The organism is Pseudomonas sp. AC136 (genome assembly GCF_979258585.1).
The window spans coordinates 3,597,776-3,654,463 of sequence record NZ_OZ409865.1 but is presented as its reverse complement, the minus strand read 5'-3'; the positions used below and the strand labels follow the sequence as shown (position 1 = coordinate 3,654,463).

At 60.7% G+C, this 56,688-nt stretch carries 53 protein-coding genes and 1 pseudogene (1 of these 54 running past the window's edge); 27 read left to right on the top strand and 27 right to left on the bottom strand.

All coding sequences use genetic code 11. The features are described 5' to 3' along the window. The 5 genes from ACZZZU_RS16210 to ACZZZU_RS16190 form a co-directional block, all read right to left on the bottom strand. Positions 1–279, bottom strand: partial view of a lipase family protein gene (locus tag ACZZZU_RS16210; RefSeq protein WP_122497508.1) — the start only. The gene continues 522 nt to the left of window position 1, outside the view; only the first 279 of its 801 coding nucleotides appear in the window; its start codon is at positions 277–279; its stop codon lies off the left edge, out of view. A gap of 50 nt (positions 280–329) precedes the next feature. Further along, positions 330–734 carry a nucleoside diphosphate kinase regulator gene (rnk, locus tag ACZZZU_RS16205; RefSeq protein ID WP_122497510.1) on the bottom strand — a complete coding sequence of 135 codons (405 nt, stop codon included), beginning with the start codon at positions 732–734 and terminating at the stop codon, positions 330–332. Between the two features lie 182 nt (positions 735–916). After that, positions 917–1,138 carry a DUF1289 domain-containing protein gene (locus ACZZZU_RS16200; protein ID WP_206000663.1) on the bottom strand — a complete coding sequence of 74 codons (222 nt, stop codon included), beginning with the start codon at positions 1,136–1,138 and terminating at the stop codon, positions 917–919. 1 nt (position 1,139) lies between these two features. After that, entirely contained in the window at positions 1,140–1,472 is a 333-nt protein-coding gene (gene cyaY, locus ACZZZU_RS16195; RefSeq protein ID WP_122497512.1) for an iron donor protein CyaY, read from the bottom strand. 62 nt (positions 1,473–1,534) lie between these two features. After that, positions 1,535–2,572: an AraC family transcriptional regulator gene (locus ACZZZU_RS16190; RefSeq protein ID WP_463551186.1), complete on the bottom strand. Its 1,038-nt coding sequence runs from the start codon at positions 2,570–2,572 to the stop codon at positions 1,535–1,537. Positions 2,573–2,731: 159 nt separating this feature from the next. Here ACZZZU_RS16190 and lptM point away from each other — a divergent pair, with 159 nt between their 5' ends. The 6 genes from lptM to ACZZZU_RS16160 are packed head-to-tail and all read left to right on the top strand — an operon-like array spanning position 2,732 to position 7,276. Beyond that, positions 2,732–2,857, top strand: coding sequence for an LPS translocon maturation chaperone LptM (gene lptM, locus ACZZZU_RS16185; protein ID WP_122449649.1), 126 nt, complete (start codon positions 2,732–2,734; stop codon positions 2,855–2,857). 9 nt (positions 2,858–2,866) lie between these two features. After that, on the top strand, positions 2,867–4,114 hold the full coding sequence (gene lysA / locus ACZZZU_RS16180) for a diaminopimelate decarboxylase (RefSeq protein ID WP_122497516.1): 1,248 nt from the start codon (positions 2,867–2,869) through the stop codon (positions 4,112–4,114). Between the two features lie 5 nt (positions 4,115–4,119). Beyond that, the gene (dapF, locus tag ACZZZU_RS16175) at positions 4,120–4,950 is read left to right on the top strand and encodes a diaminopimelate epimerase (protein WP_463551185.1); all 831 of its coding nucleotides are present in this window, start codon (positions 4,120–4,122) and stop codon (positions 4,948–4,950) included. Beyond that, complete coding sequence (locus ACZZZU_RS16170; protein WP_122497520.1) at positions 4,947–5,648, top strand: DUF484 family protein; 702 nt, start codon at positions 4,947–4,949, stop codon at positions 5,646–5,648. The genes dapF and ACZZZU_RS16170 overlap by 4 nt, the downstream gene beginning before the upstream one ends. A gap of 39 nt (positions 5,649–5,687) precedes the next feature. Next, positions 5,688–6,584 (top strand): tyrosine recombinase XerC, encoded by an 897-nt coding sequence (gene xerC / locus ACZZZU_RS16165; RefSeq protein WP_463551184.1) that lies wholly within the window; start codon positions 5,688–5,690, stop codon positions 6,582–6,584. Continuing rightward, positions 6,581–7,276 (top strand): HAD family hydrolase, encoded by a 696-nt coding sequence (locus tag ACZZZU_RS16160; protein WP_463551183.1) that lies wholly within the window; start codon positions 6,581–6,583, stop codon positions 7,274–7,276. The genes xerC and ACZZZU_RS16160 overlap by 4 nt, the downstream gene beginning before the upstream one ends. A gap of 253 nt (positions 7,277–7,529) precedes the next feature. Here the strand turns inward: ACZZZU_RS16160 and sutA are convergent, their stop codons facing one another. From sutA to glnK, 4 genes are all read right to left on the bottom strand, one after another. Next, a complete protein-coding gene (gene sutA, locus ACZZZU_RS16155) occupies positions 7,530–7,862 on the bottom strand; it encodes a transcriptional regulator SutA (protein ID WP_122497526.1) in 333 nt (110 codons plus the stop codon). A 77-nt stretch (positions 7,863–7,939) separates the two neighbouring features. After that, complete coding sequence (locus tag ACZZZU_RS16150) at positions 7,940–8,392, bottom strand: secondary thiamine-phosphate synthase enzyme YjbQ (RefSeq protein WP_463551182.1); 453 nt, start codon at positions 8,390–8,392, stop codon at positions 7,940–7,942. Positions 8,393–8,595: 203 nt separating this feature from the next. After that, positions 8,596–9,912, bottom strand: a complete 1,317-nt coding sequence (locus ACZZZU_RS16145) for an ammonium transporter (protein WP_122497528.1) — start codon at positions 9,910–9,912, stop codon at positions 8,596–8,598. 36 nt (positions 9,913–9,948) lie between these two features. Further along, positions 9,949–10,287 (bottom strand): P-II family nitrogen regulator, encoded by a 339-nt coding sequence (gene glnK / locus ACZZZU_RS16140; protein WP_003457590.1) that lies wholly within the window; start codon positions 10,285–10,287, stop codon positions 9,949–9,951. Between the two features lie 405 nt (positions 10,288–10,692). Here glnK and ACZZZU_RS16135 point away from each other — a divergent pair, with 405 nt between their 5' ends. The 3 genes from ACZZZU_RS16135 (at position 10,693) to ACZZZU_RS16125 (ending at position 12,877) form a co-directional block, all read left to right on the top strand. Then, positions 10,693–10,953, top strand: a complete 261-nt coding sequence (locus ACZZZU_RS16135) for an accessory factor UbiK family protein (RefSeq protein ID WP_463551181.1) — start codon at positions 10,693–10,695, stop codon at positions 10,951–10,953. A 39-nt stretch (positions 10,954–10,992) separates the two neighbouring features. Then, positions 10,993–12,489, top strand: a complete 1,497-nt coding sequence (locus ACZZZU_RS16130) for a YifB family Mg chelatase-like AAA ATPase (protein WP_463551180.1) — start codon at positions 10,993–10,995, stop codon at positions 12,487–12,489. Positions 12,490–12,655: 166 nt separating this feature from the next. Beyond that, positions 12,656–12,877 carry a SymE family type I addiction module toxin gene (locus ACZZZU_RS16125; RefSeq protein ID WP_122497534.1) on the top strand — a complete coding sequence of 74 codons (222 nt, stop codon included), beginning with the start codon at positions 12,656–12,658 and terminating at the stop codon, positions 12,875–12,877. Between the two features lie 41 nt (positions 12,878–12,918). Here ACZZZU_RS16125 and ACZZZU_RS16120 read toward each other — a convergent pair whose 3' ends face one another. The 3 genes and pseudogenes from ACZZZU_RS16120 to ACZZZU_RS16110 all read right to left on the bottom strand — a co-directional run bounded on the left by ACZZZU_RS16120 (position 12,919) and on the right by ACZZZU_RS16110 (position 16,007). After that, a complete protein-coding gene (locus ACZZZU_RS16120) occupies positions 12,919–13,641 on the bottom strand; it encodes a methyl-accepting chemotaxis protein (RefSeq protein ID WP_463384782.1) in 723 nt (240 codons plus the stop codon). A 132-nt stretch (positions 13,642–13,773) separates the two neighbouring features. Next, positions 13,774–14,895, bottom strand: a pseudogene (locus ACZZZU_RS16115) (Cache 3/Cache 2 fusion domain-containing protein); the annotation flags it as partial. Positions 14,896–15,086: 191 nt separating this feature from the next. Next, positions 15,087–16,007, bottom strand: coding sequence for a LysR substrate-binding domain-containing protein (locus tag ACZZZU_RS16110; protein WP_463551179.1), 921 nt, complete (start codon positions 16,005–16,007; stop codon positions 15,087–15,089). Positions 16,008–16,158: 151 nt separating this feature from the next. Here ACZZZU_RS16110 and ACZZZU_RS16105 point away from each other — a divergent pair, with 151 nt between their 5' ends. Next, entirely contained in the window at positions 16,159–17,598 is a 1,440-nt protein-coding gene (locus ACZZZU_RS16105) for a NorM family multidrug efflux MATE transporter (protein ID WP_463551178.1), read from the top strand. On the opposite strand, the gene ACZZZU_RS16100 is transcribed toward ACZZZU_RS16105, so the two are convergent. Continuing rightward, positions 17,510–19,186: a putative bifunctional diguanylate cyclase/phosphodiesterase gene (locus ACZZZU_RS16100; protein ID WP_463551177.1), complete on the bottom strand. Its 1,677-nt coding sequence runs from the start codon at positions 19,184–19,186 to the stop codon at positions 17,510–17,512. The genes ACZZZU_RS16105 and ACZZZU_RS16100 overlap by 89 nt on opposite strands. A 251-nt stretch (positions 19,187–19,437) precedes the next feature. Between ACZZZU_RS16100 and rep the strand changes: the two genes are divergently transcribed. Both rep and ACZZZU_RS16090 read left to right on the top strand, forming a co-directional pair. Beyond that, positions 19,438–21,447, top strand: a complete 2,010-nt coding sequence (rep, locus tag ACZZZU_RS16095) for a DNA helicase Rep (RefSeq protein ID WP_122449627.1) — start codon at positions 19,438–19,440, stop codon at positions 21,445–21,447. Positions 21,448–21,508: 61 nt separating this feature from the next. Further along, positions 21,509–22,081 (top strand): xanthine phosphoribosyltransferase, encoded by a 573-nt coding sequence (locus tag ACZZZU_RS16090; protein WP_463540820.1) that lies wholly within the window; start codon positions 21,509–21,511, stop codon positions 22,079–22,081. A gap of 27 nt (positions 22,082–22,108) precedes the next feature. Here the strand turns inward: ACZZZU_RS16090 and ACZZZU_RS16085 are convergent, their stop codons facing one another. From ACZZZU_RS16085 to dadA, 6 genes are all read right to left on the bottom strand, one after another. Beyond that, a complete protein-coding gene (locus ACZZZU_RS16085; RefSeq protein WP_463551176.1) occupies positions 22,109–24,235 on the bottom strand; it encodes an acetyl-CoA hydrolase/transferase C-terminal domain-containing protein in 2,127 nt (708 codons plus the stop codon). Between the two features lie 198 nt (positions 24,236–24,433). Further along, entirely contained in the window at positions 24,434–24,862 is a 429-nt protein-coding gene (locus ACZZZU_RS16080) for a c-type cytochrome (protein ID WP_122497548.1), read from the bottom strand. 110 nt (positions 24,863–24,972) lie between these two features. Further along, entirely contained in the window at positions 24,973–25,521 is a 549-nt protein-coding gene (locus tag ACZZZU_RS16075) for a cupin domain-containing protein (protein WP_122497550.1), read from the bottom strand. 100 nt (positions 25,522–25,621) lie between these two features. Further along, positions 25,622–26,710, bottom strand: coding sequence for an alanine racemase (gene alr, locus ACZZZU_RS16070; protein WP_463551175.1), 1,089 nt, complete (start codon positions 26,708–26,710; stop codon positions 25,622–25,624). A gap of 39 nt (positions 26,711–26,749) precedes the next feature. Next, positions 26,750–27,103: a RidA family protein gene (locus ACZZZU_RS16065; RefSeq protein ID WP_122497554.1), complete on the bottom strand. Its 354-nt coding sequence runs from the start codon at positions 27,101–27,103 to the stop codon at positions 26,750–26,752. Continuing rightward, positions 27,078–28,376, bottom strand: a complete 1,299-nt coding sequence (gene dadA, locus ACZZZU_RS16060; protein WP_463551174.1) for a D-amino acid dehydrogenase — start codon at positions 28,374–28,376, stop codon at positions 27,078–27,080. Before dadA ends, ACZZZU_RS16065 begins: the two co-directional genes overlap by 26 nt. Positions 28,377–28,532: 156 nt before the next feature. Here dadA and dadR point away from each other — a divergent pair, with 156 nt between their 5' ends. Further along, positions 28,533–29,021 (top strand): transcriptional regulator DadR, encoded by a 489-nt coding sequence (gene dadR / locus ACZZZU_RS16055; RefSeq protein WP_108098017.1) that lies wholly within the window; start codon positions 28,533–28,535, stop codon positions 29,019–29,021. 3 nt (positions 29,022–29,024) lie between these two features. On the opposite strand, the gene ACZZZU_RS16050 is transcribed toward dadR, so the two are convergent. Next, positions 29,025–29,378: a YkgJ family cysteine cluster protein gene (locus ACZZZU_RS16050; RefSeq protein ID WP_463551173.1), complete on the bottom strand. Its 354-nt coding sequence runs from the start codon at positions 29,376–29,378 to the stop codon at positions 29,025–29,027. 131 nt (positions 29,379–29,509) lie between these two features. On the opposite strand from ACZZZU_RS16050, the gene ACZZZU_RS16045 reads away from it, so the two are divergent. Beyond that, positions 29,510–30,808 carry an NAD(P)/FAD-dependent oxidoreductase gene (locus tag ACZZZU_RS16045; protein ID WP_463551172.1) on the top strand — a complete coding sequence of 433 codons (1,299 nt, stop codon included), beginning with the start codon at positions 29,510–29,512 and terminating at the stop codon, positions 30,806–30,808. Positions 30,809–30,849: 41 nt separating this feature from the next. On the opposite strand, the gene gbdR is transcribed toward ACZZZU_RS16045, so the two are convergent. Beyond that, the gene (gene gbdR / locus ACZZZU_RS16040; RefSeq protein ID WP_122497562.1) at positions 30,850–31,953 is read right to left on the bottom strand and encodes a choline metabolism transcriptional regulator GbdR; all 1,104 of its coding nucleotides are present in this window, start codon (positions 31,951–31,953) and stop codon (positions 30,850–30,852) included. Positions 31,954–32,435: 482 nt separating this feature from the next. Then, on the bottom strand, positions 32,436–33,812 hold the full coding sequence (locus ACZZZU_RS16035) for an L-serine ammonia-lyase (protein ID WP_463551171.1): 1,377 nt from the start codon (positions 33,810–33,812) through the stop codon (positions 32,436–32,438). Between the two features lie 353 nt (positions 33,813–34,165). Between ACZZZU_RS16035 and ACZZZU_RS16030 the strand changes: the two genes are divergently transcribed. The 7 genes from ACZZZU_RS16030 to betA all read left to right on the top strand — a co-directional run bounded on the left by ACZZZU_RS16030 (position 34,166) and on the right by betA (position 42,702). Next, the gene (locus ACZZZU_RS16030) at positions 34,166–35,110 is read left to right on the top strand and encodes a choline ABC transporter substrate-binding protein (RefSeq protein WP_463551170.1); all 945 of its coding nucleotides are present in this window, start codon (positions 34,166–34,168) and stop codon (positions 35,108–35,110) included. A gap of 298 nt (positions 35,111–35,408) precedes the next feature. Next, complete coding sequence (locus ACZZZU_RS16025) at positions 35,409–36,350, top strand: choline ABC transporter substrate-binding protein (protein WP_122497568.1); 942 nt, start codon at positions 35,409–35,411, stop codon at positions 36,348–36,350. A 102-nt stretch (positions 36,351–36,452) separates the two neighbouring features. Beyond that, a complete protein-coding gene (gene choW, locus ACZZZU_RS16020) occupies positions 36,453–37,298 on the top strand; it encodes a choline ABC transporter permease subunit (protein ID WP_463551169.1) in 846 nt (281 codons plus the stop codon). Continuing rightward, a complete protein-coding gene (choV, locus tag ACZZZU_RS16015) occupies positions 37,295–38,473 on the top strand; it encodes a choline ABC transporter ATP-binding protein (protein ID WP_463551168.1) in 1,179 nt (392 codons plus the stop codon). Before choW ends, choV begins: the two co-directional genes overlap by 4 nt. 319 nt (positions 38,474–38,792) lie before the next feature. Then, positions 38,793–39,383, top strand: a complete 591-nt coding sequence (betI, locus tag ACZZZU_RS16010) for a transcriptional regulator BetI (RefSeq protein ID WP_463540811.1) — start codon at positions 38,793–38,795, stop codon at positions 39,381–39,383. A 40-nt stretch (positions 39,384–39,423) separates the two neighbouring features. Further along, positions 39,424–40,896, top strand: coding sequence for a betaine-aldehyde dehydrogenase (gene betB, locus ACZZZU_RS16005; protein ID WP_463551167.1), 1,473 nt, complete (start codon positions 39,424–39,426; stop codon positions 40,894–40,896). A gap of 123 nt (positions 40,897–41,019) precedes the next feature. After that, positions 41,020–42,702, top strand: coding sequence for a choline dehydrogenase (betA, locus tag ACZZZU_RS16000; RefSeq protein WP_463551166.1), 1,683 nt, complete (start codon positions 41,020–41,022; stop codon positions 42,700–42,702). Between the two features lie 371 nt (positions 42,703–43,073). Here the strand turns inward: betA and torT are convergent, their stop codons facing one another. Continuing rightward, positions 43,074–44,105 carry a TMAO reductase system periplasmic protein TorT gene (gene torT / locus ACZZZU_RS15995; RefSeq protein WP_463551165.1) on the bottom strand — a complete coding sequence of 344 codons (1,032 nt, stop codon included), beginning with the start codon at positions 44,103–44,105 and terminating at the stop codon, positions 43,074–43,076. 199 nt (positions 44,106–44,304) lie between these two features. Between torT and mdtD the strand changes: the two genes are divergently transcribed. Then, positions 44,305–45,732 (top strand): multidrug transporter subunit MdtD, encoded by a 1,428-nt coding sequence (gene mdtD, locus ACZZZU_RS15990; RefSeq protein WP_463551164.1) that lies wholly within the window; start codon positions 44,305–44,307, stop codon positions 45,730–45,732. A gap of 36 nt (positions 45,733–45,768) precedes the next feature. On the opposite strand, the gene ACZZZU_RS15985 is transcribed toward mdtD, so the two are convergent. Next, positions 45,769–47,019: an HD-GYP domain-containing protein gene (locus ACZZZU_RS15985; protein WP_463551163.1), complete on the bottom strand. Its 1,251-nt coding sequence runs from the start codon at positions 47,017–47,019 to the stop codon at positions 45,769–45,771. Positions 47,020–47,241: 222 nt separating this feature from the next. On the opposite strand from ACZZZU_RS15985, the gene dbpA reads away from it, so the two are divergent. Together dbpA and ACZZZU_RS15975 are read left to right on the top strand one after the other, a co-directional pair. Continuing rightward, on the top strand, positions 47,242–48,621 hold the full coding sequence (gene dbpA, locus ACZZZU_RS15980) for an ATP-dependent RNA helicase DbpA (protein ID WP_122497583.1): 1,380 nt from the start codon (positions 47,242–47,244) through the stop codon (positions 48,619–48,621). A gap of 116 nt (positions 48,622–48,737) precedes the next feature. After that, a complete protein-coding gene (locus ACZZZU_RS15975; protein ID WP_463551162.1) occupies positions 48,738–49,973 on the top strand; it encodes a GGDEF domain-containing response regulator in 1,236 nt (411 codons plus the stop codon). On the opposite strand, the gene ACZZZU_RS15970 is transcribed toward ACZZZU_RS15975, so the two are convergent. Then, a complete protein-coding gene (locus ACZZZU_RS15970; RefSeq protein WP_463551161.1) occupies positions 49,970–50,761 on the bottom strand; it encodes a substrate-binding periplasmic protein in 792 nt (263 codons plus the stop codon). The genes ACZZZU_RS15975 and ACZZZU_RS15970 overlap by 4 nt on opposite strands. Before the next feature lie 148 nt (positions 50,762–50,909). Here ACZZZU_RS15970 and ACZZZU_RS15965 point away from each other — a divergent pair, with 148 nt between their 5' ends. Next, positions 50,910–52,088 carry a BaiN/RdsA family NAD(P)/FAD-dependent oxidoreductase gene (locus tag ACZZZU_RS15965; protein ID WP_463551160.1) on the top strand — a complete coding sequence of 393 codons (1,179 nt, stop codon included), beginning with the start codon at positions 50,910–50,912 and terminating at the stop codon, positions 52,086–52,088. A gap of 160 nt (positions 52,089–52,248) precedes the next feature. Then, entirely contained in the window at positions 52,249–54,444 is a 2,196-nt protein-coding gene (gene yccS, locus ACZZZU_RS15960; protein ID WP_463551159.1) for a YccS family putative transporter, read from the top strand. Positions 54,445–54,579: 135 nt separating this feature from the next. Here yccS and ACZZZU_RS15955 read toward each other — a convergent pair whose 3' ends face one another. Continuing rightward, a complete protein-coding gene (locus ACZZZU_RS15955) occupies positions 54,580–55,440 on the bottom strand; it encodes an HDOD domain-containing protein (protein ID WP_463551158.1) in 861 nt (286 codons plus the stop codon). A 278-nt stretch (positions 55,441–55,718) separates the two neighbouring features. Between ACZZZU_RS15955 and ACZZZU_RS15950 the strand changes: the two genes are divergently transcribed. Beyond that, positions 55,719–55,961 carry a DUF2789 domain-containing protein gene (locus tag ACZZZU_RS15950; RefSeq protein WP_122451486.1) on the top strand — a complete coding sequence of 81 codons (243 nt, stop codon included), beginning with the start codon at positions 55,719–55,721 and terminating at the stop codon, positions 55,959–55,961. Here the strand turns inward: ACZZZU_RS15950 and ACZZZU_RS15945 are convergent. Next, on the bottom strand, positions 55,958–56,464 hold the full coding sequence (locus tag ACZZZU_RS15945) for a M48 metallopeptidase family protein (RefSeq protein ID WP_463551157.1): 507 nt from the start codon (positions 56,462–56,464) through the stop codon (positions 55,958–55,960). The genes ACZZZU_RS15950 and ACZZZU_RS15945 overlap by 4 nt on opposite strands. Between the last annotated feature and the right edge of the window lie 224 nt (positions 56,465–56,688).

Here is a 56,688-nt window from a genome sequence, read left to right as displayed (position 1 = left end):
AAACACTAGGTAAACGGCGCCTTGCGGGTCGCGCGCCGCAAAGCCGAACGGCTCGGACTCGTTGAGAAAATGCAGTTCGCTGAGCACGCTCCACACCGGCGCTGAAAACTGCCAGCCGGGCATGTCGGGGAGCTGCCAATGGAAGTCTTCAGGCTTTCGCGGCTGCTGCTGCGCCATCCATTGGTCGTACTGCTGATAAGCGCAGTTCACCAATTGGGCGCAGAGCAACGCTTGAGGCAGGGAAAACGCAGGCGGGAAGTACATCGGTAGGCTGGGCATCTCGGCCTCCTTGCCACTGAATGAACGCCTACTCTAAAAGCGCCTGGCGATTACTGGCTATAGGCACCGGCGGCTTCTGGTTGGTACTCGACTGCCAGCAATGTCAGCTGAATCAGTTTTCCAGCCGGGGTCGGCCAGTCGATGTGTTGGCCAACCGACAGCCCTAACAGCGCGCTGCCTACGGGCGCCAGAACCGATACGGTGCCCTCGCCGCCCGCCTCGTTCGGATACACCAGCGTCAGGTGGTATTCCTTGCCGCTGCTTTCTTCCCGGCAAACCACTCGCGAGTTCATGGTCACCACGCCGGCCGGCACTTCGTCATGGCCGACCACATTGGCGCGCGCCAGCTCCTCTTCGAGGGCTTGGGCGCCTGGGCCGAAATCGTCGAGGCTTTCGAGCAGACGCTCAAGGCGTTGCAGGTCCAGACGGGTGATGGTGATGGCTGGAGCGGTCATAACGCAGTACTCATAGTCAGTGGCAGCCAGGCAGCGGCTACCAGCGGAACGTCGCAACCCAATGAGGGCCGCAGCAAATTCCAGGCGGCAGTTAAAGAAAAACCCCGACCGAAGCCGGGGTTTGCAGGCGCCTCATTCTGGTGAGGCGAGTGCCGACCGTAGCACAAGACATGACTGCTTGGTCAAGACTGCCGAAACGGCGATGGCTTTACGCGCGCCTGGGCCAACTCGATTATTTGCCGGCGACGCGGGCTATCAGCGGCTTTCCATTCGCGGATTTCAGCGAGCAAGCGCCCGCAGCCCAAACACACGTCGTCGTCATCCAGGCAGCATTCGCGGCGACATGGCGACAGCACCACGTCAGCGTCTTGCGCCTGTGGCTGGAAAATTTGCGGAGCATTCATGTCAGAGCTCATCGAACTCGATCGCTTCGCCAGCTTGTTCAAGCGTGATGCGCGCGAGCATTTCGCCGAGCAGCTCGTCGCTGGTGTCGCAGATCCAGCGATCAGTGGCGCCGTCGTAATCGAAGTGGAAACCGCCAGAGCGAGCCGCCACCCACAGTTGGCGAATCGGCACCTGCCGGCTGAGGATCAACTGCGAGCCATTGGCAAAACGCACGGTGAGAATGCCGGCGGAATTTTCCAGGTCGAGGTCCAGGCCGCTGTCATCGAAAATGTCTTCTACCGATTCCTGGGTGGCATCCACCAGGTCGTGAAAACGCGCTTCGGTCAAACTCATAACGGGCACCTCAGGCAAAAATTAAGGCAACGACGCAGGTGCGTTGCGACAAGTTGTAGGCATTAGCCGGCTAGCGTGCGGCGATACTCGGCGGGGCTCTGTCCGGTCCAGCGGCGAAACGCGCGGGCCAGGGAACCGGCTTCGCTGAAGCCAACAAAAAACGCGATGTCAGCCAGCTCGAGCGTCGGATCGCGTAGGTAATTGAGCACCAACTGCTGGCGAGTTTCGTCGACAAGTTGGCTGAATGATAACCCGGTCTCGCGCAGACGGCGCTGCAAGGTGCGTGGACTGAGCCCCAAAGTCTGCGCCAGGCGCTCCAGGTCCGGTCCCTGTTCAGCAAGTTGCTTGGCCAGTTCCAAGCGGGCGCGGTCCAGCACGTGCTGCTCTTGGCGCATTTCGGTAAGCAGGCGGTCGGCGTAACCGTCGAGCATCTTGCGCACCTGCGCATCGGCCTGGCCAAGCGGCGCAAGCAGTAGGCGCTTGGGGAAGACCAGCGCGTTGTCGGGTTGGGAAAACAGCACCGGGCAACGAAAGATGCGCTGGTGCTCGGCCGCATCAGCCGGCGCTGCGTGCTGGAAGCGCACTTCGGTGGGAGCAACATCAAGGCCACTTATCCAATGCCCAAAGGTGGTCCAGCCCGCCAGCGTTTCCTCGCACAGGTGCCGTTGTTGCTGCGCCAATAACGGCTGCCAACTGTGGGCCACCTGTGGCTCCAGGCCGGGACGCTCAGGTTCGTCGGCCAGGTCAACATGCCCAAGACTGCCGACCAAGGTGGCGTAGCGCGCCTGCCGGTGCAGGGCGTCGCCTAGGGTCGCGCAGCTCATCAGCAAATAGCCGAGCACGCCGTAGTAACCCGGCCGCACCGCTTCGCCGAGGTGCAGCCCAAAGTGCGCATCGCCCGTCAGCTCAACGCCCTTTTCCATCACTGCCAGATACACCGAGGCGGCCACGCGTTGATCACGCTGGGCCAACAGCTCGGGGCTTACGTGCAAGGGCGCCAGCAACGTTTCGGTGGCGATTCCCTGGCGCGCCAGGTAGTCCAACAGGCCTTGGAAATAGGCGACCGAAACCGAACCGGCCAGTGGCGCAGGTGTGTGCATCAGAGCTCCTGTTGGGGCGTGAAGGGACAAACGTAGACGCTTTTACGATAGCGTCAGGGCCCGCTGCGCGGGAGCTCCGGTCTATCGCCCGGCGCATAGGCAAGGCGCCGGGCGGCCGGTATACTCCGGCGCAATCACTGCTTTTACAAGGAATCCGCCATGAAGCGGCTACTGACTGCCCTTATCGCGCTCGTCGCCATTTCGTCTCTGCTTACCGGCTGTGGCCAGAAAGGCCCGCTGTATCTGCCAGGCGAAGACCAACCTTCCGCTGAACACACCCATTAAGGAGGCGGTATGCACGCCTTCAATTACCGCACAGGCGAACTGTTTGCGGAGGGTGTGGCGTTGTCCGCCATTGCCGAGCGTTTTGGTACGCCCACCTACGTGTATTCCCGCGCGCACATCAGCGCGCAATTCAATGCCTATGCCGACGCGCTGCAAGGCGTCCCGCATCTGGTGTGCTACGCCGTCAAAGCCAACTCCAACCTCGCTGTACTGAACCTGCTGGCCCGCCTGGGCGCCGGGTTCGATATCGTTTCCTCCGGCGAGTTGGAGCGCGTGCTGGCCGCCGGTGGCGAGCCGGGCAAAATCGTATTTTCCGGTGTGGGCAAAAGCCGCGACGACATGCGCCGCGCGCTGGAAGTGGGGGTGCACTGCTTCAACGTCGAGTCCACCGATGAGCTGGAACGCCTGCAACTGGTGGCCGCCGAGCAAGACGTCATTGCGCCCATTTCGCTGCGCGTAAACCCCGACGTTGATGCCGGCACCCACCCGTACATTTCCACCGGCCTCAAAGAAAACAAATTCGGTATCGCCATTGCCGACGCCGAAGCGGTGTATGCCCGCGCCCATGAGTTGCCGAACCTGAAAGTGCTGGGTGTGGACTGCCATATCGGTTCGCAACTGACCAGCCTGCCGCCGTTCCTTGATGCCCTCGACCGCCTGCTGGCGCTGATCGACCGTCTTTCAGCGCGCGGCATTCAGATTCACCACCTCGACCTGGGTGGTGGCGTTGGCGTGCGTTACAAAGACGAAACGCCGCCACTGGTCAGCGATTACATCAAGGCCGTGCGCGAGCGTACCGCTGGGCGCGACCTGAAACTGGTGTTCGAACCCGGCCGCTACATCGTCGCCAACGGCGGCGTGTTGCTGACGCAGGTGGAATACCTCAAGCACACCGAACACAAAGACTTCGCCATCGTCGACGCGGCGATGAACGACCTGATTCGCCCCGCGCTTTATCAGGCGTGGATGGACGTTGTGCCGGTGCAGCCGCGCGAAGGCGCCGCGCGCGCTTACGACATCGTCGGGCCGATTTGCGAGACCGGTGATTTCCTCGCCAAAGGTCGTGAACTGGCCTTGGAAGAAGGTGATTTGCTGGCGGTGTGTTCGGCGGGCGCCTATGGTTTTGCCATGAGCTCTAACTACAACACCCGTGGCCGTTGCGCCGAAGTGCTGGTCGACGGCGAACAGGCTTATGAAGTGCGTCGCCGCGAGACCGTGCAAGAACTCTATGCTGGCGAAAGCCTGCTGCCGGAGTAACGGTCATGCTGCTGCGATTCACCAAAATGCACGGCCTGGGCAACGACTTCATGGTTCTTGACCTGGTCAGCCAGCACGCGCATATCCAGCCAAAGCACGCCAAACAGTGGGGCGACCGCCACACCGGCGTGGGCTTTGATCAGCTATTGCTGGTAGAGCCGCCGAGCAATCCCGACGTCGACTTCCGCTATCGGATTTTCAACTCCGACGGTTCTGAAGTTGAGCAATGCGGCAACGGCGCACGCTGCTTCGCCCGCTTTGTGCTGGACAAGCGCCTGACCATGAAACGCCAGATTCGCGTGGAAACCTCTGGCGGCATCATCGAGCTGGACGTGCGCCCCGACGGCCAAATCAGTGTGAACATGGGCGCGCCGATTCTTGAACCAGCGCGCATTCCGTTCCAGGCCGAGAGCCAGGCGCTGAATTATCAGGTGGATGTCGGCGGTACAGCGGTCACGCTGGCGGCGGTGTCCATGGGCAATCCGCACGCGGTGCTGCGCGTAGACAGCGTCGCCGAAGCGCCGGTGCACACCCTGGGCCCTAAGCTGGAACATCACCCGCGCTTTCCTCAGCGAGTGAACGTGGGCTTTCTTGAAATTACCGATCGCCAGCACGCCAAGCTGCGCGTTTGGGAGCGCGGCGCCGGAGAAACCCAGGCCTGCGGGACCGGCGCTTGCGCCGCCGCTGTTGCCGCCATCAGCCAGGGCTGGATGGATTCGCCTCTGCAACTCGAACTGCCTGGCGGTCGCCTGTTTATTGAATGGGCCGGCGCCGGGCAACCCGTAATGATGACCGGACCCGCCGTCCGGGTTTATGAAGGGCAGGTTCGCCTATGACCGATAAGCAGCAAGACGAGAGCACCCCTCTGGACGCCGAAGCGGTGGCCGCATTTCTGCGCGCGCATCCGGAGTTTTTCGTCGACCACGACGAGTTGATTCCCGAGCTGCGTATTCCGCATCAGCGCGGCGAGTCGGTGTCGCTGGTCGAGCGCCAGGTCAAGCTGCTGCGTGAGCGCAACATCGAGATGCGCCACCGTCTTTCGCAACTGATGGACGTCGCCCGCGACAACGATCGATTATTCGATAAGACTCGCCGCCTGGTGCTCGACCTGCTCGACGCCGGCACGCTGGAAGAAGTCGTCAGCGCCGTTGAAGACAGCCTGCGCCACGAATTTCAGGTGCCCTTTGTCAGCCTCACCTTGTTCAGCGAAACGCCAACCGGCGTGGGCCGCTCGGTGAGTTTTGCCGAAGCGCATCAAGCCATCGGTGGCTTGTTGGCCGACGGCAAAACCATTTGCGGCGTGCTGCGCAGCCATGAGCTGGCGTTTTTGTTTGGTGAAGAAGAACGCGAGAGCGTCGGTTCTGCAGCCGTGGTAGCCCTCAGTCATCAGGGTTTGCATGGCGTACTCGCCATCGGCAGCCCCGATCCGCAGCATTACAAGAGCTCGCTCGGCACGTTGTTCCTTGGCTATATCGCCGAAGTGCTTGCCCGCGTTTTACCGCGGTTCGCCACGCCGCTTCGCTCGGTACGCTAAGCGTCCGGGCAGTTCGCCGTTAGCCAGGAGCGTCGCCTGATGCAAGCTGCCCTCGACGCCTACCTGAAACATCTGCGCAGCGAACGGCAGATGTCGCCCAACACCCTCGACGCCTATCAGCGCGACCTGCTCAAACTCATTGAGTTATGCGGCACTCAAGGGATCGACTCCTGGGCTGCGCTCGACGTGCGCAGGCTGCGCAGCTTCGTGGCGCGCTTGCATCAGCAAGGGTTCTCGGCACGCAGCCTGGCGCGTCTTCTCTCCGCCACGCGCGGTTTGTACAGCTACTTGATCGCCGAGGGCGTGTGCCAACACGACCCCGCTACCGGCATCGCTCCGCCCAAACGTGAACGTCGCCTGCCGCGCACGCTGGACGCCGACCGCACCTCCCAGTTGCTCGACGGCGCGGTGGAAGATGACTTCATCGGCCGGCGCGATCACGCCATGCTCGAGTTGTTCTACTCCTCAGGCCTGCGTCTTGCCGAGCTGGCGGGCTTGAATGTGCAGCAGCTGGATCTACCGGGTGGCCTGGTCGAAGTGTTGGGTAAGGGCAGCAAAACGCGGGTGCTGCCACTGGGCCGCAAGGCGCGTGAAGCATTGGAAACTTGGCTGGCGCAGCGCGCCTTGGCCAACCCTGCGGACGACGCGGTTTTTATCAGCGCCAAGGGCAAGCGCCTTGGCCCGCGCGCCATTCAATTGCGCGTCGGCCAAGCCGGCGTACGCGAGCTGGGGCAACACGTGCATCCGCATATGCTCCGCCATTCGTTTGCCAGTCACATGCTTGAGTCGTCACAAGACCTTCGTGCCGTGCAGGAGCTGCTCGGCCACGCCGACATTGCCACCACGCAGATTTATACCCATCTGGATTTCCAGCATTTGGCCACCGTTTACGACAGTGCCCATCCCCGCGCCAAACGTAAAAGCAGCGAACCATGAGCATCCAACTGATCACGTTCGACCTAGACGACACGCTATGGGACAACCTCCCCGTCATCACCGGCGCCGAGGCGGCGATGCGTGACTGGCTGAGCAAGAACGCGCCACTCCTAGCGGCGCAGCCGGTTGAACATTTGTGGACCATCCGCAGCCAAGTGCTCGCCGCCGAGCCGGGGCTGCGTTACCGCCTGAGCGAACTGCGCCGCCGCACGTTGTTTCAGGCACTGGAAGGCGTTGGCTATAGCGCCGCACACGCGAAAGACATGGCCGAACACGCCTTCCACGCCATGCTCGATGCGCGCCATCGCATCACCTTTTTCGACGACACCGTGCCCACGCTGGAGCGCTTGACCGAGCGTTACATGCTCGGGGTGATCACCAACGGCAACGCTGATGTTCGCCGGCTCGGCTTGGCCGATTACTTTCGCTTCGCCCTGTGTGCCGAAGACCTCGGTGTCGGAAAGCCGGACCCGTTGCCCTTTATCACCGCCTTGCAACACGCGGGCGTTGCAGCTGCCGCCGGCGTGCACGTTGGCGACCATCCTGCCGACGATATCCGGGGCGCGCAGAACGCGGGCATGCGGGCGGTTTGGTTTAATCCGCAGGGGAAGAGCTGGGAAGGTGATGGGCAGCCGGATGCCGAGATTACAGCGTTGGCGCAGTTGCCTGGGGTGTTGGCGCAGTGGGGTTGAGATCGGCGACAAGCCGGCGATCCAATCGCGGCTAAAGCCGCTCCTACAGGACGGGGAAAACGCGGTCTGCCTTTACTCGGTCGAGATCGAGCGAGCTAGAGCGAGGCAAGGCGAATTTTGATTTTGAAGCGCAGTGGGCTGTAGCCCATGAGCATTCAAAATCAAAATTCAACGCAGCATCGCCGACGCGCAGCCGATCGATAAGCCCAACAAAAAGCCCGCCAAAATGGCGGGCTTTTTGTTGGGCTAAACACTAAATAGGGCGGCTGCCGTATTTGCTGTCCGGCTTCTTGGGCGGATCGGCAACCACATTAGGCTCGACCTCCTGCACCTTGCCACCACGGGACAAGAATTCCTGCATGGCGCGTTCCAGCGCATCGCGTTCCTTTTGCTTGGCTTCGATGCTAGGAAGCTCGTCGATGTCGACAGCCGCCTTGGCTTTCTTGCCAGCTTTTACGGGGACATCGCTGTCACTGTCGGTGTCGTCAGCGTCATCCGCCACGCCATCGTCAGCAGCCGCCAGCTCTTCGCCGTCGTCTTCCGCACCGCCTTCCAGTTCGTCTTGTTCCAGATCTTCGTCGCTCATGTTTAACCTCATGACTTGCGAAAAGCAGGTTAGTTATAGCCCAGCAATACACGCTGTCGCGCATTGCCAGAAAAAATTCAAAGAGTCTCGCCCTGCAGGGTCGCAAGCACTCTTCTGGGGCCACCGTGATCACGGTGCTCACCCAGGTAAATCCCTTGCCAGGTGCCTAAGGCCAAACGACCCGCACGTATCGGCAGCGTCACCTGGCACCCCAACAAACTGGCCTTGAAGTGCGCGGGCAAATCGTCCGCGCCTTCGTCGTTGTGTTCGTAAACGTCCTGGTCGTTGATGTCGGCATACGCACTGCCAACTTGAGGGACCAGACGATTGAAGAACCGCTCAAAGTCGCGTCGCACAGCCGGGTCGGCATTCTCGTTAATAGTCAGTGAAGCCGAGGTGTGCAACAGCCACAGATGTAACAGACCCAAGCGGTAGCCAGCCAGTTCAGGCAATTTCGCCGTCACCTCATCGGTCACCAAATGGAAGCCTCGCGGGCGTGCCTGCAAGGTGAATTCGCGTTGTTGCCACATAAGCATCTCCGCTCGTTCGGCGCGCATTCTAGCGTGCTCGTGGAAAAAGCAAAGGGCGCAGGCCAGAGCGTTTGAGTTTATTTAAGCGATCCATCTTTTCAAGCCCGCGGCGCTCGACAATGGTCGTAAATCACGCTAGCGCAAAACGCAAAATGCCCGGCAAAAGCCGGGCATTTTTTCTGCGGGTGTTGCCTGTAAAAAGCTTACAGGTTGTAGCCACGCTCGTTGTGTTGCGCCAAGTCGAGACCCACCGTCTCTTCTTCTTCGCTAACACGCAGACCCATCACCAGGTCCAGCACTTTCAGGATCACAAACGTGACGACCGCGGTGTAGATCACGGTGAAGCCGACGCCTTTGATCTGAGTGATCACTTGCGCGCCGATGTCTTCAACGGTGCCGAAGCCACCCAGTGCAGGTGCTGCGAATACGCCGGTGAGAATTGCGCCGACGATGCCGCCGATACCGTGAACACCAAAGGCATCCAAGGAATCGTCGTAGCCCAGTTTGCGTTTCAGGGTAGTGGCGCAGAAGAAGCAGATCACGCCAGCAGCCAGACCGATTACCAGAGCGCCCATTGGGCCTACGGTACCAGCGGCCGGAGTAATGCCCACCAGACCGGCGACCACACCCGAAGCGATGCCCAGAGCACTTGGCTTACCGTGGGTAATCCACTCGGCGAACATCCAGCCCAGCGCCGCAGCAGCGGTGGCGATCTGGGTAACCAGCATGGCCATGCCGGCGGTGCCGTTGGCAGCAACAGCGGAGCCGGCGTTAAAGCCGAACCAGCCGATCCACAGCATCGCAGCACCTACCAGGGTGTAGCCCAGGTTGTGCGGTGCCATTGGCGTGGTTGGGTAGCCTTTGCGCTTGCCCATCACGATGCAGGCAACCAGACCGGCGATACCGGCGTTGATGTGCACCACGGTGCCGCCAGCGAAGTCCAGTACGCCCCAGTCCCACATCAGACCGCCGTTACCGCTCCACACCATGTGGGCGATTGGCGCGTAAACCAGCGTGAACCACACACCCATGAAGATCAGCATGGCGGAGAACTTCATGCGTTCTGCGAAAGCGCCGACGATCAGAGCAGGAGTAATGATGGCGAAGGTCATTTGGAAGGTGATGAACACAGCTTCCGGGACCGCGTAGGTCAGGCTGGCTGGCGTGACGCCGGCCAGGAAGGCTTTGGACAGCCCGCCTACAAACGAATTGAAGTTAACAACGCCCTGTTCCATGCCAGTGACATCGAACGTCATGCTGTAGCCGTAAACGACCCACAGAATGCTGATCAGGCCGGTGATGGCGAAGCACTGCATCATCACCGAAAGGATGTTCTTGGAGCGAACCATGCCGCCGTAGAACAGCGCGAGGCCCGGGATGGTCATAAACAGCACCAAGGCGGTAGCGGTCAGCATCCACGCCGTGTCGCCGGTATTCAACACAACCTCGTCCGCCATGGCCAAGCCTGGGGTAACGAGGGACAAAAGGGCTCCTAGCCCTGCGAGCTTACGCAGAGTCATATTGTTTTCTCCTGGGGCGTTGGGTTCGGCGGCTTTTTAGATTGCGTCGGTGCCGGTTTCGCCGGTACGGATGCGGATGGCCTGTTCCAGATTGACCACGAAGATCTTGCCGTCACCGATCTTGCCGGTGTTGGCCGCCTTGGTGATGGCTTCGATAACGCGGTCCAGCTGATCATCAGCAATGGCCACGTCGATCTTCACTTTGGGCAAGAAATCGACCACGTATTCGGCGCCGCGATACAACTCGGTATGGCCTTTCTGACGACCGAAGCCTTTGACTTCAGTGACAGTAATGCCCTGCACGCCGATCTCCGATAGCGACTCGCGCACATCGTCCAGCTTGAACGGTTTGATGATGGCAGTTACTAACTTCATGAAACTCTCTCCCGTATTGGTGGACTTGCCCCAGGAAAAACGAACCCGGTTCAAGTCTAAGCGCAGTGTCTGGCTTTGTAACGCATCGAACGTCCTCAGGGAGGGCTCTCGACACAACCAATCGCTCCTGACGAAACGACTCCCCCGCTTCGCCTTACGCAGCCGAACTGCATCGGTGCATGCGTCATAGCCCACTAAGCAGAAAGCTTGCCAGCTCAGGGAAAAGCTTGGAATTCAGCGAGTTATGGGGTCAAAGCTGCGCCGTGACCAAAGCGCCCGGGCGAGTCACGCTCAACAACGGTGCAAGCCTCACTTCGGCTACGCGCCAAAACCGTGCAAAACCCCTCGGCCTGGCGTCCTAATGCTGCGTGTTACACTGCCGGCCGACCAATTTGGAACCTTCTTATGCTGCCGCCTAAAGCCCTACTTGACGCCCTAAGCACCCACGCCTCGCGCTTGTTCAATGGCGAACCCCCCTTGCCGCGCAGCGAGTTCGAAAGCCAATTTAAAGTGCTGCTGCAAAGTGGCTTCAGCAAGCTCGACTTGGTTAGCCGCGAAGAGTTTGACAGTCAGATGGCCGTGCTTGCCCGCACCCGTGCGCGCCTTGAAGCGCTTGAGGCGAAGGTCGCTGAGTTGGAAGAAAAATTAACGCCGCCCAGCGAGTAATCCACTCGGACTGAGCGGCATGTGATCAAGGAGTGATCCATGTCTTTGGCTATCGTCCATAGCCGCGCCCAAGTCGGCGTCCAAGCACCCTCTGTAATCGTCGAAGCGCACTTGGCCAATGGCCTGCCCTCGCTGACCCTGGTGGGCTTGCCTGAAACCGCCGTCAAAGAAAGCAAGGACCGCGTGCGTAGCGCGATTCTGAATTGCGCCTTCGAATTTCCCCAACGTCGTATCACCTTAAACCTCGCTCCAGCCGATTTACCTAAAGACGGCGGCCGCTTCGATTTGGCCATCGCGCTTGGAATACTCGCCGCCAGCGGCCAGGTTCCATTGGCCGCGCTGGAACATATCGAATGCCTCGGGGAGCTGGCGCTCTCAGGCGCCTTACGCCCAGTACAGGGCGTATTGCCGGCAGCGCTTGCGGTGCGTGCCGCGGGGCGCACCTTGGTAGTGCCGCGCTGCAACGCCGAAGAAGCCAGTTTGGCGTCAGGCCTGACGGTGCTGGCTGCCGATCACCTGCTGGAGCTGGCCGCCCACTTCAATGGGCTCGCCCCCATCGCGCCTTATCAGGCAAAGGGACTATTGCGCCAATGCGCGCCCTACCCGGATCTTTGCGAAGTGCAAGGCCAGATCGCCGCAAAACGGGCGCTGCTGGTGGCTGCTGCGGGGTCTCACAATCTGCTGCTAAGCGGTCCACCGGGCACTGGCAAGACGCTACTCGCCAGCAGACTCCCAGGGCTGCTACCCCCGCTGAATGAGCAGGAAGCGCTCGAAGTGGCGGCGATTCAATCGGTCGCCAGCCACACGCCGATGAGCGCCTGGCCGCAACGGCCGTTTCGCCATCCCCACCACACAGCGTCGGGGCCGGCATTGGTCGGCGGAGGCAGTCGCCCCCAGCCCGGCGAAATCACTCTGGCGCACCATGGCGTACTGTTTCTGGATGAGCTTCCTGAATTTGATCGACGCGTACTCGAAGTGCTGCGCGAGCCTCTAGAAAGCGGCCATATCGTCATCGCCCGAGCCAAAGACAAAGTGCACTTCCCGGCGCGCTTTCAATTGGTAGCCGCCATGAATCCCTGCCCGTGCGGCTACCTTGGCGACCCAAGCGGGCGGTGCCGGTGCAGTACGGAGCAACTACAACGCTACCGAGGAAAACTGTCCGGCCCACTGCTGGATCGTATCGACCTGCATGTCACGGTGGCTCGTGAAACCACGGTGTTGCACGCCACGACCTCGTCCAATACTTCAACCGCCACGGCGGCCGCTCAGGTGGCGCGCGCCAGAACCCTCCAGACAGAGCGGCAAGGTATTGCCAACGCGTTCCTCGACCTGCCTGGCTTGCGCGAACATTGTGGGTTGCTGCAAAGCGATCAGGCCTGGCTCGAAACTGCATGCGAGCGCCTCGGCTTGTCGTTGCGCGCGGCTCATCGGATTTTAAAAGTGGCTCGCACGCTGGCTGACCTGCAAAACGCTTCAGCCATCGCCCGTGAACACCTCGCTGAAGCCCTGCAATACAGGGGCGCTCCTCAGGAGTAACCGAACTTCGAGGATTTATCCCTGCCGCACTTCAGCCGCAGCCGGTCGCACGCCCAGCAATAGTGTATGGATATACAGCATCCGAACGCCCACAGTGAGGCTCAAGGTCCGTCGCGTGCAATCCCGCACCCCGGCTGGCCAATGCCTCTAGAGCAGGAGTCTGCCCATGACTATTCAACAAGTAATGCTTCCTCAATTCACCGAGCGGCAGCTTAAGATCTCTGCGGATTACGTGGCGCCCGGTAAGCGCGAGAGCATCTATGCGCTACCCAAGCAAATACCCTGGATTCAACTTAAAGGTCTCTGGTTGCAGCAGGCAGGTTTCGAGGCGAACAGCATGATCCGCGTGCGCATCATTCAAGGTTGTCTGGTAATAACCGCCGCATAAAAAAATCCCCGGACAATGCCGGGGATTTTTCATGCGTTGCGTTACTGGAATCGCCCGACCTCTGCGCGCAATCCGGCGGCCAACTGATCCAGCTCTCTGGCAGTTTCAGCGAGGTTGGTGATCACTTCGTGCTGCTCGCTGTTGGCCAATGCAATGCTTTGCAGATTGCTGCTCAGCATGGTGGCGGTGCTGCTCTGCTCGCTGGTAGCCGTGGTGATGGCGGCGAACTGCTCACCGGCTGCTTGGCTTTGCTCGGCAATCTGCGTAAGTGCTTGAGCGACTTTGGCGTTGCGCTGCAAGCCGTCGAGCATCTGCACTTTGCCTTGCTCCATGGTGGCGATAGCGCTGCTGGTTTCGCCCTGAATGCTTTGGATCATGGCGGAGATTTCGTTGGTCGCGTCACGGGTGCGACCCGCTAGGCTGCGCACTTCATCCGCGACCACAGCAAAGCCGCGGCCCTGCTCGCCAGCCCGCGCCGCTTCGATCGCGGCGTTGAGTGCGAGCAGGTTGGTTTGGTCGGCAATGGAAGTAATCACACTGACAATGCCGCCAATTTCCTGCGAGCGCTGACCGAGGGTGTTGATGACGTCGGCGGTGCCATTCAGGGAACTGGAAATCTGCTCCAGCGCGCTAGACGCTTCCTCCATGGAAGTGCGGCCAATGCGCGTTTGCTGCGAGTTTTCGTTAGCCAGGCGTTCGGTGTGACGCATGTTGTCGGCGATGTTGAGCGAGGTGGCGCTGAACTCTTCGACCGCGCCGGCCATGCTGCTGATTTCGCCGGACTGTTGCTCGATGCCTTCATAAGCGCCGGACGACAACCCAGCCAACGCTTGCGCCCGGCTGCTGACGTTTTCAGCTGCGCCGCGAATACGCGCGACCATGGTCGACAGGGCTTCGCCCATCTGGTTGAAGTTACGAGCGAGTTCGCCAATTTCATCGTGACTGGTGATATTCAGGCGCACGCTGAGGTCACCGTTGCCGAGGGCTTGCGCCTGCTCAACCAAGTCGCCCAAAGGACGCAGCTTGCGGCGCAGCAACCAGATCACAGCGCCAACGGCCAACAGCAACGTAATCAGGCTGCCGATAGCCAGTTGGCTGCCGACGTGCCAGGTCACCGCTTCGATTTCGGCCTTGGGCATGCTGGCCAATACCGTCCACGGCCCGCCAGTAAAAGGCATGGCAACGCTATAGAACGACTGCTCACCGTCGTCCCAAAACTCGCCTTCGCCAGGCTTGGTTGCCAGCGACGCAATCGTCTCGATGGCTTTCTCGGGCTGTTGAGCACCCGCTGGCGGCACCAGCCAATGTTTCTGCTCATCCAGCAACGCCAACGACCCGGTAGCGCCAATGCGGAAACGCTTGAGGTTTTCGAACTGGGCGTTTTGCGCAGCGGTGTAATCGAAGCCTACGAACAACACAGCAATCACGCGGCCCGACGGATCAGCCACCGGCGTGTACTGCGTCATGTAGAAGCGGTCGAACAACAGGGCGCGGCCCACATAGTTTTGCCCGCCGAGCAAACGTTGGTATGCGGGGTGTGCGTGATCGAGCGCGGTGCCGATTGCGCGGCTACCGTCCTGCTTGGTCAGGGAAGTGGTGACCCGAATGAACTCGTCGCCGTCGCGCACAAATACGGTCGCCACGCCGGCGGTGAGGTTGCGGAACTCGTCCACCTCGTTGAATTCGTTGTTCAGGCGCACATCGCCCAGATAAAGCGCAGGCGTCTGCAGCGCACCGACAGCTACACGCTCATCGGCGTGCACGTTCAGCCCCTCACGAAAACGCTGCTCGAACAGCCCGGCCAAACGCTGGGTACTTTCTCGAAGGCTGTCATGGAAGGTGCTTAATTGGTCGGCCAGCAAACGCGCTTCGCTGCCAAGGTGTTCTTCGCGGGTTGCCAGCGTCGCGTTACTCAATGAGCGCAGGGCAAACAAGGTGCTCAGACCAATCAACAACACCAGAATCACGGCCAAAGCAGACGCGAGCTGCCAGGCAATGCGAGAGCGGGGCTGGGACATGTACATCTCCGTGGGGTAATACGGCTGTGGAACCGCTTCCTTATAAAAGCAGAAAAAAGGCCGCCCGCTTGTGGAAGGCAGCCTGCTTACATAGGTGTTCGGCGGGGCGCGAAGAATACTTGAGTGAAATCGTGCGTCAAATAAAAAGCGGCATTTAGCCAGCACTCCGTCGCATATTTACCGAACAAAGATTACAGAAGATGTACGACGTCAGGTAACTGCATGACGTGCACCTCATTTAATAGGTAATCGCGCAGTCGTTGATAGCGCGCCTGGCCGCGCCGGGCCTTAGGCCACACCAGGAAATAACTGTCGCCGCTGGCCACTGCGCTGGGCCATGGCAACGCTAGCCGGCCATGGGCGACGTCTTCAGCCACCATCACCAGATCGCCAATCGAAACGCCGTAGCCCCGCGCCGCGGCGACCATGCCCAGCTCCAATGTGTCGAATACCTGCCCGCCCTTGAGCGGAATCTGCTCGGCCAACCCCATCGCTTCCAGCCAACGCCGCCAGTCGCGACGGTCGGGAGTGGGATGAAGCAGTTGCGCCTGCTGCAATCGCGGCACATCCCAAGGCGCCTGGCCCACCGCTTCCGGTGCGCAAACAGGAATAAGCCACTCAGCAAATAGCGGCACGCTTTCCCAATCCTCGGGAAATTCGCCCTTACCCAGCAATACCGCGCAATCGAAGGGCTCTTGCTGAAAATCCACCCGATCGACATCCATCCAAGCGCTGGTCAGCTGCACTTCCAAGCCGTCGCCGAGTAGGCGAAAACGCGACAACCGCGCCAGTAACCATCGCATCGTCAACGTTGAAGGAGCCTTGAGTCGCAGCGTGGTTTCGTCGGTGCGCAACGTGGCGCATGCCCGCTCAAGCGCAGCGAAACCGTCGCGTATACCAGGCAGTAACAGGCGAGCCGCTTCCGTGAGCTGTAACGTCCGCCCGGCACGCTGAAAAAGACGGCAGCCAAAATGTTCTTCCAGCGTACGGATGTGCCGGCTCACGGCGCTTTGAGTGATGGCCAATTCTTGCGCCGCTTGTGTGAACGAGCTGTAACGGGCGGCCGCCTCAAAGGCGCGCAAAGCATACAAACCGGGAAGACGCTGAGTCATCGCGCAACTCCTTATCGACAAGACATGAGTTTAAGTCATGCCTGGCATCGTTTTTATCCTTTTGTGGCGTCCCGTTTTCTCTCGCAAGATAGCGGCTCTTCATAACGCCAGCGTAAAGCGGGCGCCTTTTTCAGTTTGAGTCAGACTCATCATGCCCAATGCCACCCAAGCCGAATTAAAAGCCATCCTGCGATTGGCGGGCCCCTTGATCGCCGCGCAATTGGCGCACGTGATGATGGTGTTTACCGACACTGTGATGATGGGCCTGCTCGGCCCGGCGGAACTGGCGGGCGGCGGGCTTGGCGCGGCGAGCTATTCGTTCGTTTCAATCTTCTGCGTGGGCGTTATTGCCGCCGTGGGCAATCTGGTCGCGATTCGCCACGGCAGCAACGATGCACGCGGCGTGGTGCACATCAGCCAGAACGGCTTGTGGCTCGGCTGGGCCATGGCAGTAGCGGCGGGTGTGCTGCTGTGGAACCTGGGGCCGATTCTGTTGATGTTTGGTCAGTCGCCCGAGAGCGTGCACGGCGCCGAGCAGTTTCTTTCGACATTGGCGTTCGCACTGCCCGGTTACATGACCTTTATGGCGCTGCGCGGATTTACCAGCGCCTTGGGCCGAGCAGGTCCGGTGATGGCGATCAGCATTGGCGGCGCGGTGGCAAATCTGGGCCTGAATTACGCGCTGATTCACGGCCTGTTTGGCCTGCCGCATTTGGGTCTGGCGGGAATCGGGTTGGTAACTGCCATCGTCAGCACCGTTATGGCGCTGCTGCTGGCGCTGCATGTGATGCGCCATCGGGCTTATCGGTTGTATCCGGTGTTTGTCGGACTGCTGCGCCCGGATCGGGCGGCGATGAAAGAGCTGCTGCGCCTGGGCCTGCCGATTGGCGGTACCTACGCGGTGGAGTCCGGACTGTTTGCCTTCGCCGCGCTGTGCATGGGCGCACTGGGCAGTACGCAACTGGCGGCGCACCAAATTGCGCTGCAGTCGGTGTACGTGGCGTTTATGGTGCCGGTGGGCATTTCCTACGCGGTGACCTTCCGTATTGGGCAACACTTCGGCGCGGGGCGGCTGGCCGATGCACGTCGCGCCGGCCGCCTGGGCATCGCCATTGGCGGTTGCTGCATGCTCGGTTTCGCGCTGCTGTTCTGGCTGGCGCCCTACGCGGTAGTTGATCTGTTTCTGGATGCCCGCGATCCCGAATTCGCCAGCATCGTCGCCCTGGCGGTGAGTTTATTGGCCATCGCCGCCTGGTTCGAGTTGTTCGATGGCATTCAAACCATCGCCATGGGCGCGATACGCGGTTTGAAAGACGCCAAAACCACGTTCTTTGTTGGGCTGGTTTGTTATTGGGCTGTCGGTGCGCCAGCCGCCTGGTTGCTGGCATTTCACTTGGGCTGGGGCGCGCAAGGCGTGTGGTGGGGTTTAGCCGCCGGCTTGGCCTGCGCGGCGCTGGGTCTAACGCTGGGGTTTGAATGGAAAACCGCGCGGCTGCTGGCACTCAGCCCGACAGTGGCCCCGACAGCATCGCCTGACGATTGCCAAACACCAGAAAACGCGCCAGATCGGCCAGGGGCAGAGGCTTGCTGACCAAGTAACCCTGCACCTGATCGCAGCCAAACTGACGCAGCAGCGCCAGCTGCTCGGCGTTTTCCACGCCTTCGGCCACCACGGCCAGTTCCAGGTTATGCGCCAGGTTGATCATTGCCCGGACTAACTGACGATTCTCGGGGCGGTTATCCATGCCGCCGACAAAGCTCTTGTCGATCTTCAACATGGTGATCGGCAGGTTGTTCAGGTGCACGAACGATGAAAAACCGGTGCCGAAATCGTCGAGGGAAAAACGCACGCCGAGCTTGCCCAGCGCCTTCATGGTTTGTTGTACGTGATCACTGCGGCGCATCACGGCGGTTTCGGTCAATTCGAATTCCAGCCACTGCGCGTCAACGCCGCGCTCCTCGATCAGGCGCGCCAGGGTGCTCAGCAACTGACTGTCTTGGAACTGGCGAAACGACAGGTTCACCGCCATATGCAGCGCCGGCAAACCGCGCCCGCGCAGCCACTGCATATCGCGCAACGCGCGCGAAATAACCCAGTAACCCAGCGGCACAATCAGCCCGCTCTCTTCGGCCAATGGTACGAACTCGTTAGGCGCCAGCAACCCGCGCTCGGCGTGGCGCCAGCGCACCAGCGCTTCAAGGCCCAGAATATGCCCGGTTTTCAGGCACAGGCGCGGCTGGTAATGCAGCTCCAGTTCATCGCGGCGCAAGGCGCGGCGCAGTTCGCTTTCCAGGTCGGCAAGACTGCGGGCATTGCGATTGATGCGCTCGTCAAAAACGTGAAAGGTGCAGCCCTGCTGGCTCTTGGCCTGCTGCATGGCGATATGGGCATGCCACATCAGCGGATCGGCGCCGGCGTCGGCACGGGCGTGCGCCACACCTAGGCTGCAGCCGATCAGCAGGCTTTCGCCATCGACCCAGTAGGGCTCGGACAGTGCTTCGGTAATGCGTTCGGCCATGCGCTCGGCGCGCTTGGGATCGCGGCGGATATCCAGCAGCAGGGCAAATTCATCGCTGCCTAAACGGGCCAGATGATCATCTACGGAGAGTTGCGCTTTGAGCCGCGCCACTACCTGCAAAATCAGGCGGTCCCCGGCCTGGTGACCGAGCGCATCGTTGGCGTGGCGGAAGTTGTCGAGATCCAGATGCCCGAGCGCCAGCCCACGGCCTTTGAATTCAGCCAATTGCGCGGTGAGCAGGGTTTGAAAGCCTTGGCGGTTGGCGATGCCAGTGAGCGGATCCTGCTCGGCCAGGCGCTGAAGCGTGTCTTTAAGCACGCCGTGCTCGCGCACATAACGCAGGCAGCGGCGCAGGGTATCGGCGCTCAATGTCTCGCGAACCAGCCAATCGCTGATGCCAACCGGCGGCTCGGCCGGCTCGTGTTCTAGCAGTAGAACGGTGGGCAACGGGCAACTGCCGGGAGCAGGCTGAAGGCTAGGTGTGGTTAACAGAAGGCCGTGGGCGTGATCATCGAACAGGCCACTGGCGGCCGCCCAGGAAGGTGCGGTAATCAGCGCCGACGGGTTGCCCATCGCCGCCAAATGCTCGCGCAACAGCGCCGCCCATTCTGGCGTTTCGGCCAGCAGGACAATACGCAAGATTTCAACATGCGCGGACAAACGACTTCCCCCAAAACAATCCACATGGCGGTTCTACCGCCCTTTCGCGCCGTTATCGGCGTCTCTTGCGCACATCCTGTGCGATGTATTCCCCATCAGCCCCCGCTGATGAGGCACTAGCGTACTGCATTGTCTGAAATAACCAAGACCATCACGCGGCCAGTATGGCGTGCGTCACAGTATCCAGACGGTTAAGGCATTGTGCATCAGGCCTGCTAAAATGCGCGCCCACTTTCCTGCGATACAACGACATGTCCCGACTCAATCCCCGGCAGCAAGAAGCCGTGAACTACGTCGGCGGCCCACTATTGGTGCTCGCTGGCGCCGGTTCTGGCAAGACCAGCGTAATCACCCGCAAAATTGCGCACCTGGTTCAACAGTGCGGCATCCGCGCGCAACACATCGTGGCGATGACCTTTACCAACAAGGCCGCGCGCGAAATGAAAGAGCGCGTTGGCACCTTGCTCAAAGGCGTGGAAGGACGCGGCCTGACCGTTTGCACCTTCCACAACCTGGGCATGAACATCATCCGCAAGGAATATGCCCGCCTGGGCTACAAACCCGGCTTCTCGATTTTCGATGACGGCGACATCAAGGCGCTGCTCAGCGACATCATGCAAAAAGAGTACTCGGGCGACGACGGCATCGACGAGATCAAAGGCTACATCGGCTCGTGGAAAAACGACCTGATCTTGCCGCCCGAAGCGCTGGAAAACGCGCGCAACCCCAAAGAACAAACCGCGGCCATCGTCTACATGCACTACCAGCGCACGCTCAAGGCGTACAACGCGGTGGACTTCGACGACCTGATCTTGCTGCCGGTAAAACTGTTCCAGGACCACGCCGACATCCTCGAAAAATGGCAGAACAAGGTGCGCTACCTGCTGGTGGACGAATACCAGGACACTAACGCCAGCCAATACCTGCTGGTGAAAATGCTAGTGGGCATGCGCAATCAGTTCACCGTGGTGGGTGATGACGACCAGTCGATTTATGCCTGGCGCGGCGCACGACCGGAAAACCTCATGCTGCTGAAAGAGGACTTTCCCTCGCTCAAAGTCGTGATGCTTGAGCAGAACTACCGCTCCACCAGCCGCATCCTCAAATGCGCCAACACGCTGATCGCCAACAACCCGCACGCCTTCGAAAAACAGCTGTGGAGCGAGATGGGCCATGGCGATGAAATCCGCGTGATTCGTTGCAAAAACGAAGACGCCGAATGCGAACGCGTGGCCATGGAAATTCTCAGCCTGCACCTGCGCACCGACCGGCCGTACAGCGATTTCGCAATTTTGTATCGCGGCAACTACCAGGCAAAACTGATGGAGCTGAAACTTCAGCACCACCAGATTCCCTATCGTTTATCGGGCGGCACCAGTTTTTTCGCGCGGCAGGAAGTGAAGGATTTGATGGCCTACTTCCGGCTGTTGGTGAACCCCGATGACGACAACGCCTTCTTGCGTGTGATCAACGTGCCGCGTCGCGAAATCGGTTCCACCACCCTGGAAAAGCTCGGCAACTACGCCACTGAGCGCAAGATTTCCATGTACAACGCCGCCGACGAAATGGGCCTGGGCGAGCATCTGGACAGCCGTTACAGCGAACGCCTGCAACGGTTCAAACACTGGATGGACAAGATTCGCCAGCAGTGCGCCGAGAACGAGCCGATCGCCGTGTTGCGCAGCATGGTCATGGACATCGATTACGAAAACTGGCTGCGCCAGAACGCCTCCAGCGACAAAGTGGCCGAGGCGCGGATGGGCAACGTCTGGTTCCTAATCGATGCGCTGAAGAACACCCTTGAGCGCGACGAAGACGGCGACATGACCATTGAAGACGCCATCGGCAAGCTGGTGTTGCGCGACATGCTGGAACGTCAGCAAGAAGAGGAAGAAGGCGCCGAAGGCGTGCAAATGCTGACGTTGCACGCATCCAAAGGCCTGGAATTTCCGTACGTGTTCATCATTGGTATGGAAGAAGAAATTCTGCCCCACCGCTCCAGCATCGAAGCCGACACCATCGAGGAAGAACGCCGCCTGGCGTACGTGGGCATCACCCGCGCGCGGCAGACGTTGGCGTTCACCTTCGCGGCCAAACGCAAACAATACGGCGAGATCATCGACTGCTCGCCAAGTCGTTTCCTCGACGAATTGCCGCCCGAAGATTTGTCGTGGGAAGGCTTGGAAGACACGCCCGTGGAAGTCAAAGCGGTACGCGGCAACGCGGCTCTGGCTGACATCCGCGCCATGATGAAAAAATAATCGGGCGCTGCCGAGCGCCCCTGCCTTTACTAACCTGCACTGTTAACACGAGAGCCTTGAGATGGAAGCGCTGAAAACGAAGATTATTGAAGAAGGCGTGGTGCTGTCCGACCAAGTGCTCAAGGTCGACGCCTTTCTCAACCACCAGATCGACCCACGCCTGATGCAGCAAATCGGCCAGGCGTTTGCGGACCTGTTCAAAAATCAGGGCATCACCAAAATCGTCACCATCGAAGCGTCGGGCATCGCGCCCTCGATCATGGCCGGTCTGGAACTGGGGGTGCCGGTGATTTTCGCGCGCAAATACCAGTCGCTGACCCTGACCGACAACCTGCTGGTTTCCAAGGTGTTCTCGTTCACCAAGCAGACTGAAAGCACCATCGCCGTGTCGGCCAAGCACTTGCTGCCTACCGACCGCGTGTTGCTGATCGACGACTTTCTCGCCAACGGCCGCGCCGCACACGGTTTGATCGACCTGATCAAGCAGTCTGGCGCGACCATTGTCGGCATTGGCGTAGTCATCGAAAAATCCTTCCAGAAAGGCCGCGAAGAACTCGACTCGCAGGGTTACTGGATCGAGTCGCTCGCGCGGATCAAATCGCTGGAAGGCGGCAAGGTCGAGTTTCTCGAATAACCATTGCCGCTCAAACGGGGCACCGCGTTAAGGCGCGGTGGCCTGCAACCCCGCCAGCACCAGCTTCTGATAAAGCTGTTCCTTAATTCCTTCCGGCTGCGCCAATTGCAACCGTTCCAAGTGCGCGTCAAACGCCCCTGGCTCCGGCTGATCAAACAAGGCCGCCTTGCCTAACTCCAACACTTCGCTGAGCTTGAGCTTGCTCTTCAGCCAGCGCAGCGCGCGCAGCAAATCCTGCTCTTCCTCCGTGAAGTCGCAGCCCAACGGATATTCCGCGAACAGGTTCTTGTGCTGCTCATAACAAGCCTGCAAACGCTCCGGCGTGTTATCGCGAAACGCCTCGTCCAGCACAAAATCATCCGCTAACTTGCCCGCCGCCTGCGCCTGCTCGATCAGCTCATTCTGAAAACGCGAGTCGGCAATTTGCAGCAGCGCAGCAATCACCTGACTGTCGTTTTTCCCGCGCAGATCCGCGATGCCGTATTCGGTAATAACAATGTCGCGCAGGTGCCGGGGAATGGTGGTGTGGCCATATTCCCAGCGAATGTTGGAGGTCACCTCGCCATCGGCCTCGCGCCAACTGCGCAGCATCAGAATGGCGCGCGCGTCGTCCAGCTCATGGGCTTGGGCAAAGAAGTCGTATTGCCCGCCAACGCCACTGATGACGCGGCCATCTTCCAACTGATCGGCCGCACTGGCGCCCAGCAAGGTCACGCAAAAGGCGCTGTTGATGAAGCGCGCCTGGGTGCGCTGCAAGCGTTTCAGATCTTCCTGGCCGTATAGCCGGTTGATATAGCTGATGCCGGTCATGCCGATACGCGAGCGGCGCTCGTCGTTGAGCTGCTGCAAGCGCCGATAAAACGCTCGTGGCCCGAGGAAGAAACCGCCGTGAATGCACACGCCAGCGGGGGTCGGTTTCAGGTATTCCTGCAACGCATTCACGCACGCCGGATCGGTTAGATCGGCAGACACGGTACGGCCATCGGGCAAGCGCACCCGTTGCTCTTCGACGCGTACGCCTGCTTCGAGCATGTCCTGCTCTTGCAACCAGGAGACCAGCGGCTGATCGAGAACAATGGCCGGCTCGGCCTTTGGCCACACGGCGAGGTTGAGATGACCGTGCTCATCCACAACTCCCGCGTTCGCCAATTGCTGCAAGCGCTCATCAGCAAATACCGGACGCCGCACGATGCCTGCATCGAACAGCGCCACCAGGCCCGGCACCAACATTTCACTGCACCCATACAGGCCCTTGGCAAAAGGCTGCAGCCCACCGAAGCGCTCCACCAACTCACCCCAACGACCAATATCAAGGGCCTGCAACGCCGCCTGGTAACTGCCATTGTTGCCCTGGCGATTAAGCAAGGCGGCGGTCACTGCGTCGCCCATCGAGCCAATGCCAATCTGCAAGGTGCCGCCATCGCGCACCAGGCTGCTGGCGTACAGGCCGATGGCGTGATCGGCGACGCCCACCGGCATATTCGGCGTGGAGAACAAGGTGCTGGGCTCGCCAGCTTCGACCAGCACATCGAAGTCATCCAGCGGCCGCTCGGCATCGCCCGGCATATACGGCAGATCAGCATGAATCTGACCCACGCAGACAATCGTCTCGCCGGCCTGCTTGCGCGCGTGCAGCATCGGTAATAAATCGAGGGTGATATCGGTGTTGCAGCTCAGGCTGACGTGGTCCGGGCGGGCAACATCTGCGGCCACCAACTGCGCGACGACGTTGATGCCCTTGCGATTGAGGTCTCGCGCCACCTGGCTGTAATTGAGGCTGACGTATGCCTGCTGCGCTTTTGTGTTTTGCAGCTGGCTGCCCGGCTGCAGATAAAACTCCTGCAACTGAACATTGGCCGGCAGCTCGCCGCGGCGCTGGTCTTTCAGATAATCGAGCTCTGGATAATTGCCAAACACCCGCTCCAGAAACGGCGCCATCAAGCGCTGCTCAAGATCACTGCTGGCGTGGGGACGGCCAAGAGACAGCGCGGTGTAAATGGTCAGCGAGCGATGGGGCATCGCCTTGATGCGCTGATACAAAGCGTTGACTAGCCGATTCGGCTTACCCAAGCCCAGTGGCAGACCGAGATGAATCGGCCCCTCGATGCGCTGCAAAATATGTTCGACGGCGTAGTCCAGAGAGCTAAGAGCCACAGGTCAATCTCCATAAGTTGGCTTGTGGAGTGTGACTGCAAAATCGCTGGGATGACGCCCGTTTCGTTTAAACAAAAAAGCATCGCGGCTAAAGCCGCTCCCACAGACCTCGAAATTCTGTGGGAGCGGCTTTAGCCGCGATGCTTTTCGCCGCAATAAAAAAACCGCCCCGAGGGCGGTTTTTTGAATGCCAAACCTTTACTTCAGGCCGGACATTTTCTGGATGGTGGCTTTCAGCTCATCATCGCTGCAATCAGCACAGGTGCCTTTGGGCGGCATGCTGTTGATACCGGTGATGGCTTTTGCCAGCAGGCCGTCGAGGCCGCCTTGGTGGTCGGCGCGCTCTTTCCAGGCGGCGTTATCACCGATTTTTGGAGCACCCAGTACGCCAGCGGTGTGGCATGCGCCACAGTGGGCGGCGATGATGTCGTCCGGCGTTTTTGCGCCGCCGCCAGCAGAAGCCGCAACGGCTTCAACGCCTTTGCATTCTTCGCCCTGGATGCAGACTTCACCTACTGGCTTCAGTCGCGCAGCGATGTCGTCATTGGTCGTCGCAGCCTGAGCGCTGACCGCCCAGAGGGCCAACACAGCGACATGCGCCGCCAGCATTTTCTTAATTAGGTTCACGCGTACACCCTCTATCGTGGCTAGTCACGCTCGCGGCCACGGTTGCGCGAGCGGGCGTCAGTATACCGATAAGGTCGGCGTGTCGAAACACGCCATCCTGTCGCAGTTTCTTAGAAATTGGCCGGCGTGGTCGCCGAAATAAGCCGCGCCGGTTCTTCAAACGGATTACGGAAGCGATGCGGCTTGCTGCTTTCAAAGTAGTAGCTGTCGCCGCTTTCGAGGATATAAATCTCGCCGCTCACCGTCAGTTCCAGACGGCCGTCCACCAACAGACCCGACTCCTCACCTTCATGGGTGAGCATCTCGTCGCCGGTATCAGAGCCTGGCGGATAGGTTTCGTCGAGAAAGGCGATGGCCCTGCTGGGGTGCGCCTTGCCGACCAATTTCATGGTGACCGCGCCACTGGACAAATCGACCAGTTCGCTCGCTTTGTAAACAACCTGGGTGTGGTTGTCCTGTTCCACTTCGAGGGAGAAAAACTCGACCAACGACATGGGTATGCCCGCCAACACCTTTTTCAGCGAACTGATCGAGGGGCTCACGCTGTTCTTCTCGATCATGGAAATGGTGCTGTTGGTGACGCCCGCACGTTTGGCGAGTTCACGCTGAGACAGGCCTTTAAGCTTGCGAATAGATTGCAGTCGAACGCCGACGTCCAATGATAGAGCCCCCTTGGGAAAATTCCGATTTGAGGGCGCATCATCGCAACAGCGTTCAGTATTTACAACACTTGCAGGGCAATCCTGTTCAGGCCTGGCGCTAGGCCCCGGAATAGACGAGTGGCGCGCGGCGCACATTACAGAAAAGCTGGTAGGGAATAGTGCCAGACGCAGCGGCAACATCGCTGGCAAGCACTTGTTTTCCCCACAGTTCCACCCGGCTTCCTACACCGGCCTCGGGCATGTTTGTGAGATCGACGGTCAACATATCCATGGAAACCCGACCGATCAGCCGGCTCAGTTTCCCGTCGATGGACACCGGCGTGCCGCTCGGCGCATGGCGCGGATAGCCATCGGCGTACCCCATGGCCACAACGCCGACCCGCGTCGGTTGTTCGGTGACATACCGGGCGCCGTAGCCAATCGGCTCGCCGGCCGGTAACTCGCGCACGCTGATTATTTTCGACTCCAGCGTCATCACCGGCTGCAAGCGCGCGGCGTGATCGTGCGGAGTTTCGAACGGGCTGGCGCCATACAGCATCAGCCCGGAGCGAACCCAGTCAGTCTTTTGCAGCGTGGGAAAACGTGACGACCAGCCAAGAATCGCCGGCGAATTAAACAGGCTGACATCGGCCTGTAGCCCTTCGCGGGCTTGGGCGAAAGCGGCCATTTGCTCCTCGCTGCGCGGATTTTCCAGCTCATCGGCGCGAGAGAAGTGCGTCATCAGCACGATTTTTTCCGCCTTGCCGCTCGCTTGCAGGCGGCGGTAAGCGTCTTGGTACTGCTCGGGAAAGAAGCCAACGCGGTGCATGCCTGAGTCAAGCTTCAGCCAAATCTGCAACGGTTTGCGCAGCGTCGTACGTTCGAGCGCTTCCAACTGCCACGGCGCGTGTATCACACACCAAAGATCATGCTCGACGATCAACGCCAACTCGTCGGCCTCGAAAAACCCTTCAAGCAACAAAATCGGCGCGCGAATGCCCGCAGCGCGCAGGCTCAGCGCCTCTTCAATGGCTGCCACGGCAAAACCATCGGCCTCACTTTGCAACGCCTGCGCGCACTGCACGGCGCCGTGCCCGTAAGCGTCTGCCTTGATCACAGCCAGGGCGCGGGCCCCGGTCAGTTCACGGGCCAGGCGGTAGTTGTGACGCAGAGCAGCGAGGTCAATCAGGGCGCGAGCGGGACGCATGGCAGTGAGTCTTCTAAAGGTCGAGGGCTAGAAACGGTGTTACGGCAGCGCCGCGATAACGGTCATTTCCACCAAGGCTTCGTCGGTGTACAGCTTGGCTTCAACGCACGCCCGAGCCGGCGCAGTGCCCGGCGTTACCCAGGCGTCCCACACGGCATTGAGGCCGGCATAACCGCTGGCCATGTCTTTGAGGTAGATGGTCACCGACAGAATGCGGCTCTTGTCAGTGCCCGCCTCGGCGAGCAGGCGGTCGATGTTGGCGAGCGTTTCGCGGGTCTGTTGCGCAGCATCGCCTGCATAGCTGTCAGCCAGTTGGCCGGCCAGGTAGACCGTGCCGTTGTGGATGACGATTTCGCTGTAGCGGGTTTCAGTGTGCAGGCGCTGGATGGGCATGTTTGTGGCTCTCTTTGGAATGGCCGTAACGGGAGATATCCAGACCTTCGGCGCTGATTTGCGGGCGTTTCTTCGCCATCAAGTCAGCCAACAGACGACCAGAGCCACAGGCCATGGTCCAACCGAGGGTGCCGTGGCCGGTGTTCAGGAACAGATTTTTGTACGAGGTGCCGCCCACGATCGGCGTGCCGTCCGGCGTAGTCGGGCGCAGGCCGGTCCAGAACTCGGCCTGGGCCAGGTTGCCGCCTTGCGGATAAAGATCGTTGACGATCATTTCCAGGGTTTCGCGCCGACGCGGGTTCAGGCTCAAGTCAAAGCCGGCGATTTCCGCCATGCCACCCACGCGGATGCGGTTGTCGAAACGGGTGATGGCGACCTTGTAGGTTTCATCGAGAATGGTCGAGGTCGGTGCCATGTCGCCATTGGTGATCGGCACGGTCAGCGAGTAACCCTTGAGCGGGTAAACCGGGGCTTTGATGCCCAGCGGCTTGAGCAATTGCGGCGAGTAGCTGCCCAGCGCCAACACGTAGCGATCAGCCGTTTCCAGCTTGCCGTTGACCCACACGCCGTTGATGCGGTCGCCAGCGTGGTCGAGGCCTTCGATGTTCTGACCGAACCGGAACTCCACGCCCAGCTGCACGCACATCTCTGCGAGGCGGGTGGTGAACATCTGGCAGTCGCCGGTCTGGTCGTTCGGCAGGCGCAGGGCGCCGGCGAGAATATTGGTCACACCAGCCAGCGCCGGTTCAACGCGGGCAATGCCGTCGCGGTCCAGCAGTTCATACGGCACGCCGGACTGCTCCAGCACGGCGATGTCTTTGGCGGCGTTATCGAGCTGTGCCTGGGTGCGGAACAATTGGGTGGTGCCCAGGCTGCGGCCTTCATAGGCGATGCCGGTTTCGGCGCGCAGTTCGTCGAGGCAATCGCGGCTGTACTCCGACAACCGCACCATGCGCTCTTTGTTCACGGCATAACGGCTGGCGGTGCAGTTGCGCAGCATCTGCAACATCCACAGGTATTGGTCGATATCGGCAGTAGCCTTGATCGCCAGCGGCGCGTGGCGTTGCAGCAGCCATTTGATGGCTTTCAAGGGAACGCCCGGTGCGGCCCAGGGCGAGGCGTAGCCTGGCGAAACCTGGCCGGCGTTGGCGAAGCTGGTTTCCATGGCCGGGGCGGCCTGGCGATCAAGCACAACCACTTCGAAGCCAGCACGGGCCAGATAGTAGGCGCTGGTCGTACCAATCACACCGCTGCCCAACACCAGAACTCGCATGGTTTGCTCCCTTGCCGCGATTTCTCGCTGACGTTTGATATCTTGATCGAAATTCCGCGCAGTATATTGAGCCGCTGCCAGTGCATTTCACTGTATTGCTGGCTATATTCGACGAGAATTCTTGGCAAAACCCGTTAATGCAGAGGCGGATTCCCCATGCGCACCCAGCACCAGAGCCGTCGTGAACTGGACAAGATCGACCGTAATATTTTACGAATCCTGCAGGAAGACGGTCGTCTGTCCTTCACCGAGCTGGGCGAGCGCGTGGGGCTTTCCACCACACCATGCACCGAGCGGGTTCGGCGCCTGGAGCGTGAAGGCATCATCATGGGCTACAACGCCCGGCTGAATCCGCAACACCTCAAGGCCAGCTTGTTGGTATTCGTTGAGATTAGTTTGGACTACAAATCTGGCGATACTTTCGAGGAGTTCCGACGGGCCGTGCTGAAGCTGCCGCACGTTCTGGAATGCCACCTGGTGTCGGGGCACTTCGACTACCTGGTGAAAGCGCGCATTTCCGAGATGGCGTCGTACCGCAAGCTGCTCGGCGACATCCTTCTGAAGCTGCCCCACGTGCGCGAATCGAAGAGCTACATCGTCATGGAAGAGGTGAAGGAAAGCCTGACCTTGCCGGTGCCGGACTGAGCCTTAAACCAACACCTGGCGCGTGCTGACAATCAACTGATGCACGCCCTTCTCCACGCGCTCATCAATCCATTGCTCCGGGCGGCGACCGTTCGGGCATGGCAGGCGCGGCGTGGTGCCAAATAGCCGACAAATCAGCGGCCGTTCTTCATACACCTCGCACCCTTGCGGTCCGAGGTGCACACAGTTGAACTCAGCCAGCGCCGCGTCATGCTCGGCATCCGACTTCACCGGCAAGCGCGACATTTCTTCCGACGATGCGGTCACCGGCCCACAGCAGTCGTGGCAGCCTGGCACACAGGCAAAACTGGGGATGCGTTGGCGCAGGTGATCAATCTTGCGGTTGTTGCAACTCATCGGGGCAATCCTTGAATGAGCCGGCATGGTAACAATCGACGAAGGTTTTTTCCCGCGGCCCCTTGGCGCTGCCTGAGCGCCCCGCTTATTCTGCGTAAAATTTACCAAACATAAAAATCAGGATTTCACACATGCACGCCAGCGTTCAGCCAACGCACGCTCCTTCCTATTACGCCGCCACCGCCAACCGCCAGCTCAGCTTCGCGCCGTTGGCCGGCGAAGTGCGCGCGGATGTGTGCGTCGTCGGCGGTGGTTTCTCCGGTTTGAACACGGCCATTGAACTGGCTGAGCGTGGCTTCAGCGTCGTGCTGCTGGAAGCCAATCAAATGGGTTGGGGCGCCAGCGGGCGCAACGGCGGTCAGCTGATTCGAGGCGTCGGCCATGACGTTGAGCGCTTTGCCGGCGTGGTCGGTGCCGACGGTGTGCGCGAACTGAAGTTGCTCGGTCTGGAAGCGGTGGAAATCGTTCGCCGGCGCATCGAGCATTTCAACATTCAGTGCGACCTCACCTGGGGCTACTGCGACCTCGCCAACAAACCCGACGACCTCGAAGGCTTCGGCGACGACCTCGCCGAGCTGCGCGGGCTGGGCTATCGCCACGAACTGCGTTTGCTGCAAGCCGACGACATGCATCAGGTGGTCGGTTCCAGCCGCTACGTCGGCGGTTTGATCGACATGGGCTCGGGCCATCTTCATCCGCTCAACCTGGCGCTCGGTGAAGCGGCTGCCGCGCAGTCGCTCGGCGTGCAGCTGTTCGAACACTCGGCCGTAACCCGTATCGACTACGGCAACGAGGTGGTGGTGCACACGGCCGGCGGCAAGGTGCGGGCGAACAACCTGGTGCTGGCATGCAACGCCTACCTCAATGGTTTGAATAACAACCTGGGCGGCAAAGTGCTGCCGGCGGGGAGCTACATCATCGCCACCGAGCCCTTGAGCCCGGCGCAGGCGCGCACGCTTATCCCGCAAAACATGGCGCTCTGCGACCAGCGAGTGGCGCTTGATTACTATCGTTTATCCGCCGACCGTCGCCTGCTGTTCGGCGGCGCGTGCCATTACTCCGGGCGCGACCCGAAAGATATCGCCGCCTACATGCGGCCAAAAATGCTCGAGGTGTTCCCGCACCTGGACAAGGTAAAAATCGATTTCCAATGGGGCGGCATGATCGGCATTGGCGCCAACCGTCTGCCACAGATCGGCCGCCTGAAAGACCAGCGCAACGTGTTTTATGCCCAGGCCTATTCAGGCCACGGCGTGAACGCCACGCACCTGGCCGGTCGCCTGCTCGCCGAGGCGATTGCCGGTCAGGAAAGTCGTGGTTTCGACCTGTTCGCCAGCGTGCCCCACGTCACCTTCCCGGGCGGCAAATACCTGCGCTCGCCGCTGCTGGCCATGGGCATGCTCTGGCATCGCTTGAAAGAAGTGCTGTAACCGAACTGGCCGCAGCACGCGGCCAGTTTCCCGCCCTGGCGTTACAGGCGCACGCTGGCGAAGGTCGATTCGCTGCGCGCCTGACTCAGCGCCGACATCGCACCCGGCGTCGACGCCAACACCAACGCTTGTGGAATTGGCATCAGCGCTACTTGCTGAGCCGTGTTGGAGCCCATGCGTTCGTCACGCGGCGGAATGCCGAAGTACTCGCGGTAGCACTTGGAAAAGTGCGGCGTGGACACAAATCCGCACACCGACGCCACTTCGATAATCGACATCGGCGTCTGCTTGAGCAGTTGGCGCGCCCGCACCAGGCGCAGCTTCAGGTAATAGCGCGACGGCGAGCAGTGCAGGTACTTCTGGAACAGGCGCTCAAGCTGACGACGCGAGACGTTGACGTACACCGCCAACTCGTCGAGGTCGATGGGCTCTTCCAGATTGGCCTCCATCAGCACCACGATTTCCTGCAGCTTCGGCTGATTGGTGCCGAGCATGTGCTTGAGCGGCACGCGCTGGTGGTCTTGCTCGTTGCGGATGCGCTCGTACACAAACATTTCCGAAATCGCCGCCGACAGCTCGCGGCCGTGCTCGCGGGATATCACGTGCAGCATCATGTCCAACGGCGCGGTGCCGCCCGAACTGGTGAAACGGTTGCGGTCGAGGGTGAACAAGCGGGTGCTCATGACCACACGCGGGAAGGCTTCCTGCATCGCGGCCAGGCATTCCCAGTGCACGCTGCAATCAAAGCCATCGAGCAGCCCGGCACACGCCAGCGCCCAGCTGCCGGTGCACACCGCGCCCAGTTTGCGCGACTGACGCGCCTGGGTTTGCAGCCACAACACGTGTTCGCGGGTAACACTGCGTTGAATGCCGATGCCACCGCAGACAATCACCATATCCAGCGCCGGCGCCTTGCTGGCCGCGCAGTCCGGGGTAATTTGCAGCCCATCGCTGGCCCACACCTGATTGCCGTCCAGGGTCATGGTGGTCCAGCGATACAGCTCGCGGCCCGAAAGCTGGTTGGCCATCCGCAGGGGCTCCACGGCCGAGGCCAGGGAGATCAGAGTGAAATTGTCCAACAGCAGAAAGCCGATGGATTGTGGAGCACGGTTCTGGGGTTGTGCCCCTTGGTTGAACGGCGTCATCACGGTTCTCCTCACGCAGGTGTGGCCCCAGTCGGGACTCTTTATTTTTATGACTCGGGTGCGTTCACACCTTCGAGCTATAGCAGGCCTAACGCAAAGCCCATGCCTAAATTGAACGGACATTCAAAAAAAACTGAAAACGACGTCGCTGAGGCTCTATTCAGCGCGGGTTAACGAGACGGGGTCGGGGGAGCCACGGCGTCTGCGCCAGCGTGACTGAGCAGTTTCGTAGCACTTAGGCGGGCGCCTTCGCGATGGGCCTGGAAACTGTCACTGCTGGCAAATCGCTGGCCGTTACACCGCGCCAAAACATGGCGTGGGGGAAGTACAGCGATCAAAAAGTGTGCAGCGTTTTGCGCAGACGGCTGGCTTCACGGCGAGATCAAAAACTCGAGGCTAAAGCCTCTCCCACAGGGACCACCTAGCTTCTGTGGGAGAGGCTTTAGCCTCGATTCCTGCAAACGGTGATCGCCAAAGCCACCTCAACACTCAATCGCACTCACCGCCAAGCCACCGCGCGAGGTCTCTTTGTATTTGTCATGCATGTCGGCGCCGGTGTCGCGCATGGTGCGGATCACGCGGTCGAGGGAAATAAAGTGTTCGCCGTCACCGCGCAGCGCCATTTGCGCGGCGTTGATGGCTTTCACCGCAGCGATGGCATTGCGCTCGATGCACGGCACTTGCACCAGCCCGCCCACCGGGTCGCAGGTCAGGCCCAGGTTATGTTCCAGGCCGATCTCGGCGGCGTTTTCCAGTTGCCCCGGCGTGGCGCCCAGAATCTCCGCCAAACCGGCAGCGGCCATGGCACAGGCAGACCCTACTTCGCCCTGGCAACCCACTTCGGCGCCAGAAATTGAAGCGTTTTTCTTGCACAAAATGCCAATGGCGGCAGCGGCCAGGAAGTAATCGCACACGTCCGCCTCGGTCACCGCCGGGCTGAAGCGCACGAAGTAATGCAGCACGGCGGGAATGATGCCGGCCGCGCCATTGGTAGGCGCGGTCACCATCCGCCCGCCCGCTGCGTTTTCTTCGTTCACGGCCAGGGCGAACAGGTTCACCCACTCCATGCCGCTCAATGTCGAGCCAATCACGTTGGGCTTGCCCAGCTCCTGCAGGCTGCGGTGCAACTTGGCGGCGCGGCGTTTCACGTTCAAGCCGCCGGGCAGAATCCCTTCGTGCTTGAGGCCGTTGTTGACGCACTCGCACATGGCTTTCCACAGGCGCATCAGGCCTTGGCGAATTTCCGCTTCACTGCGCCAGGCCTTTTCGTTGGCCATCATCAGCTCCGACACGCGCAGGTTGTGGGTTTTGCACAACTGCAGAAGTTCTTCGGCACTGGAGAAATCGTACGGCAGCGCCGTGTGGTCCTGATCCAGCAGGCCGCTGGCAGCCTGCTCGGCGTCCACCACGAATCCACCGCCCACGGAGTAATAAGTGTCGCGGTGCAGCTCGCCGCCCTCGCCTTCGGCAATCAGCGTCATGGCGTTGGGGTGATACGGCAGGTTTTCGTCGAGCAGCAGCATGTCGCGCTGCCACTGGAACGGCACTTCGAAATGACCGTCAAGCAGCAGGCAACCGCTCTCGTGCAGCGCCGCCATGCGGGGGGCGATGGCGGCCGGGTCGATCGCGTCTGGCCAATCGCCCATCAAGCCCATGATGACTGCGCTGTCGCTGCCATGGCCGACGCCGGTGGCCGACAACGAGCCATACAGGCGCACTTCCACGCGGCGCACCTGCTGCAATTGTCCTCGCTCGCGCAGGCCTTGCAGGAACAAGGCGGCGGCGCGCATCGGGCCGACGGTGTGAGAGCTGGAGGGGCCGATGCCTATTTTGAATAGGTCGAACACGCTGATGGCCATGGTATTTCCTCAACCGGTACAGGGCAGCAAGCGCGCCCAACTTGCGCGGATCATCAGGCTTTTAGTGCGCTGTGCGGGGTCTGACACCGACTTGATCATGCCCAGCAACGTCGCCGCTGCGCTGCCTTGAGACCGGCAGCGACACCCCCCGCGCTGAATGCGACCTCGGCCACTCTAAACGCGACCTCCAGCGTGGCCGCGGTCACGTCCCACGCGCATAGTCGCCGCGCCCGGCATGCTTCCTGCGAGTGTATGGGCCTGCCATTTGGCAACCGGCGACTTCCAGGTGTGCGCCCGCGCGGCAGACACGGAAGTTTGGAGTGAATACCCGTCCCGCTAAGGAAAAGCATCCTATGAAACTCGTGACCTCTGTTTGCCTGGCGCTCAGCCTGGCGACGCCCGTATTGGCCACTGCCGCTGAACCGGAAAGCTGCAAACTGGTGCGCTTTGCCGACGTGGGCTGGACCGACATTACCGTCACCACGGCCGTCAGCCGCTACCTGCTGGGCTCGCTGGGCTACACCACCAATGCCAAGCGCCTGTCGGTGCCCGACACCTTCAAGAACCTGGAAACCAAACAGATCGACGTGTTCCTGGGCAACTGGATGCCGGCCCAGGAACACGAGATCAAACCCTTCCTCGACGCGGGCAGCATCGAAAGCGTGCGGGCCAATTTGCACGGCGCCAAATACACCTTGGCGGTGCCGACGTTCGTCTACGACGGCGGCCTGAAAAGCTTCGCCGACCTGGGCAAATTCCGCGAAAAACTCGACGGCAAAATCTACGGCATCGAGCCCGGCAACGACGGCAACGCGCTGATCCAGAAAATGATCAAAGGCAATTCGTTCGGCACCGGCCAATTCGAGCTGGTGGAAAGCAGCGAACAGAAAATGCTCGCCAGCGTCACCCGCGCCGAGCACCTGGAGCAGTGGATCGTGTTCCTCGGCTGGGAACCGCACCCGATGAACAACCACCTGAAAATGAAATACCTCGACGGCGGTGACGAGTTCTTCGGCCCCGACTACGGCGGCGCCACCGTGTACTCGCTAACGCGCAAAAACTTCAGCAAGGAATGCTCGAACGTCGGCACCTTGCTCAGCAATCTGGAATTCAGCCTGGGCATGGAAAACGAGCTGATGGACCAGGTCATCAACCAAACCGCCAACCCGCGCCAGTCGGCCAAAGACTGGCTCTACGCGCACCCCGAAGTGCTCGATAAGTGGCTGCATGGCGTCACCACGCGCGACGGCAAACCCGCACTGGCGGTGGTGCGCGAAAAGCTCGAACTGGCGCCCTGAGCATCATTCCCTGAGCGCAAAACCTCGCAATAAGCAGGCTCGCGCTCAGGGCAAAACGTCGTAAACGACCTGACCAATGCTGGATACGACGCCCTCTGCACTGGTTGCGACCCACCCTGTAGGCGTTTGAATTGTCCTGCTACATGATCGTTCTCGACATGACCGCTAGGCTTCGTTGCGCCAATGCCGGGACTTTCCCGCGCTTGCCCGACCCGAGGCCGACCCTATAAGCAGGACTACAACAAGCGGCTAAGCGCGTACTGCACTGCCAACCAATAATTTTAAAAGGAGTCAGTCCATGAAAATGTCCACACCCTTGTTATTGCTCGCCACGCTTAGCCTGCCCTTGCTGGCTAGCGCTGCCGAGCCTGCGTCATGCAGCACCGTGCGTTTTTCCGATGTGGGCTGGACCGACATCACCGTCACCACGGCGGTGACCAGTGAAGTGCTGGAGTCGCTGGGTTACAAAACCAAGACCACCATGATTTCCGTGCCCGTGACCTACAAATCACTGGCCGCAGGCAAAGACCTCGACGTGTTCCTCGGCAACTGGATGCCGACCATGGAAAACGACATCAAGGCCTACCGTGATGCCGGCACCGTGGAAACCGTGCGCGCCAACCTCGAAGGCGCCAAGTACACCCTCGCCGTACCGGACTACGCCTACGAGGCGGGCCTGAAAGATTTCTCCGACATCGCCAAATTCAAAGACAAGCTCGACGGCAAAATCTACGGCATCGAGCCTGGCAACGACGGCAACCGTCTGATCCAGAGCATGATCGACAAAGACGCCTTCGGCCTGAAGGGCTTCAAGGTGGTGGAGTCCAGCGAAGCGGCCATGCTCTCGCAACTCAAACGCTCCAGCCGCAAGAACGAATTCATGGTGTTCCTGGGCTGGGAACCGCACCCGATGAACACCCGCAACAAGATGAAGTACCTCACCGGCGGCGATGAGTACTTCGGCCCCAACTTCGGCCAAGCCACCGTACTCACCAACGTGCGCAAAGGCTACGTGCAAGAGTGCGGCAACGTCGGCAAGTTGTTGACCAACCTCTCCTTCACCCTGGAGATGGAAAACAACCTGATGGACGCCGTGCTCAACGAAAACCAGAAACCGCGCGACGCCGCCAAAGCCTGGCTCAAAGCCAACCCGCAAGTGCTCGACACCTGGCTGGCCGGGGTTACCACCCTCGACGGTAAGCCGGGCCTGGACGCCGCCAAAGCTGCGCTCGCCAAGTAAGCCTTCATTTCCAAAGACAGTAAGCAGTAACCGGGCGCGCACAGCCGTGATGGCGCGCCCGGCAGCCTGTGCCCATCCCGACCCACGTGGATAATCTCTACCATGCCGACTTTTGAAAAACTCCCTCTGGGCGAGAGAATCGCCGAATTCGTAGAGTGGCTGACGCAGCATGGCGCGGCGTATTTCGATGCCATCGCCTCGGCCCTGGAATTCATGATCCATGGGGTGACCAATGGCCTGACCTTTTTCAATCCGCTGGTATTGATTGGCCTGTTCGGTTTGCTCACCCACCTGATTCAACGCAAATGGGGCCTGACCCTGTTTTGCATCCTTTCGTTTCTGCTGATTCTCAACCTGGGTTACTGGCAAGAGACCATGGAAACCCTGGCGCAAGTGCTGTTCGCCACCTTCATCTGCGTATTGATTGGCGTGCCGCTGGGCATCATGGCCGCGCACCGCCCGCACTTTTACACGGTGCTGCAACCGGTCCTCGACCTGATGCAAACCGTACCGACCTTTGTGTACCTGATTCCTACCTTGACGCTGTTCGGCCTGGGCGTTGTGCCGGGGCTGATTTCCACGGTGGTGTTCGCGGTTGCCGCGCCGATTCGCCTGACCTACCTGGGCATTCGCGACGTGCCTAACGAGCTGATGGACGCCGGCAAAGCGTTCGGCTGCTCGCGCCGCCAACTGCTGACCCGCATCGAACTGCCGTACGCCATGCCGAGCATCGCGGCCGGCATTACCCAGTGCATCATGCTGTCGCTGTCGATGGTGGTAATCGCCGCACTGGTCGGCGCCGACGGCCTGGGCAAACCGGTGGTCAACGCACTGAACACAGCCGACATCGCACTCGGCTTCGAAGCCGGCCTGGCCATTGTGCTGCTGGCCATCATCCTCGACCGGGTATGCAAACAACCCGAAGCGAAAGTGAAGGTTGAACAATGAGCATGATTCGTTTCGATAACGTCGACGTCATCTTCTCCAAGTACCCCAAGGAAGCCTTGGCGCTGCTTGACCAGGGCATGACCCGCGACCAGATCCTGAAGAAAACCGGCCTGGTGGTCGGCGTCGAGAAAGCCAGCCTGGACGTCGAGCGCGGCGAAATCTGCGTGATGATGGGCCTGTCGGGCTCGGGCAAATCCAGCCTGCTGCGCTGCATCAACGGCCTCAACACCGTGAGCCGTGGCCGCTTGCTGATCGAGCACGAAGGCCAGGAAGTGGACATCGCCAATTGCTCGCCCGCCACCCTCAAAGACATGCGCACCAAACGCATCGCCATGGTGTTTCAGAAGTTCGCCCTGATGCCCTGGCTGACCGTGCGCGAGAACATCAGCTTCGGCCTGGAAATGCAGGGCCGCCCCAGCGCCCAGCGCACCAAGCTGGTGGATGAGAAACTCGAACTGGTGGGCCTTACGCAGTGGCGCAACAAGCGCCCGGATGAGCTTTCCGGCGGCATGCAGCAACGTGTGGGCCTGGCCCGCGCGCTGGCCATGGACGCCGACATTCTGCTGATGGACGAACCGTTCTCCGCCCTCGACCCGCTGATTCGCCAAGGCTTGCAAGACGAGCTGCTGGAACTGCAACGCAAGCTGAGCAAAACCATCGTGTTCGTTAGTCACGACCTCGACGAAGCGCTGAAACTGGGTAGCCGCATCGCCATCATGAAAGACGGTCGGATCATCCAATACAGCAAGCCGGAAGAGATCGTACTCAACCCGGCCGACGAATATGTACGCACCTTCGTCGCCCACACCAACCCGCTCAACGTGCTGTGCGGTCGCAGCCTGATGCGCAGCCTGGACAAATGCACGCGGGTAAACGGCGAAGTGTGCCTGGACCCTGGCAACGACTCCTGGCTTGGTTTGGCCGAGGGCAATATGTACCAAGGCGCGCGCCAGGGTGCCGATGCCATCACCCTGCAGAACTGGGCGCCGGGTGATGCCGTGGAAGGCCTGACCCGCCGGCCGACATTGGTCGACTCCAACATCGGCATGCGCGATGCGTTGCAAATCCGCTACCAGACCGGGCACAAGTTGGTGCTGCACGATGCCAATCGGGTGGTGGGGGTGTTGGGAGATACCGAGCTGTATCACGCGTTGTTGGGTAAGAATCTGGGTTAGGTGTTTGTCTGGCCTACGCGCACGACTTGCAATTCTGGATTCCGAATCGTCGGACCGCCGCCTTCGCGGGAATGACGGAGGCGACTGAGAAAACTCCGTCATTCCCGCGCAGGCGGGAATCCAGAATCTTGAGGCTGAACACGCTAGCGAACGAAACGCAGCCCGAACCTTTAGCGAACGCCCATATGTCGCGAACACACCACACCGACCCCCCTATGTCGCTTCCAGCTACAGCCGGTCGTTTTTATTGATTCCGCGTTCAATAAAAACTCACTAGACTGCTGCAAAGCCCGTCGCGTCTGGATGCAGGAGTAGACCAATGCCCAAAGTAGGGATGCAACCCATCCGCCGTTCACAGCTTATTCACGCGACTCTGGAAGCCGTGGACCAAGTGGGCATGGACGCCAGCATCGCCCTGATCGCCCGTTTGGCTGGCGTGTCCAACGGCATCATCAGCCATTACTTCCAAGACAAAAACGGCCTGCTCGAGGCCACTATGCGTCACCTGATGACGGCCCTCAGCCTGTCGGTGCGCGACCGTCGCGCGTTGCTGGAAGACGCCAGCCCGCGCGCCCACATCCGCACCATCATTGAAGGCAACTTCGACGATAGCCAGGTCAATGGCCCGGCCATGAAAACCTGGCTGGCCTTCTGGGCCAGCAGCATGCACCAGCCTTCGCTGCGTCGCCTGCAACGCATTAACGACCATCGCTTGTATTCAAATATCTGCTGCGAATTCCGCCGCGTACTGCCCGTTAACGAGGCGCGCATGGCAGCCCGTGGGCTGGCGGCGTTGATTGACGGCTTGTGGTTGCGCGGCGCCCTGAGTGGCGAGGCGTTCGATACCCAGCAAGCGCTGCAAATCGCTTTCGACTACCTGGACCAACAATTGGCCAGGCAGGCGGGCTAAGCGCTCGCCCTTCCCTTCACCCGAATTTCGCGAGGACACCATGGCCCGTTTCCCCCTGCAAAAACTCTACATCCACGGCGGTTACGTTGACGCCACCAGCGGCGCCACGTTCCAGGCCATCAACCCAGCCAACGGCGAAGTGCTGGCCGAGGTGCAACGGGCTTCGCAGGCAGATGTGGAGCGCGCGGTGGCGAGCGGGCAGAAGGGGCAGAAAGTGTGGGCGGCAATGACCGCCATGCAGCGCTCGCGCATCCTGCGCAAAGCCGTGGACATTCTGCGCGAGCGCAACGACGAACTGGCCGAACTGGAAACCCTGGACACCGGCAAGGCGTTGTCGGAGACCCGTTACGTCGACATCGTCACCGGCGCCGACGTGCTCGAGTATTACGCCGGCCTGGTGCCCGCCATTGAAGGCGAGCAGATTCCGCTGCGCGAAACCTCCTTCGTCTACACCCGCCGCGAACCGCTGGGCGTAGTTGCGGGCATCGGCGCGTGGAATTACCCGATTCAGATCGCCCTGTGGAAGTCCGCACCGGCATTGGCGGCGGGCAACGCGATGATTTTCAAACCCAGCGAAGTCACCTCGCTGACCACCTTGAAGCTGGCGGAAATCTACACCGCCGCCGGCCTGCCCGATGGCGTGTTCAACGTACTCACCGGCAGCGGCCGTGAAGTCGGCACCTGGCTCACCGAGCACCCGGCCATCGAGAAAATTTCCTTCACCGGCGGCACCGACACTGGCAAGAAAGTCATGGCCAGCGCGTCAAGTTCTTCGCTTAAAGAAGTGACCATGGAACTGGGCGGCAAGAGCCCGTTGATCATCTTTGAAGACGCCAACCTCAACCGCGCCGCCGACATCGCCGTGATGGCCAACTTCTACAGCTCCGGCCAGGTGTGCACCAACGGCACCCGCGTGTTCGTGCCGCGCAGTTTGCAGGCGCGCTTCGAAGCCAAAGTGCTGGAGCGCGTACAGCGCATTCGCCTGGGCGACCCCACCGACGACACCACCAACTTCGGTCCGCTGGTGAGCTTCGCGCACATGGAAAACGTGCTCGGCTACATCGCCAAAGGCAAGGAAGAAGGCGCGCGTCTATTGATCGGCGGCGAACGCGTGACCACGGGCGAATTCGGCAAAGGCGCCTACGTGGCCCCCACCGTATTCAGCGACTGCACCGACGACATGAGCATCGTGCGCGAAGAAATCTTCGGCCCGGTGATGAGCATTCTGGTGTACGACGACGAAGCCGAAGTGATCCGCCGCGCCAACGACACCGAGTTCGGCCTGGCGGCCGGCATCATCACCCAAGACCTCAACCGCGCCCACCGCGTGATTCACCAACTGGAAGCCGGCATTTGCTGGATCAACACCTGGGGCGAGTCGCCGGCCGAAATGCCAGTGGGCGGCTACAAACAGTCCGGCGTCGGCCGCGAAAACGGGCTGGTGACCTTGGCGCAGTACACGCGAATTAAATCGGTGCAGGTGGAGTTGGGTGGGTATACGTCGGTGTTCTAGGCATTGCAACTTCCTGTGGGAGCGGCTTAAGCCGCGATGCTCTTCAAGGTCAACAACTCGCGGCTAAAGCCGCTCCCACAGGCCGCATTCATACGGTTTGCCGCGTCTGATTCAGGACCAATCATGAACACAGAATTCGATTACATCATCGTCGGCGCCGGCTCAGCCGGTAACACCCTGGCCACGCGCCTGACCGAAGATGCCGACGTCACCGTGCTGCTGCTCGAAGCCGGCGGCCCGGACTATCGCCTCGACTTTCGCACCCAGATGCCCGCCGCGTTAGCCTTTCCGCTGCAAGGCCGGCGCTATAACTGGGCGTACGAAACCGACCCCGAACCGCACATGAACAACCGCCGCATGGAATGCGGGCGCGGCAAAGGCCTGGGCGGCTCGTCGCTGATCAACGGCATGTGCTACATCCGTGGCAACGCCATGGACTACGACGGCTGGGCAAAAAACCCAGGACTGGAAGACTGGAGCTACCTCGACTGCCTGCCCTACTTCCGCAAAGCCGAAACCCGCGACATCGGCCCCAACGACTACCACGGCGGCGACGGCCCGGTGAGCGTCACCACGCCAAAGGCCGGCAATAATCCGCTGTTCAAAGCCATGGTCGAAGCAGGCGTGCAAGCCGGTTACCCGCGCACCGAAGACCTCAACGGTTACCAGCAGGAAGGCTTCGGGCCGATGGACCGCACCGTCACACCACAAGGCCGGCGCTCCAGCACGGCGCGCGGTTATCTCGACCAAGCGCGCGGTCGGCCAAACCTGACCATCGTCACCCACGCCCTCACCGACCGCGTGCTGTTCGAAGGCAAACAAGCCGTGGGCGTGGCGTACATGAAGGGCACCAGCTCGATTCCCGTGGAAGCCATGGCGCGCCGCGAAGTGCTGGTGTGCTCGGGCGCCATCGCCTCGCCGCAAATTCTGCAGCGCTCCGGCGTCGGCCCGGCGGCCTTGCTGAAAAAACTGCGCATTCCCCTGGTGCACGACCTGCCCGGCGTTGGCGAGAACCTGCAAGACCATCTGGAAATGTACCTGCAATACGCCTGCACCCAGCCGGTGTCGCTGTACCCGTCGTTGCTGTGGTGGAACCAGCCGCCGATTGGCGCGAAATGGCTGTTCCTCGGCAAGGGCATTGGCGCCAGCAACCAGTTCGAAGCGGGCGGGTTTATCCGCAGCCGCGCCGAGTTCGAATGGCCGAATATTCAATACCACTTCCTGCCCGTGGCGATTAACTACAACGGCAGCAACGGCGTTAAAGAGCACGGCTTCCAGGCGCACGTGGGCTCCATGCGCTCGCCGAGCCGTGGGCGCATTCAGCTCAAATCCAAAGACCCGCGCGAGCACCCGAGCATCCTGTTCAACTACATGGCCACCGAACAGGACTGGCAAGAATTTCGCGACGGCATCCGCATCACCCGCGAGATCATGAACCAGCCGGCGCTCGACCCGTTCCGCGGCCGCGAAATCAGCCCCGGCCCCGAGGTGCAGACCGACGAGCAGCTCGACCAATTCATCCGCGAGCACGCCGAAACCGCCTTCCATCCCTCGTGCTCCTGCAAGATGGGCACCGACGACATGGCCGTAGTCGACGGCGAAGGCCGCGTGCATGGCGTGCAGGGCTTGCGCGTGGTGGATGCCTCAATCATGCCGCTTATTACCACCGGCAATCTCAACGCGCCGACCATCATGATCGCGGAGAAAATCGCCGACAAAATCCGCGGTCGCACGCCGCTGCCACGCAGTACCGCGCCCTACTACGTCGCCAATGGGGCGCCGGTTAGAGGGGCGCCGTTGCGCTGAGCAAAAGGTCAAAAGCATCGCGGCTAAAGCCGCTCCCACAGGGGGACGTGCCTTTGCTTTTGATCTGGGTTGATTTTGACCTGCCCATCGCGACTGAAGTCGCTACCACAGATCGCACAACCTGTAGGAGCGGCTTTAGCCGCGATGCTTTTGATTTAGCGTGTGATCCACCGCTTTTGATCGGGCTTTTGATCGGGCTTTTGATCTTGATCCTCCCGCCCCGTTGGGAGGGGCCGAGGTCGGGGCGAGCGCTTTTGGTTACTTTTCTGGCTACTGAGAAAAGTGACTCGCCCGTAAGGGGCGAAACAAAACGTTCAGCACCTGCGGTAACGAAGGAAAACTGCGATCGCCAGGCGATGGCGACGAGCAGACTAGTCCGGCAAATTCCTGCGAATCATCCACTGCCCATTCGGCGGCACCAGCACACTCAAATCCAGCCCGCCTACCGTATCGCGATCCAACATGATGATCTGCGGACTCACCCACTTAGCCACCGGCTGCTTCTCCAGCAGGCGCACTGCCATGTCCACGGCAATGCGCGCCTGCACCACCGGCGAATCGGTCGGCGCCGCCAGCACCTGACCCTGGGCGATCGGCTCCAGCAGCCGCTCGTTGGTATAAAACGACAACGTCTCGAAGTGAAAGCGCGGCCCGCTGTTGTGCCGCAGCCGCGAAGCAAACGCGGCCGCCTCGGCGTTGCCGACGACGTAATCCAGATTGGGCTCGCGCTCTAAAAGGCCGCGAATCAAGGGCGCCTGGCCGGAGATATCTGCCGGCCCATAGCCGCCATGAATCAGCGTCACCGAGCTGCCCTCCAGCGCCTTGTGCAACCCGGCTTCCGCGTCCGTGAGCCAGCCCGCACCTTGCGGTCCGGGGAACCAGCCGACGCGAATCGCGCGGCCTTTGCTGTTGGCCAGCATGTAGGCAACGGCCGCCTCGGTCATGGTGGCGAAGTCCACCCGCGAATGAGCGCTGACGCCGGGGCAGTCGAGCCGATTGGCCAGGTCAATCACCGGCGCGCCCTGATCGGCGACCGCTTTGATTTGCCCGCACAATGCCGTGTCGCTGACGGCGCCGATGATGTACGCGTCGGCACCGCGATCAACGCAGCGGGCGAATTGGCCGCTCTGAACCGCGGCGTTTGCATAGCCGCCAGCATCGTAAATGCCCAGCCGCACGCCTTGGCGATTGGCCTCTTGCGACAAGCCCCACGACATCGCCCACCAGTAACGGCCGACGCCTTGCGGCACCATCGCGCAGATACGCCACGGCTTGCTGGCTTTGAGTTGCGGCCGATAACTGGCGGGTTGCCCATCGCTGACCACGGGCACCGGGAACCACTCCTCGGCGCGCAGGGGCAGCGCGAACAGCAAGCACATCGTTACGCAACACATCAGCCGCATGAGGCAAGCCTTAACCAGTGAATTAGCACAATGGAACGCCGGTACAAGCGTGGCAGTCGCATTTGAATAATGCCAACCCGCCGGCGGCAAAATCAGGTCTGAACCGAGGCCATTTGCGCCATAGCTGCTGGTCAGTTGCAAAGCTTGGGCCTAGAGTCCGTGCAGCGTTGCCCGTGTCGCTCAGAAGTCGAGACCTGTTATGCCCGTACAACCCGCGCTGGATGCCCGCACTGCCCGTTTGCTGCCCTGGATTGTCGCCATCGCATTTTTTATGCAGACCCTGGACGGCACCATTCTCAACACGGCCCTGCCGGCCATGGCCCGCGAGCTGCTCGAAGACCCGCTGCGCATGCAGTCGGTGGTCATCGCTTACATGCTGACGGTGGCGCTGCTGATTCCGGCCTCTGGCTGGATTGCCGATCGCTTCGGCACACGGCGGATTTTCTTCGGCGCGATTTTGTTATTCAGCCTCGGCTCGTTGCTCTGCGCCCTTAGCGTCAGCCTTCCGCAGTTGGTCGGCGCGCGCATCGTGCAGGGGTTGGGCGGCGCGTTGATGATGCCGGTCGGGCGTTTGGTGGTGTTGCGCGCCTACCCGCGCACGGAACTGGTGCGCATCATGAGTTTCATCACCCTGCCCGGTTTGCTGGGTCCGCTGATTGGCCCGACGCTGGGCGGCTGGCTGGTGGAGTACGCCAGTTGGCATTGGATTTTTCTGATCAACATTCCGGTCGGCATCATCGGCTGCATCGCTGTGTACCGCGTGATGCCAGACCTGCGCGGCCCGCAACGCAGCCGCTTCGACACCCTGGGTTTTCTCCTGTTTGGTGGCGCCATGGTGTTGATCACCATCGCCCTCGAAGGCTTGGGTGAACTGCACCTGGCGCACATGCGCGTGATGTTGCTGTTGCTTGGCGGCCTCGCGTGCCTGGCAGCTTACTGGCTGCGCGCAGGGCAGGTGGACGAGCCGCTGTTCTCGCCCCGGCTGTTTCGCACGCGCACGTTTGCGGTCGGCATTCTGGGTAATTTGTTCGCCCGCCTGGGCAGCGGCTCGTTGCCGTTTCTGGTGCCGCTGCTGCTGCAAGTGGCGCTGGGTTATTCGCCGGCCCAAGCAGGCATGAGCATGATTCCCCTGGCATTGGCGGCGATGGCAGTAAAGCCGCTGGCAAAGACCATCATCGACCGCTTCGGCTACCGCACCGTACTCACCGGCAACACGCTGCTGCTCGGCGCCCTGCTGGCCAGCCTGGGCACCGTCAGCGCCGAGACGCCTTACGCGTTATTGCTGGTGCATTTGGGCTTTCTTGGCGCGGTGAATTCCATGCAGTTCACGGCCATGAACACCGTCACCCTGATCGACCTGGACGACGCCAGCACCAGCAGCGGCAACAGCCTGCTGTCGGTGGTGGTGCAACTGGCGATTAGCCTTGGCATCGCTTCCGGCGCGGCGTTATTGGGTGGGTTTACCAGTGAGATCGGCACGGGCGAAATCAGCAGCGTGCTCGGTGCGTTTCAGCTGACGTTTCTGTGTGTGGGCGTGTTGACGCTGCTGGCGGCGGGAATATTTCTGCAGCTATCGCCGGAGGATGGGCGCAAGGCGAATCGGATCGCGACCGAGGTGCACGACTAAATGAGGTGCACAACTAAAGGCAACGCCGCTGAGGGCCTAGCCGAAGTAACTGCCGTTCTTGGTCGGCAGCCCGCTCCACAATTCTTCCAGCCGGGGGAAGTTCCAGTCCTCCGGCGCCTCGCGGCCGACGATCTTTTCCCGGCCGACCAGCTTGGATAAGTCGACGATTTGCTGAGGGATCGGGGTTTTCGACTTGGCCGAGAAAAACACTTTTACCCGGGGCGTCAGCAGCGAGGTGGGGTGTTGGTCCATAACCAGCCCCAACCGCCCGCTTTCCAAGCGCACCAGCGAACCGGTGGGGTAAATGCCGACCGATTTGACGAAGGCCTGAAACACCGCCTGATCAAAATGCCCTTTGCTCCACTCGGCCATTTTGCGAATGGATTCGGCGGGGTCCCAGCCGGCTTTGTACGGGCGGTTGGAGGTGATGGCGTCATACACGTCGCACACCGCGCCCATCTTGGCGAACAGGCTGATTTCGTCGCCTTTCAAACGATGCGGGTAGCCGCTGCCATCGATTTTTTCGTGGTGGTGCAGGCACACGTCGATCACCGCATCACTCACTTGCTGGTTCACGCCCAGCAAGCGCACGCCGGCTTCCGGGTGTTGGCGCACGGTGGTGAATTCGGCGTCGGTGAGCTTGCCGGGTTTGTTGAGGATGGCGTCGGGGATCATCATTTTGCCGATGTCGTGCAGCAAACCGGCGACGCCCGCCTCGCGAACCTGTTCCTCCGCCAGTTCAAGCTGACGCGCCAGGGCAATCATCAGCGCGCACACGGCCACTGAATGCATGTAGGTGTATTCATCACAGGTCTTCAGGCGTGCCAGGCTGATCATGGCGTCAGGGTGGCGGGCCACCGAATCGGCGATTTCTTCCACCAGCTCGGCCACGTGTTCGGCGTTTATGGCCTGGCCCATGCGCACTTCGCCAAACATGGCGACCACCGCTTTTTTCGAGCGGGCGCAGAGTTTTTGTGCACGTTTGACTTCGTCATCCAGCGAAGCGCTGATCGGCTTCTGCGGCGCCTGGGCTTCAGTCACCAGCAGGTTATCCACTTCAGCCGCCACCTCCGCCTGGCTTAACGCAGCGCTGCCATCAGCCACATCACGACCTTTGGAGGCGTCGATCCACACTTCCTCGATGCCACTGTCGAGGATTCGCTTGAGGTCTTTGTCTTCGGTAAGGAGAAACTTGGCCTTCCAGAATGGGTGCTCCATCCACGAACCGCAAAACTCGTGAATGTGCATGCCCAGGCAAAGGTCGGTAACGGCGATTCGTTTCAGCACGGTGGCACCCGGAAACGGTCTTCGGTAACGGGCATGCATGAGCGCAAGCCCGACAAAGAAGTAATACCAGCAAATGGCCAGTTCTGCGCCAGACTTTAGCCGTAATCCGTCGGCTGCAACGCAGTTTTTCAACGCAGTCTGTCGCGCGCCGGTACGGCCCATGCCGTGCCGCGCGGCGCCCCTGTTACACTGCACGCCATTTCCGTTTAGCAGGTCTGTGCCGTGACTTCCACCGCGTTCAATTCGTTGCCCCTGTCCGCCGCCATGTTGGCCAACCTCGAGTCGCTGGGGTACGCCGAAATGACGCCGATTCAGGCACAAAGCCTGCCGGTGATTCTCAAGGGCATGGACCTGATCGCCCAGGCCAAGACCGGCAGCGGCAAAACGGCTGCCTTTGGTATCGGTCTGCTAAACCCGCTAAACCCGCGCTATTTCGGTTGCCAGGCGCTGGTGTTGTGCCCGACCCGCGAGTTGGCCGACCAAGTGGCCAAGGAGATTCGCCGCCTGGCCCGCAGCGCCGACAACATCAAAGTGCTGACCCTGTGTGGCGGCGTGCCCTTCGGCCCGCAAATCGGCTCGCTGGAGCACGGCGCGCACATCATCGTGGGCACGCCGGGTCGTATTCAGGAGCACCTTCGTAAAGGCACGTTGAAACTCGACGGGCTGAACACACTGGTGCTCGACGAAGCCGACCGCATGCTCGACATGGGCTTCAACGACGCCATCACCGACATCATTGGCCAGACCCCCAGCAAGCGTCAGACGCTGCTGTTCTCCGCTACCTACCCGGCCGGCATCAAGCAATTGTCGGCCGCGTTCATGCGCAATCCGCAGCAGGTAAAGGCCGAGGCGCTGCACGCCGACAGCCAGATCGAGCAGCGTTTTTACGAGATTGATCCGGACCAACGCATGCAGGCAGTCACAAAACTGCTGGCGCACTTCCGCCCGCAATCGTGCGTGGCGTTCTGCTTTACCAAACAACAGTGTCAGGAAGTGGTCGATCACCTCACCGCCAAGGGTTTTTCGGCGCAGAGCCTGCACGGCGATCTGGAACAGCGTGACCGCGATCAGGTGCTGGCGATGTTTGCCAACCGCAGTTGCAGCGTGCTGGTGGCCACAGACGTGGCAGCGCGTGGTCTGGACATCGACGCCCTCGACGCCGTGATCAACGTGGAGCTGGCGCGCGATTCTGAAATTCACATTCACCGCGTTGGCCGTACCGGTCGCGCCGGCGAAAAAGGCCTCGCACTCAGCCTGGTCGCCCCGGCCGAAGGGCATCGCGCGCAGGCCATCGAAACCCGCCAGCAAGCGCCGCTGCATTGGGACCAACTCGACAACCTCAAACCGCAACCCGGCGGCCCGCTGCAACCGCCCATGGTGACCCTGTGCATCGCCGCTGGACGCAAAGACAAAGTGCGCCCCGGCGATATTCTCGGCGCGCTGACGGGCGATGCCGGCATCGCCGGTGACAAGGTCGGCAAGATTGCGATTTTTGATTACCAGGCCTACGTGGCGGTGGATCGCAACGTGGTAAACCAGGCGCTGAATCGCTTGAATAGCGGGAAGATCAAGGGCAAGTCGATCCGGGTAAGAATGTTGTAAGAGCCATCGCGGCTAAAGCCGCTCCCACAGGAAATCGGTTTTCTGTAGGAGCGGCTTTAGCCGCGATCGGGAACACGCCGTACGGTGCCGGCCACCGCGATTACAAGGAGCAGTTGGTGCGTAACATTTTAGTCGTCGAAGACAGCCCCCTGGTGCTCAAAATCCTCGAGCATCTGTTCCGCCAGGAACCCAACCTGCAGCCAGTGTTCTGCGCCTCGCTGGGCGAAGCCCAGGTGATGTTGGAAACCTCCGCCGGGCTGTTTTTCGCCGCCATTGTCGACCTCAACTTGCCCGATGCCATGGACGGCGAAATCGTCGACCTGGTGCTGGGCTTCAACCTGCCGTGCATCGTGCTCAGCGGCTCGTACAACGAGCAGCGCCGCGACGAGTTGTTGCTCAAGGGCGTGGTCGATTACGTGCTCAAGGAAAGTCAGCACTCCTACGAATACGCCTTCCGCCTGCTGCACCGTCTGGAGAGCAACAGCCAGGTGAAAATTCTGGTGGCCGAGGATTCCGACGCCACGCGCAATTTCATCCGGCGCATTCTCACCTCCCACCTGTACCAGATCATCGAAGCGCAAGACGGCAACCAGGCGCTGCAGATTCTCAAAGATCAGCCCGACATCGACCTGCTGCTGGTGGACCACAGCATGCCGGGTATCAGCGGCTTCGATCTGGTGAAGCTGCTGCGCCAAAAGATGAAGCGTTCCGACTTGATCATTCTTGGCCTGTCGGCAGACACCAAAGGCTCGCTCAGCGCCTTGTTCATCAAACACGGCGCCGACGACTTCCTGCGCAAACCGTTTTGCCCGGAAGAACTCAACTGCCGCGTGATGTCGACCCTGGAACGTCGCGACCTGATGCAAGCGCTCAAGCAAGCGGCCTTGTTCGATTCGCTGACCAACCTCTACAACCGCCGCGCCTTCTACGAGCAAGGCACGCAAATGTGCAAGCTGGCGCAACGCGGTGGCCATGATCTGAGCGTGGCGATGCTCGATCTGGATTTATTCAAAAGCATCAACGACGACTACGGCCACGCCAGCGGCGATACGGCGTTGGTGTTGTTTGCCCGGGCCTTGTTGCAGGTATTCCCCGACGCCCTGCTCGGGCGTTTGGGCGGCGAGGAATTTGCGCTGATCAGCCGCCAGGACGCGCCGGCGTTGCACGTGGCCCTGGAACAGTTGCGCCAGGTGGCGGCAGGTTTGCGCTATGCCACTGACGCACCGCCGCTGAATTTCAGCGCGGGCGTGTACCAGGGCGCGGCCGAGGATCTGGAAAGTCTGCTGCATCACGCCGACGGCCGTTTGTACCAGGCTAAGCACCAAGGTCGCGGCCGCACGGTCAGCAACTAGTCGGGAATTTCGCCGGGGTCTTGTCCGGTTGGGCCCACTGCGTCGCTCGCCGCCGCAAAGCCATGGGCGGCGAAAATTTTGGCGTAGGTGCCGTCTTCACGCATGGCCTGCATGGCTTTATTAAAGCCGGTCACGATCTCTTGCGCGTGCGGGTGATTGCTGCGCACCAGAATATGCAAACCGTTTTCGCTTAACGGTTTCGGCAGAAATTCCACTTGGTCTTCGATGCCGCGCAGCTCGTGCTGAAAGTAGTGGCGCGCCACCAATTCATCTTCGAGGGTCATTTGCACGCGGCCGGCGGCGAGCATGCGTGCGCCCATGGCGAAATCCACCACCGGCACCCTGAGCAGCGACGGGGCATTGTCGAACTCGCGCTGGTACGAGTAGCCGCGCACCACCGCGATGCTGTTGTCGGCCAGATCGCTCAAGGTTTTGAAGTGAAGGTCGCTGCCCTTGCGCCGCATAAATCGGATGCGGTTAATCAGATACGGTTCGGAAAAAACGCCGTACTGGGCCCGCTCCGTGTCGTACCAGGCGCTCAACACAATGTCGTAGTCGCCGGCTTGCAGGCCATACAGCACGCGCGCCCAGGGCACCTGAAAATAGGCGCTGGAATAACCGGCGCGCTTGAGCGCGGTGATCACCAGGTCGCTGGATAAGCCGTTATTGAGCAGGTTCACATCGTTGAACGGCGGCCAGGTGTTGGCCACCAAACGCAGCGACTCGGCGCTCGTCGAGGCGCTACAGGCTAAAACCAGCCACAACATAAGGCGCGGGAATAACTTCATGCCTGGCGTCTTCTCAGTCTGACCCGTTTATACAAGCAGCTTAGTCAGGTCAGCGCCAACAGCACCAGTGCGCAAACGCCAAGTTTGTGCGGCGCTTACGCTAAACTGCCGCCCCGGTGGGTTGGCTCAATTGTTTTCGAGGTGCGTGGTGCAGGTTTCGGATGTGGTGATTATTGGCGCGGGCGCCGCCGGCTTGATGTGCGCCATGCAGGCAGCCGGGCGCGGCCGTTCGGTGTTGCTGCTGGACCACGCGAACAAGGCCGGGAAGAAAATCTTGATGTCGGGCGGTGGACGCTGCAACTTCACCAACATGTACACGGAGCCTGCCAACTTCCTTTCGCAGAATCCGCACTTCTGCAAATCGGCCCTGGCGCGCTACACCCAGTGGGACTTTATTGAACTGGTGAGCAAGCACGGCGTGCCGTACCACGAGAAAAAACTCGGTCAGCTGTTTTGCGATAACAAGGCCAGCGACATTCTCGAGATGCTGCTCAGCGAATGCGACCAGAGCGGCGTGCAGTTGCACCTGAACACCGCCGTCACGCAGATCGAAAAAAGCGACGCCGGTTACCTGCTGCAAACCGGCATCGGCGCAGTGACATGTACATCGCTGGTCATCGCCACGGGCGGCTTGTCGATTCCCACGCTCGGCGCTACCGGCTTTGGCTACCAAGTGGCCAAGCAGTTCGGCCACAACCTGCTGCCCACGCGCGCCGGCCTGGTGCCGTTCACCATTACCGATCAGCTCAAAGCCCTGTGCACCGAGTTGTCAGGTACTTCGGTGGATTGCCTGGTGAGCTGCAACGATGAAAGCTTCCGGGAAAATATCCTGTTCACCCATCGCGGCCTCAGCGGCCCGGCGATTTTGCAGATCTCCTCGTACTGGCTGCCCGGCCAGGCCATCAGCATCAACCTGCTGCCCGACCACGACGTGCCGACCTGGCTCAGCGAGCAACAGGCAGAACGCCCCAACAGCGAATTGAAAACCCTGCTCGGCGAGCTGTTTACCAAGAAGATGGCGACGCTGTTGGCTGAGCACTGGTTCGTGTCCAAGCCGATGAAGCAATACACGCCGGCCGAGCTGGCAGAGATCGCCGAACAGCTTGCCAACTGGCAAGTGGTGCCGGCCGGCACCGAGGGCTATCGCACGGCGGAGGTCACGCTGGGCGGCGTCGACACCAAAGAGGTGTCGTCAAAAACCATGGAGTCGCTGAAGTCGCCGGGGCTGTATTTCATTGGCGAGGTGCTGGATGTGACCGGCCATCTGGGCGGCTTCAATTTTCAGTGGGCGTGGGCCTCGGCCTACGCGGCGGCGCAATTCGTTTAGGCGCGACGTGACTTCATGGCGCGGCGAGAGTCCAACCACTCTTCACGCGCCACAGCGCTGTGTGACCGCTGCCGTTTCGCTAAAAAATCGTAACGGCGGTTCGCACAGCCGGGCTTATCCGTTCTAATCAACGTATCGCCAGTCAGGTTGTCTGCCCACGATGCCAGCGTCCACTATTCGCCAAACCCTCCGCCGTCTCTGGGCGCAGGACAAATTCAGCTACAGCGTGCGGGCCTTTATCGCCCTCACCGGCATCATGGCGTTGTGCTGGACCCAAGACGCCATGCACCAGCTGATTCCGCTGTTCCTCGGCGTTATCGCCAGCGCCTTGGCTGAAACCGACGACAGCTGGCAAGGCCGCCTCAATGCGCTGCTGGTGACCCTGGTGTGTTTTAGCGTGGCCTCGGTGGCGGTGGAATTGTTGTTCCCGCTGCCCTGGGTGTTCGCCGCCTCGATGGCGGTGGCCAGTTTCTGCCTGACCATGCTCGGCGCTCTGGGTGAGCGCTATGCGCGCATTGCTCAGGCCACGCTGATTTTGTCGGTGTACACCATGATCGGCGTTGACCAGCGCGACGGCGCCCAGGTCAATTTCTGGCACGAGCCCATGCTGTTGGTGGCCGGCGCCGCGTGGTACGGGCTGTTGTCGGTGGTGTGGCAGGCGCTGTTTTCCAATCAACCGGTGCAGCAAAGCCTGGCCGTGCTGTTCCGTGAGCTGGGGCGTTTTCTCAAGCTGAAGTCGGCGCTGTTCGAGCCGCTGCGCGGTGTGGATCTGGAAGACAAACGCTTGGCCCTGGCCAAGCAAAACGGCAAGGTGGTGGCCGCGCTGAATGCCAGCAAAGAGATTATTTTGAACCGTGTCGACAGCGCGCGGCCGGGACAGAAAATCAGCCGCTACCTGAAGCTGTACTTCATGGCGCAAGACATCCACGAACGCGCCAGTTCTTCGCACTACCCGTACAACGAACTGGCCGAAGCGTTTTTCCACAGTGACGTGCTGTTCCGCTGCCAACGCTTGCTGCGCCAGCAAGGCGAAGCCTGCCAGCGTCTGGGCCAAGCCATTCAGTTGCGCCAGAGCTTCGACTACGGCGGCCACTCCAGCCAGGCGTTGGCCGACTTGCAAGCCTCGCTCGAACACCTGCGCATCCAAAGCAACCCGGCCTGGCGCAGCCTGCTGCGTTCATTGCGCGCACTGGCCAGCAACCTGGGCACGCTGAACAACCTGCTCAGCAACGCCAACAACCCCGACGCCCTGGCCGACGAGCAAGACAGCAGTTTGCTCGACCGGTCGCCGCGTTCGTTCAAAGACATCATCGGCCGCATCCGCCTGCAACTGACGCCCACTTCGCTGCTGTTTCGCCACGCCTTGCGCCTGTCCATCGCCTTGAGCGTTGGCTACGGCATGCTGCACCTGATTCACCCTGAGGAAGGTTACTGGATCATCCTCACCACGCTGTTCGTGTGTCAGCCCAACTACGGCGCCACGCGCAAAAAACTCATGCAGCGGATCGGCGGCACGGTGATCGGGCTGATTCTGGGCTGGGCGCTGTTCGACCTGTTCCCCGGCGCGCTGATTCAAGCGATGTTCGCAGTGGTGGCCGGCGTGGTGTTCTTCGTCAACCGGGCCACGCGCTACATGCTCTCGACTGCCGCCATCACGCTGATGATCATGTTCTGCTTCAACCAGGTGGGCGACGGCTACGGCCTGATCGTGCCGCGCCTGGTCGACACCCTGCTCGGCGCGCTGATCGCCGGCCTGGCGGTGTTCCTGATCTTGCCGGACTGGCAGGGCCGACGCCTGAACCAGGTGGTGGCCAACACGCTGATCTGCAACAGCCGCTATCTGCAGCAAATTATGCTGCAGTACGCCGGCGGCAAGCGCGACGACCTCACCTATCGCCTGGCGCGACGCAACGCCCACAACGCCGACGCGGCGCTGTCGAGCACGCTGGCCAACATGCTGATGGAACCGGGGCATTTCCGTAAGGAAGCCGACGTGGGCTTCCGCTTTCTGGTGCTCTCACACACCTTGCTCAGTTACTTGTCGGCCCTGGGCGCGCACCGCGGCGAACCGCTGCCGGGCGCTGCCGAACCGGGACTGATCAGCCAGGCGGCGGCGACGCTGGCGGCCAGCCTGGACGAAGTGGCGCAAAACCTCGCGCAGAAAACCCCCGTGGTGGTGCACAGCGATGCCGAGGAAAACCTGGCCAAAGAGCTGGAGCAACTGCCGGAAGAAATGGACGACCGTGAGCGGTTGGTGCAGAGCGAATTGGCGTTGATTTGCCGCCAGCTAAGCCCGCTGCGCACGTTGGCGGCGCATGTGCTGCGCGATCCGGTGAGTATCAATGCGCCGGGCTGATTAACGGTCCCACTCAGCAAGCCACCGTCATTTCCGCGCAGGCGTCGGTCCGCCGGGAACTGCGGAATTTTCGAGAGACGTGTTTGCCGAGCCATACTGGATCCCCGCCTTCGCGGGGATGACGGTGAAAGTGAGTTACCGCAACATTTCCGCCAGCGCATCGATCTCCTGGCGGTGCACGCTGATCAGTTGCAGGCCGCCGTTGATGTCGAGCTGGTTGTAAGGCGGTAGCAGCTTGCCAAAGCCGGTCAGGCTTTGCAGCGGTGGCAGGTCGCTGACATGGTCGAAGCCTTTGAGGCGGTGGTAGCGCGCCAAGTTGACCAGATCGATCAGCTCCATGTGGTAGTCCGTGCTGCGCTCGCTCCAGTCGCCGCTGTGGCGCACGATTTCCACCAGTTCGGCGTCTACCGCCCACTTGCGCAACAAAATGATGCCCAGCGATTTGCTGTACTCGCGGCACAGCTCCAGATACAGCTCGCGCGACGGCACGGCATCTTCTTTGAACGCGGACAAAATCGCCAACGAACCCAGCTCACTCATCAAGCTCGCCAGCAGCGCCTGCTCGGGCTGGATATGGCTGGCGCGTGAGGCCAGAAACGCGCAGATGCAGGCCTGCAAAATCAGGCGTTCCCAGGCTTCGAGAAACAGTTTTTTGTGCGCGGCACTGTGCAAGGTGAACAGGCTTTGAATGCTGTGGACCATCGTGATGCGGTCCACCTGGCCGACGCCCAATACCTGCATCACGTCTTTGAGGGTTTTCGGGCCGCGACGGGTGCGGTTGAGCGGGCTGGAGGAGTACTTGATCAGCAAGGCGGCGAGCGCCGGGTCGCGACTGACCAGCTTGCTCAGCACTTCGAGGCTGATGTCCGGGCTGCGCAGGGCTTTGCGGATTACCAGGGTGAGCGCCGGCAGGCTCGGCAGTTGTTCTTCGCCAGACATCAACTCCGTCACCACCTGGCGATAGCGGGCGTAGCTACTCATCATCACTGCCGACATGAAACCCTACTCCGCGCAAACCTCAGGCAATACAGGCTAATCGCTATCACGGGGTTTGCCCATTGGCCGCCCGTCTAGTCGACGTGTTTTTTTTCGCAACATCGCCGACTGCAAAACCATCGAGGCTGAAGCCTCTCCCACAAGACAGCGCATTTCTGTAGGAGAGGCTTCAGCCTCGATTCCTGGAAACGCTTACCCCACGGTCTTAACGCAGGTTGAACCGGCGCCCGAACAAGGCAGTCCCACCCTTACAACGCTTCGCTACGAGAGGACTTCTCATGGAATTGCCAGTTCACAGCCTGCCCACCCTGTTCGAACAACTGGGCTTGCCCTCCGAGCCGCAGGAAATCGCTGCGTTTATCTCCAGCCATTCGCCGCTGCCCGATGAAGTAAAAGTGTCGGAAGCGAGTTTCTGGACCCCCGCGCAGAAAGCGTTTTTGCTCGAGGGCATTCGTGATGATGCGGATTGGGCGCCGTACGTGGATCAACTCAACGTGCTGCTGCACGAACACAAAGCTTAGCTGGCTTCGCGGCCTGCGAGGTCGCGCCAGGTGAGGTAGACGCGCAGGTCGAATTCTAGCTGGTGATAGCCCGGAAGCATGTATTCGCACAGCTTGTAGAAGGCTTTGTTGTGGTCTGACTCTTTCAGATGGGCCAGCTCGTGCACCACGATCATGCGCAAAAATTCCGGCGCCGCGTCTTTGAACAGCGAGGCGACGCGAATCTCTTTTTTGGCCTTGAGCTTGCCGCCCTGCACCCGCGAAATTGCCGTGTGCAAACCTAGCGCGCGGTGCGTCAGGTCGAGGCGATTGTCGTACAGCACCTTGTCGATCGCAGGCGCATTGCGCAGGTGTTCCTGCTTCAATTCCAGCGTGTAGCTGTACAGCGCCTTGTCGCTCTGCACCGAGTGTTTGCCCGGATAACGCTGCTGCAAATAATCCTCCAACCGATTGCTGGCAATCAGCTGCTGCACCTGCTCTTGCAGGGCGGGCGGGTAGGCTTGCAGGTATTTCAGCGGGAGCATGGCGGGTCAGTCGTCGGCGGCGGATCGCCAGTTTACTGGAGGCGGCCTGCGGGGCAAAACGCCACCTTTCTCGCGGTGATCAGGCGCATCAAACACTTGCCTGCGCTATATGCGCTGTTAGCGAAACGGCCGCCGTTTTCATGGCAGTGCAGGAACGACGAAAGGCATTCAAGTGCGGTACACGCCGCACGATAAACACGCCGCGGGACACCTTGGGCAACACC

Bases quoted from the DNA above. Each gene is read 5' to 3' on its own strand.
- ACZZZU_RS16135 (WP_463551181.1), top strand. From the start codon at position 10,693: ATGCTGCCGCCTAAAGCCCTACTTGACGCCCTAAGCACCCACGCCTCG.
- ACZZZU_RS16050 (WP_463551173.1), bottom strand. From the start codon at position 29,378: ATGAGTTGCAACAACCGCAAGATTGATCACCTGCGCCAACGCATCCCC.
- ACZZZU_RS16045 (WP_463551172.1), top strand. From the start codon at position 29,510: ATGCACGCCAGCGTTCAGCCAACGCACGCTCCTTCCTATTACGCCGCC.
- dadR (WP_108098017.1), top strand. From the start codon at position 28,533: ATGCGCACCCAGCACCAGAGCCGTCGTGAACTGGACAAGATCGACCGT.
- glnK (WP_003457590.1), bottom strand. From the start codon at position 10,287: ATGAAGTTAGTAACTGCCATCATCAAACCGTTCAAGCTGGACGATGTG.
- ACZZZU_RS15945 (WP_463551157.1), bottom strand. From the start codon at position 56,464: ATGCTCCCGCTGAAATACCTGCAAGCCTACCCGCCCGCCCTGCAAGAG.
- ACZZZU_RS16200 (WP_206000663.1), bottom strand. From the start codon at position 1,138: ATGAATGCTCCGCAAATTTTCCAGCCACAGGCGCAAGACGCTGACGTG.
- lptM (WP_122449649.1), top strand. From the start codon at position 2,732: ATGAAGCGGCTACTGACTGCCCTTATCGCGCTCGTCGCCATTTCGTCT.
- rnk (WP_122497510.1), bottom strand. From the start codon at position 734: ATGACCGCTCCAGCCATCACCATCACCCGTCTGGACCTGCAACGCCTT.
- ACZZZU_RS16025 (WP_122497568.1), top strand. From the start codon at position 35,409: ATGAAAATGTCCACACCCTTGTTATTGCTCGCCACGCTTAGCCTGCCC.
- ACZZZU_RS16130 (WP_463551180.1), top strand. From the start codon at position 10,993: ATGTCTTTGGCTATCGTCCATAGCCGCGCCCAAGTCGGCGTCCAAGCA.
- ACZZZU_RS15955 (WP_463551158.1), bottom strand. From the start codon at position 55,440: ATGTCGGCAGTGATGATGAGTAGCTACGCCCGCTATCGCCAGGTGGTG.
- alr (WP_463551175.1), bottom strand. From the start codon at position 26,710: ATGCGTCCCGCTCGCGCCCTGATTGACCTCGCTGCTCTGCGTCACAAC.
- gbdR (WP_122497562.1), bottom strand. From the start codon at position 31,953: ATGACGCCGTTCAACCAAGGGGCACAACCCCAGAACCGTGCTCCACAA.
- ACZZZU_RS16170 (WP_122497520.1), top strand. From the start codon at position 4,947: ATGACCGATAAGCAGCAAGACGAGAGCACCCCTCTGGACGCCGAAGCG.
- betA (WP_463551166.1), top strand. From the start codon at position 41,020: ATGAACACAGAATTCGATTACATCATCGTCGGCGCCGGCTCAGCCGGT.
- cyaY (WP_122497512.1), bottom strand. From the start codon at position 1,472: ATGAGTTTGACCGAAGCGCGTTTTCACGACCTGGTGGATGCCACCCAG.
- choV (WP_463551168.1), top strand. From the start codon at position 37,295: ATGAGCATGATTCGTTTCGATAACGTCGACGTCATCTTCTCCAAGTAC.
- ACZZZU_RS15950 (WP_122451486.1), top strand. From the start codon at position 55,719: ATGGAATTGCCAGTTCACAGCCTGCCCACCCTGTTCGAACAACTGGGC.
- ACZZZU_RS16150 (WP_463551182.1), bottom strand. From the start codon at position 8,392: ATGTGGCAACAACGCGAATTCACCTTGCAGGCACGCCCGCGAGGCTTC.
- dapF (WP_463551185.1), top strand. From the start codon at position 4,120: ATGCTGCTGCGATTCACCAAAATGCACGGCCTGGGCAACGACTTCATG.
- ACZZZU_RS15970 (WP_463551161.1), bottom strand. From the start codon at position 50,761: ATGAAGTTATTCCCGCGCCTTATGTTGTGGCTGGTTTTAGCCTGTAGC.
- betB (WP_463551167.1), top strand. From the start codon at position 39,424: ATGGCCCGTTTCCCCCTGCAAAAACTCTACATCCACGGCGGTTACGTT.
- choW (WP_463551169.1), top strand. From the start codon at position 36,453: ATGCCGACTTTTGAAAAACTCCCTCTGGGCGAGAGAATCGCCGAATTC.
- ACZZZU_RS16190 (WP_463551186.1), bottom strand. From the start codon at position 2,572: ATGCACACACCTGCGCCACTGGCCGGTTCGGTTTCGGTCGCCTATTTC.
- rep (WP_122449627.1), top strand. From the start codon at position 19,438: ATGTCCCGACTCAATCCCCGGCAGCAAGAAGCCGTGAACTACGTCGGC.
- ACZZZU_RS16035 (WP_463551171.1), bottom strand. From the start codon at position 33,812: ATGGCCATCAGCGTGTTCGACCTATTCAAAATAGGCATCGGCCCCTCC.
- ACZZZU_RS16090 (WP_463540820.1), top strand. From the start codon at position 21,509: ATGGAAGCGCTGAAAACGAAGATTATTGAAGAAGGCGTGGTGCTGTCC.
- ACZZZU_RS16145 (WP_122497528.1), bottom strand. From the start codon at position 9,912: ATGACTCTGCGTAAGCTCGCAGGGCTAGGAGCCCTTTTGTCCCTCGTT.
- betI (WP_463540811.1), top strand. From the start codon at position 38,793: ATGCCCAAAGTAGGGATGCAACCCATCCGCCGTTCACAGCTTATTCAC.
- xerC (WP_463551184.1), top strand. From the start codon at position 5,688: ATGCAAGCTGCCCTCGACGCCTACCTGAAACATCTGCGCAGCGAACGG.
- lysA (WP_122497516.1), top strand. From the start codon at position 2,867: ATGCACGCCTTCAATTACCGCACAGGCGAACTGTTTGCGGAGGGTGTG.
- ACZZZU_RS16065 (WP_122497554.1), bottom strand. From the start codon at position 27,103: ATGCCCATCCAGCGCCTGCACACTGAAACCCGCTACAGCGAAATCGTC.
- ACZZZU_RS16125 (WP_122497534.1), top strand. From the start codon at position 12,656: ATGACTATTCAACAAGTAATGCTTCCTCAATTCACCGAGCGGCAGCTT.
- mdtD (WP_463551164.1), top strand. From the start codon at position 44,305: ATGCCCGTACAACCCGCGCTGGATGCCCGCACTGCCCGTTTGCTGCCC.
- torT (WP_463551165.1), bottom strand. From the start codon at position 44,105: ATGCGGCTGATGTGTTGCGTAACGATGTGCTTGCTGTTCGCGCTGCCC.
- ACZZZU_RS16030 (WP_463551170.1), top strand. From the start codon at position 34,166: ATGAAACTCGTGACCTCTGTTTGCCTGGCGCTCAGCCTGGCGACGCCC.
- ACZZZU_RS16120 (WP_463384782.1), bottom strand. From the start codon at position 13,641: ATGGCCGGCGCGGTCGAAGAGTTCAGCGCCACCTCGCTCAACATCGCC.
- sutA (WP_122497526.1), bottom strand. From the start codon at position 7,862: ATGAGCGACGAAGATCTGGAACAAGACGAACTGGAAGGCGGTGCGGAA.
- ACZZZU_RS16105 (WP_463551178.1), top strand. From the start codon at position 16,159: ATGCCCAATGCCACCCAAGCCGAATTAAAAGCCATCCTGCGATTGGCG.
- yccS (WP_463551159.1), top strand. From the start codon at position 52,249: ATGCCAGCGTCCACTATTCGCCAAACCCTCCGCCGTCTCTGGGCGCAG.
- ACZZZU_RS16160 (WP_463551183.1), top strand. From the start codon at position 6,581: ATGAGCATCCAACTGATCACGTTCGACCTAGACGACACGCTATGGGAC.
- dadA (WP_463551174.1), bottom strand. From the start codon at position 28,376: ATGCGAGTTCTGGTGTTGGGCAGCGGTGTGATTGGTACGACCAGCGCC.
- ACZZZU_RS16110 (WP_463551179.1), bottom strand. From the start codon at position 16,007: ATGACTCAGCGTCTTCCCGGTTTGTATGCTTTGCGCGCCTTTGAGGCG.